Annotated in this window: 48 protein-coding genes (1 of these 48 running past the window's edge); 21 read left to right on the top strand and 27 right to left on the bottom strand. The window is 50.8% G+C overall.

What is annotated here, in order from left to right:
• From K2G41_RS04485 to trpB, 10 genes are all read right to left on the bottom strand, one after another.
• A protein-coding gene (locus K2G41_RS04485) for a DUF5715 family protein (RefSeq protein WP_300115063.1) crosses the window boundary here: on the bottom strand, nt 1-335 show its start. The gene continues 664 nt to the left of window position 1, outside the view; 335 of the gene's 999 nt are visible here — the first part of the coding sequence; it begins with the start codon at nt 333-335; its stop codon lies beyond the left edge, outside the window.
• Nucleotides 336-399: 64 nt separating this feature from the next.
• Complete coding sequence (gene queC / locus K2G41_RS04480; RefSeq protein ID WP_300115060.1) at nt 400-1,047, bottom strand: 7-cyano-7-deazaguanine synthase QueC; 648 nt, start codon at nt 1,045-1,047, stop codon at nt 400-402.
• 41 nt (nt 1,048-1,088) lie between these two features.
• The gene (queF, locus tag K2G41_RS04475; protein ID WP_300115058.1) at nt 1,089-1,559 is read right to left on the bottom strand and encodes a preQ(1) synthase; all 471 of its coding nucleotides are present in this window, start codon (nt 1,557-1,559) and stop codon (nt 1,089-1,091) included.
• Between the two features lie 328 nt (nt 1,560-1,887).
• Complete coding sequence (gene trpA, locus K2G41_RS04470) at nt 1,888-2,667, bottom strand: tryptophan synthase subunit alpha (RefSeq protein ID WP_300115054.1); 780 nt, start codon at nt 2,665-2,667, stop codon at nt 1,888-1,890.
• A 12-nt stretch (nt 2,668-2,679) separates the two neighbouring features.
• The gene (locus tag K2G41_RS04465) at nt 2,680-3,342 is read right to left on the bottom strand and encodes a phosphoribosylanthranilate isomerase (protein ID WP_300115051.1); all 663 of its coding nucleotides are present in this window, start codon (nt 3,340-3,342) and stop codon (nt 2,680-2,682) included.
• 14 nt (nt 3,343-3,356) lie between these two features.
• A complete protein-coding gene (trpC, locus tag K2G41_RS04460; RefSeq protein WP_300115048.1) occupies nt 3,357-4,130 on the bottom strand; it encodes an indole-3-glycerol phosphate synthase TrpC in 774 nt (257 codons plus the stop codon).
• 14 nt (nt 4,131-4,144) lie between these two features.
• Complete coding sequence (trpD, locus tag K2G41_RS04455; protein ID WP_300115046.1) at nt 4,145-5,140, bottom strand: anthranilate phosphoribosyltransferase; 996 nt, start codon at nt 5,138-5,140, stop codon at nt 4,145-4,147.
• Nucleotides 5,141-5,508: 368 nt separating this feature from the next.
• Complete coding sequence (locus K2G41_RS04450; RefSeq protein WP_300115042.1) at nt 5,509-6,075, bottom strand: aminodeoxychorismate/anthranilate synthase component II; 567 nt, start codon at nt 6,073-6,075, stop codon at nt 5,509-5,511.
• 32 nt (nt 6,076-6,107) lie between these two features.
• Nucleotides 6,108-7,514 (bottom strand): anthranilate synthase component I family protein, encoded by a 1,407-nt coding sequence (locus tag K2G41_RS04445; RefSeq protein WP_300115039.1) that lies wholly within the window; start codon nt 7,512-7,514, stop codon nt 6,108-6,110.
• 26 nt (nt 7,515-7,540) lie between these two features.
• Nucleotides 7,541-8,731, bottom strand: coding sequence for a tryptophan synthase subunit beta (trpB, locus tag K2G41_RS04440; protein ID WP_300115035.1), 1,191 nt, complete (start codon nt 8,729-8,731; stop codon nt 7,541-7,543).
• 797 nt (nt 8,732-9,528) lie between these two features.
• Between trpB and K2G41_RS04435 the strand changes: the two genes are divergently transcribed.
• The 3 genes from K2G41_RS04435 to K2G41_RS04425 are packed head-to-tail and all read left to right on the top strand — an operon-like array spanning nt 9,529 to nt 15,302.
• A complete protein-coding gene (locus tag K2G41_RS04435; protein WP_300115032.1) occupies nt 9,529-12,783 on the top strand; it encodes a TonB-dependent receptor in 3,255 nt (1,084 codons plus the stop codon).
• Between the two features lie 20 nt (nt 12,784-12,803).
• On the top strand, nt 12,804-14,417 hold the full coding sequence (locus K2G41_RS04430) for a RagB/SusD family nutrient uptake outer membrane protein (RefSeq protein ID WP_300115028.1): 1,614 nt from the start codon (nt 12,804-12,806) through the stop codon (nt 14,415-14,417).
• Nucleotides 14,418-14,438: 21 nt separating this feature from the next.
• The gene (locus K2G41_RS04425; protein ID WP_300115025.1) at nt 14,439-15,302 is read left to right on the top strand and encodes a hypothetical protein; all 864 of its coding nucleotides are present in this window, start codon (nt 14,439-14,441) and stop codon (nt 15,300-15,302) included.
• A gap of 171 nt (nt 15,303-15,473) precedes the next feature.
• Here the strand turns inward: K2G41_RS04425 and K2G41_RS04420 are convergent, their stop codons facing one another.
• The 5 genes from K2G41_RS04420 to K2G41_RS04400 form a co-directional block, all read right to left on the bottom strand.
• Nucleotides 15,474-16,142 carry an ATP-binding protein gene (locus tag K2G41_RS04420; protein ID WP_300115022.1) on the bottom strand — a complete coding sequence of 223 codons (669 nt, stop codon included), beginning with the start codon at nt 16,140-16,142 and terminating at the stop codon, nt 15,474-15,476.
• Between the two features lie 39 nt (nt 16,143-16,181).
• Nucleotides 16,182-16,664 (bottom strand): S-ribosylhomocysteine lyase, encoded by a 483-nt coding sequence (locus K2G41_RS04415; protein ID WP_300115019.1) that lies wholly within the window; start codon nt 16,662-16,664, stop codon nt 16,182-16,184.
• A 372-nt stretch (nt 16,665-17,036) separates the two neighbouring features.
• Complete coding sequence (locus tag K2G41_RS04410; RefSeq protein ID WP_300115016.1) at nt 17,037-17,711, bottom strand: 5'-methylthioadenosine/adenosylhomocysteine nucleosidase; 675 nt, start codon at nt 17,709-17,711, stop codon at nt 17,037-17,039.
• Between the two features lie 31 nt (nt 17,712-17,742).
• Nucleotides 17,743-18,525, bottom strand: a complete 783-nt coding sequence (gene tatC, locus K2G41_RS04405) for a twin-arginine translocase subunit TatC (protein ID WP_300115013.1) — start codon at nt 18,523-18,525, stop codon at nt 17,743-17,745.
• An 8-nt stretch (nt 18,526-18,533) separates the two neighbouring features.
• The gene (locus K2G41_RS04400) at nt 18,534-18,770 is read right to left on the bottom strand and encodes a twin-arginine translocase TatA/TatE family subunit (protein ID WP_300115010.1); all 237 of its coding nucleotides are present in this window, start codon (nt 18,768-18,770) and stop codon (nt 18,534-18,536) included.
• A 279-nt stretch (nt 18,771-19,049) separates the two neighbouring features.
• Between K2G41_RS04400 and fabD the strand changes: the two genes are divergently transcribed.
• The 4 genes from fabD (at nt 19,050) to K2G41_RS04380 (ending at nt 23,230) form a co-directional block, all read left to right on the top strand.
• Nucleotides 19,050-19,928: an ACP S-malonyltransferase gene (gene fabD / locus K2G41_RS04395; protein ID WP_300115008.1), complete on the top strand. Its 879-nt coding sequence runs from the start codon at nt 19,050-19,052 to the stop codon at nt 19,926-19,928.
• A 241-nt stretch (nt 19,929-20,169) separates the two neighbouring features.
• Nucleotides 20,170-21,132 carry a phosphatidylglycerol lysyltransferase domain-containing protein gene (locus K2G41_RS04390; RefSeq protein WP_300115005.1) on the top strand — a complete coding sequence of 321 codons (963 nt, stop codon included), beginning with the start codon at nt 20,170-20,172 and terminating at the stop codon, nt 21,130-21,132.
• A 210-nt stretch (nt 21,133-21,342) separates the two neighbouring features.
• Nucleotides 21,343-22,353 (top strand): homoserine O-acetyltransferase, encoded by a 1,011-nt coding sequence (gene metX, locus K2G41_RS04385; RefSeq protein ID WP_300115003.1) that lies wholly within the window; start codon nt 21,343-21,345, stop codon nt 22,351-22,353.
• A gap of 1 nt (nt 22,354) precedes the next feature.
• Entirely contained in the window at nt 22,355-23,230 is an 876-nt protein-coding gene (locus K2G41_RS04380) for an EamA family transporter (RefSeq protein WP_300115000.1), read from the top strand.
• A 452-nt stretch (nt 23,231-23,682) separates the two neighbouring features.
• Here the strand turns inward: K2G41_RS04380 and K2G41_RS04375 are convergent, their stop codons facing one another.
• Nucleotides 23,683-25,413 (bottom strand): RagB/SusD family nutrient uptake outer membrane protein, encoded by a 1,731-nt coding sequence (locus tag K2G41_RS04375; protein WP_300114997.1) that lies wholly within the window; start codon nt 25,411-25,413, stop codon nt 23,683-23,685.
• Nucleotides 25,414-25,441: 28 nt separating this feature from the next.
• A complete protein-coding gene (locus tag K2G41_RS04370) occupies nt 25,442-28,720 on the bottom strand; it encodes a SusC/RagA family TonB-linked outer membrane protein (RefSeq protein ID WP_300114994.1) in 3,279 nt (1,092 codons plus the stop codon).
• An 865-nt stretch (nt 28,721-29,585) separates the two neighbouring features.
• Here K2G41_RS04370 and K2G41_RS04365 point away from each other — a divergent pair.
• From K2G41_RS04365 to K2G41_RS04320, 10 genes are all read left to right on the top strand, one after another.
• Nucleotides 29,586-30,038 carry a nucleoside deaminase gene (locus tag K2G41_RS04365; RefSeq protein WP_300114991.1) on the top strand — a complete coding sequence of 151 codons (453 nt, stop codon included), beginning with the start codon at nt 29,586-29,588 and terminating at the stop codon, nt 30,036-30,038.
• 36 nt (nt 30,039-30,074) lie between these two features.
• On the top strand, nt 30,075-30,788 hold the full coding sequence (locus tag K2G41_RS04360; protein WP_300114988.1) for a Sir2 family NAD-dependent protein deacetylase: 714 nt from the start codon (nt 30,075-30,077) through the stop codon (nt 30,786-30,788).
• Between the two features lie 137 nt (nt 30,789-30,925).
• On the top strand, nt 30,926-33,268 hold the full coding sequence (gene topA / locus K2G41_RS04355) for a type I DNA topoisomerase (protein WP_300114985.1): 2,343 nt from the start codon (nt 30,926-30,928) through the stop codon (nt 33,266-33,268).
• 49 nt (nt 33,269-33,317) lie between these two features.
• Nucleotides 33,318-34,256, top strand: a complete 939-nt coding sequence (locus tag K2G41_RS04350; protein ID WP_300114982.1) for an RluA family pseudouridine synthase — start codon at nt 33,318-33,320, stop codon at nt 34,254-34,256.
• 83 nt (nt 34,257-34,339) lie between these two features.
• Nucleotides 34,340-34,759 carry a DUF1573 domain-containing protein gene (locus K2G41_RS04345; RefSeq protein ID WP_300114979.1) on the top strand — a complete coding sequence of 140 codons (420 nt, stop codon included), beginning with the start codon at nt 34,340-34,342 and terminating at the stop codon, nt 34,757-34,759.
• Nucleotides 34,760-35,023: 264 nt separating this feature from the next.
• Nucleotides 35,024-36,394 (top strand): T9SS type A sorting domain-containing protein, encoded by a 1,371-nt coding sequence (locus K2G41_RS04340; protein WP_300114976.1) that lies wholly within the window; start codon nt 35,024-35,026, stop codon nt 36,392-36,394.
• 298 nt (nt 36,395-36,692) lie between these two features.
• Complete coding sequence (locus K2G41_RS04335; RefSeq protein WP_300114972.1) at nt 36,693-39,191, top strand: C10 family peptidase; 2,499 nt, start codon at nt 36,693-36,695, stop codon at nt 39,189-39,191.
• Nucleotides 39,192-39,218: 27 nt separating this feature from the next.
• Nucleotides 39,219-42,488, top strand: a complete 3,270-nt coding sequence (locus tag K2G41_RS04330; protein WP_300114969.1) for a SusC/RagA family TonB-linked outer membrane protein — start codon at nt 39,219-39,221, stop codon at nt 42,486-42,488.
• 27 nt (nt 42,489-42,515) lie between these two features.
• A complete protein-coding gene (locus K2G41_RS04325) occupies nt 42,516-44,003 on the top strand; it encodes a RagB/SusD family nutrient uptake outer membrane protein (RefSeq protein WP_300114966.1) in 1,488 nt (495 codons plus the stop codon).
• The gene (locus K2G41_RS04320; protein ID WP_300114963.1) at nt 44,000-45,379 is read left to right on the top strand and encodes a TlpA disulfide reductase family protein; all 1,380 of its coding nucleotides are present in this window, start codon (nt 44,000-44,002) and stop codon (nt 45,377-45,379) included. Before K2G41_RS04325 ends, K2G41_RS04320 begins: the two co-directional genes overlap by 4 nt.
• Before the next feature lie 151 nt (nt 45,380-45,530).
• Here K2G41_RS04320 and K2G41_RS04315 read toward each other — a convergent pair whose 3' ends face one another.
• Together K2G41_RS04315 and K2G41_RS04310 are read right to left on the bottom strand one after the other, a co-directional pair.
• Entirely contained in the window at nt 45,531-47,015 is a 1,485-nt protein-coding gene (locus K2G41_RS04315) for a sodium:solute symporter (protein WP_300114960.1), read from the bottom strand.
• 128 nt (nt 47,016-47,143) lie between these two features.
• A complete protein-coding gene (locus K2G41_RS04310) occupies nt 47,144-48,082 on the bottom strand; it encodes a dihydrodipicolinate synthase family protein (protein WP_300114957.1) in 939 nt (312 codons plus the stop codon).
• Between the two features lie 408 nt (nt 48,083-48,490).
• Between K2G41_RS04310 and K2G41_RS04305 the strand changes: the two genes are divergently transcribed.
• Nucleotides 48,491-48,919: a GNAT family N-acetyltransferase gene (locus tag K2G41_RS04305; protein ID WP_300114954.1), complete on the top strand. Its 429-nt coding sequence runs from the start codon at nt 48,491-48,493 to the stop codon at nt 48,917-48,919.
• A 30-nt stretch (nt 48,920-48,949) separates the two neighbouring features.
• Here the strand turns inward: K2G41_RS04305 and K2G41_RS04300 are convergent, their stop codons facing one another.
• A complete protein-coding gene (locus K2G41_RS04300; RefSeq protein ID WP_300114951.1) occupies nt 48,950-49,303 on the bottom strand; it encodes a DUF488 family protein in 354 nt (117 codons plus the stop codon).
• Nucleotides 49,304-49,402: 99 nt separating this feature from the next.
• On the opposite strand from K2G41_RS04300, the gene K2G41_RS04295 reads away from it, so the two are divergent.
• On the top strand, nt 49,403-49,864 hold the full coding sequence (locus tag K2G41_RS04295; protein WP_300114949.1) for a hypothetical protein: 462 nt from the start codon (nt 49,403-49,405) through the stop codon (nt 49,862-49,864).
• 11 nt (nt 49,865-49,875) lie between these two features.
• Nucleotides 49,876-50,034 carry a hypothetical protein gene (locus tag K2G41_RS04290; protein WP_300114946.1) on the top strand — a complete coding sequence of 53 codons (159 nt, stop codon included), beginning with the start codon at nt 49,876-49,878 and terminating at the stop codon, nt 50,032-50,034.
• A 9-nt stretch (nt 50,035-50,043) separates the two neighbouring features.
• On the opposite strand, the gene K2G41_RS04285 is transcribed toward K2G41_RS04290, so the two are convergent.
• The 7 genes from K2G41_RS04285 to K2G41_RS04255 all read right to left on the bottom strand — a co-directional run bounded on the left by K2G41_RS04285 (nt 50,044) and on the right by K2G41_RS04255 (nt 56,725).
• Complete coding sequence (locus K2G41_RS04285) at nt 50,044-50,526, bottom strand: pyridoxamine 5'-phosphate oxidase family protein (RefSeq protein WP_300114943.1); 483 nt, start codon at nt 50,524-50,526, stop codon at nt 50,044-50,046.
• Nucleotides 50,527-50,653: 127 nt separating this feature from the next.
• Complete coding sequence (nqrF, locus tag K2G41_RS04280) at nt 50,654-51,919, bottom strand: NADH:ubiquinone reductase (Na(+)-transporting) subunit F (RefSeq protein WP_300114940.1); 1,266 nt, start codon at nt 51,917-51,919, stop codon at nt 50,654-50,656.
• Nucleotides 51,920-51,978: 59 nt separating this feature from the next.
• Complete coding sequence (gene nqrE, locus K2G41_RS04275) at nt 51,979-52,596, bottom strand: NADH:ubiquinone reductase (Na(+)-transporting) subunit E (RefSeq protein WP_300114937.1); 618 nt, start codon at nt 52,594-52,596, stop codon at nt 51,979-51,981.
• A 54-nt stretch (nt 52,597-52,650) separates the two neighbouring features.
• Nucleotides 52,651-53,280: an NADH:ubiquinone reductase (Na(+)-transporting) subunit D gene (locus tag K2G41_RS04270; protein ID WP_300114934.1), complete on the bottom strand. Its 630-nt coding sequence runs from the start codon at nt 53,278-53,280 to the stop codon at nt 52,651-52,653.
• A gap of 66 nt (nt 53,281-53,346) precedes the next feature.
• Entirely contained in the window at nt 53,347-54,060 is a 714-nt protein-coding gene (nqrC, locus tag K2G41_RS04265) for an NADH:ubiquinone reductase (Na(+)-transporting) subunit C (RefSeq protein ID WP_300114932.1), read from the bottom strand.
• An 85-nt stretch (nt 54,061-54,145) separates the two neighbouring features.
• Nucleotides 54,146-55,354 (bottom strand): NADH:ubiquinone reductase (Na(+)-transporting) subunit B, encoded by a 1,209-nt coding sequence (locus K2G41_RS04260; RefSeq protein WP_300114929.1) that lies wholly within the window; start codon nt 55,352-55,354, stop codon nt 54,146-54,148.
• 30 nt (nt 55,355-55,384) lie between these two features.
• Entirely contained in the window at nt 55,385-56,725 is a 1,341-nt protein-coding gene (locus K2G41_RS04255) for a Na(+)-translocating NADH-quinone reductase subunit A (protein ID WP_300114926.1), read from the bottom strand.
• Nucleotides 56,726-57,078: 353 nt separating this feature from the next.
• Here K2G41_RS04255 and K2G41_RS04250 point away from each other — a divergent pair.
• Nucleotides 57,079-57,671 (top strand): MotA/TolQ/ExbB proton channel family protein (locus tag K2G41_RS04250; protein ID WP_300114923.1); only part of this gene is annotated, 593 nt, incomplete at its 3' end.

Here is a 57,671-nt window from a genome sequence, read left to right as displayed (position 1 = left end):
TTGAACACTGGAGCATCGACCGAAGCATCAGCCTCCGACACCGCCGGAAAATCATTTCCGGTTTCAATCTCTATCTCGTCAGCCGGAGTGGTAAGGGTATCGATCACAGGATCGGAATCGACAATGGTCAGCTCGTCATTGAGGATTTCGCTTGAATCAACCGTGATTACAGTACCATCATCCTCGGAATGACGCGTAGGGGTACACATCACCACACACAGGGCTATAAAAAGTATCAACGGAAGGAACACTCTCATTGCCTTGCGCGGACTGAAGCGGCGTCGCTGCCGCCGGCGTCGGGAAGGATCGGGATTTGACGGTCTGGTTGATTGCATCTGCGCGATTCTTGTAGATTCTGTTTTTCAGACTGATGTGCCTATTGTTTAAGATCCGGTTGTCTCAATCATTCTCAAGGATTATACCGGCAAATTCAAGAGCCTCACGACGCTCGACACATGTCCCGCACGTCCCACAGTGATGCTCACCACCCTTGTAGCAGGAATATGTGTGTGAGTAATCGACGCCGAGATTCTTGCCACGGAGCGCGATCTCGCCCTTGGTCAGATCGGTATATGGCGCAAGAAGTTTGAGATGCTCGTATGTACCGTCGGCAATCGCCGCACCCATTGACTTTATGAAGGCCGGGCGACAGTCCGGGTAGATGGCATGGTCACCCGAATGATTGGCGATCATGACGTTTTTAAGCCCAAGGCTTTCAGCAAGTCCGGCCGCAACCGAAAGCATGATGCCGTTGCGGAACGGAACTACAGTCGAACGCATGTTTTCATCATCATAACTTCCGTCGGGGATAGCGTCAGCCCCGCTGAGAAGTGAGCTTTCGAAATATTTACCCATGAACGATAGGTCGATTTCATACCATCGGATGCCGAGTTTCTCGCAGTTCCATCGCGCACATGCGGCCTCGCGCATGTTGTGGTTAGAGCCATACTGAAAAGTCACTGCTGCGGCAAGCGTATCGGCATATTCCCAGAGCATTGTGACGGAGTCCATGCCTCCGGAAAGTACAAGCAATGTATCTTTAGCCATAATTCAAATCAATTTTAAATGGTTTCCGCGCTGGTGACGGTTCAGAAGTTATCAGGGAAAGATGCAAGCATGCGCTGACGTGCGAGTTCCTTGTGCGCGTCATCGCCGTAATTTGCGAAAGGATGGATGGCTATGCCTCCGCGCGGGGTAAAGATTCCTTTCACTTCGATATAGCGGGGATCCATCAGCTTTATCAGATCCTTCATGATGATGTTGACACAGTCCTCATGAAAATCGCCGTGGTTGCGGAAACTAAACAGGTAAAGTTTCAGGCTCTTGCTCTCGACCATACGCTCACGCGGAATATAGGAAATGAGGATTTTTGCAAAATCAGGCTGTCCGGTTTTCGGACAAAGCGATGTAAATTCCGGGCAGGTAAAGGTCACCAGATATTCATTGTCGGGATGCTTGTTGATGAACGTCTCAAGCACTTCAGGAGCATATTGCGTAGGGTAAGTCGTCCCGGTGTTACCGAGAAGTGACACCCCTTCGAGTTCTGTATCGTTGCGCATCGGCGTAGATGTATGGATTTTTATCGTTCAGTAGTATATAGTGTGAGGTACGAGACCGACGCAAGGGTCAGGAATCCGTACGGTTCGTGGAACAGGCCGCGAACCGAAGTGCAAATTTAGCAAAAAATCCTTGACCTGCCAACTCCAAGCTCCGGTGACGAGGCCATAAAATAGCGACACAGGCAATCTATGGAATCCATACAAAAAAATGAGAAGCCTGATGCGGCCATCCCTGTCACGCCGATTGACCAAACAGCATCATTATCACTCCAGTCAGATCAGTCAAAAGGGCAACAGCCGGCAGCATCAAGCTTTTCATTTCATAGAGTCAGGCTATTCCGATGGTGCTTTTCAACAGACTGACAGCTTCAGCCGGAGAGGAGGTCCGGCCAAGACATTTTATGAAAAGTGAACCGATAATGGCTCCGGAGGCATACGTGAATGCTTCGCCAAGGGTGGATGGATTGGATATGCCGAATCCGATCAGACGCTTATGGCTGAGGTCAAGGGAGTTGACATGACGGAAATAGTCGAGTTGCGCTTCGCCGAATGAATCTCGTGTGCCGGTCGTAGCGGCGGCCGATACCATGTATATGAAACCGTCACAATTCTCGTCGATCAGCTTAATGCGTTCATCTGACGTTTCGGGAGTGATGAGCATGATCATAGGCAGATCATACTTGCGGCAGAGCTCGCGGATATCGCGCATGTACTCGTGGAAAGGAAGATCCGGAATGATCAATGCATCAATACCAGCTTCCTTGCAACGTTTGAAGAGCGGTTCTATGCCATATTGCATCATCGGGTTGAGATACCCCATGAGCACCATAGGTATTTCGGTCACCGTGCGCCGTGCCTCTTCCACCTGATCGAGGAGCAGATGGAGATTCATTCCGTTGCGCAGGGCTATAGTCGAACTTTCCTGAATCACAGGACCGTCCGCCATAGGATCGGAAAACGGGACTCCGACTTCAATCATGTCGATACCGCCGTCGGCCAAAGCCTTGATTATATCGACAGTTGAATCACGGTGGGGGAAACCTCCGGTGAAGTAAATTGAGAGTATGTCGGATTGTTTCCGGCTGAAAAGTTTATCTATTCGGTTCATTGTTCGGATTTTTTACACCGATGCACCGGTAGGGCGTTCCATCAGTGAGTTTATGAAATTTTTAAGCAAAATCGCGTCCTTTATGCCGGGTGAGATCTCGAAACGACTGTTGAGATCCAGACCTATAAGCTGCGGATGATCGAGTGAACGGATAGTCTCCGCATCTTCAGGCCCTACACCTCCTCCGAGCATAAAATTGACGGGTAAATTATAGTCAGCGAGGAGATTCCAGTCGAATTTCTTCCCTGTCCCTCCGTGGCGAGGACTTTTACGGTCAAAAACGAAACGATCTACAGTCCCGATGTAGGGTTGCAGTGCCTGAAAATCATCCTTGCTCCCGATCCCGACTGCCTTCCAGACTTCAAAACCGTGTCCACGGAGCGAGGAACAGTATTCGGGACTTTCACTTCCGTGGAGCTGCACGGCCGAGAGAGCGAAGTCATCGGCCCGCTGTAACACTTCACCGGCAGGACGATCCACAAACACACCCGTGAAATGCAGCATCCGGCCATCCGGTTCTTCGCGCAGCATTGCGAGAGCATCAGGAGAGAGTGACAAAGCGTTGCGCGGCGAAGCGGGATGAAAGATCAGCCCCAGCCAATCCGGACCAAGCTTGGCAACCGCACGGATATTGTCCGGGATGGTCATTCCGCAGACTTTTATCGATAGTGGCATACGCGGATGGAGGTTTAGAGTGTCCCGTCGATGAATCGGCGAAGAGCCTCACCGGGGTGATCGTGACGCATGAAGGTTTCACCGATAAGGAATCCGCTGAATCCCGACGCGCGGAGCTGTTCGACCTCCGCCATCGAAGTCAGGCCGCTTTCAGCCACTTTCACCACATCCGACGGCAATTCCTTGGCCACCTTCTCTGACAGCAACGGGTCGGTATGGAAAGTGGTGAGATCACGGTTATTGACACCGACCAGATCCACTTCAGGCACATACTTGTCAAGTTCGGTCGCATTGTGAATCTCAAACAGGACTTCAAGTCCAAGCGAATGGGCATAGGTCGTGAAGTCCTTGACCTCGCGCAGTGTCAATGCCGCAGCAATCAGCAACACAGCATCCGCTCCGAAAGCTCTCGCTTCGGCTATCTGACGGCGCGAGACTATAAAATCCTTTCTCAGCAGCGGTAAGGAGCTGTGGGCGCGTGCGTTGGCAAGATCCGTCAGCGCACCTCCGAAATAGACGGTGTCCGTCAGGATGGAACATGCACTTGCCCCTGCATCCTCATAGGCAGGCACAACTTCATTGACCAGTGCCAATGGATGGATCTCACCTTTCGACGGTGAACGACGCTTGAATTCGGCGATGATTCCCGTAGGACTGTCCAAGAGTGCGTTGCGAAGCGAAACTGTTTCGCGGTCAGTCGTGATGGCCACTTCCGGACCGAGAAGCTTGTCGGCTGCTTCGACCTCACGCCTTTTGTTGGCTATGATTTTGTCAAGTATGTTTGCCATGATTTTCCCTCCGTTCAACTGTTGATCTCCACGAATTTTTTGAACGCTTGAGCCGCACGACCGGAACGTATGCTCTCCCTCGCTTCTTCCAGTGCTCTGTCAAGAGCGATTTTCGGCTCAAGCGTACGGATTGCAAAGGCTGCGTTGGCCACGACACAGTTTTCCTGTGGGGCGGTCGCCTTACCTGCAAGGACAGCGTCGAATATCTTAGCTGCATCGGCCACAGTCTTTCCGCCCCACAGGTCAGCCTCGGTAGCCTGCGGAAGATTGAGGTCAGCTGCTTCGAAAACCCTTTCCTCACCCGGCCCTACGACCTTGAAAGGTGATGTCAGCGAGATTTCGTCGTATCCGTCGAGCGAATGGACAATCGTGCAGTTGATCCCTTCATTCTGAGCGATGTAGTTGTAAAGGCGCATCAGTTTCAGGTTATAGACACCGAGAAGCTGATATTTGGGCAGTGTCGGATTAACAAGCGGCCCAAGCATGTTGAAGAAGTTACGCACGGCAAGTGCTTTCCTGACCGGTGCGACACTTTTAAGCGCAGGGCTGAAGAAGGGTGCGTGGAGATAGCTTACGCCCGATTCTTCGAGTGAACGGCGGAGAATATCGGTATCGGCACTGAATTTGACACCGTGGTGTTCGAGGACGTTACTTGCTCCTGACACCGAACTTGCACCGTAGTTGCCGTGCTTGACCACCTTACGACCCGATCCTGCAACGACAAAGCATGTCGCTGTCGATATGTTGAACGTGTTCTTGCCGTCACCACCAGTGCCGACAATATCAATGGCCTTGATATCCGACATATCCACCGGACGACGACGTTCGAGCAGTGCGTCGCGGAAACCGGTAAGCTCGTCGAGGGTGATACTGCGCATCAGAAAGACCGTCATGAATGCTGCAAGCTGCGCATCGTTGTAGCGACCGTCGGCTATGTTGAGCAACACATCCCTCGCTTCCTCGCGGCTGAGATTCTTGTGCTCAAACATTTTATATAATAGATTCTTCATCGTAGTAATTGTTTAATACATAATTCATAATAAATCATGGATATTACCCTGTCGTATCTGGGATCTGTGGATATGGTCGATGTTTGTAGGGACGCGGCGTGCCGCGTATGCCAAATGACCTTTTTCTCGTCAAGATTATATTTCGAGATTATATTTAATGATTTAGGCTTTTCCCGTAAGGATAATTTTTTTGGGATAAATACTTCCAATTGAATTGATATGTTATCATTTTCAGTTATGATGTATTTCGTTTCCAGTTATGATGTATCTCATTCGGCATACGCGGCACGCCGCGTCCCTACAAACATCAACCGAATCCACGAATCCCAAATGCATCACCCTATAATGAATTATGCATTGAATAAGGATTATGAATTGAATAAAAATTGTCTGAAAATTTCAATACCCTGAGGCGTAAGGACCGATTCCGGATGGAATTGTACTCCATGCACATCAAGATCCCTATGGCGCATTGCCATGATCTCGCCGTCAGGACTCACGGCAGTCACGATCAGTTCCTCCGGTAAAGTGTCGCGATCCACCACCCAAGAGTGATAACGCCCGACCTCGAACTCTTCGGGCAATCCGGCAAAGATGTAGTCATCAGCGATTACCTTGGTAGGAGTGTGGACTCCGTGATAGACCGAGGAAAGATTGCGGAGTTTCGCACCGAAGCGTTCACCGATGGCCTGATGTCCGAGACACACTCCGAGTATCGGACGCTCCGTGGCGTAGCGGTCGAGAACCTGCATCAGTATTCCCGCTTCCGACGGTATGCCCGGTCCCGGAGAGATTATGATTTTGTCGTAAGCACCCACTTCGTCGAGTGTGATGCGGTCATTCCGCTTCACATCCGGCTGGACACCGAGCTGACGGAGCGCATGTGCTATATTATATGTAAAGGAGTCGTAATTGTCGATTATAAGTACTCGCATTTCAGTTGCGTATTATATAAGTTGTTAGAGGATCATTTGCCAAATTCAACCGCGTAGGTTATAGCCTTGCTAAGCGCACCGAGTTTGTTGCGTGTCTCCTGAAGCTCGCTTTCGGGTCTGGAGTGGGCGACGATTCCCGCACCGGCCTGCGAATAGAGACGGTTGCCGTGGCTGAGGAAACTGCGGATGGTGATGGCTTGGTTGATGTCGCCGTTGAAACCGAGATAACCGATACAGCCGCCGTAGAGCATACGGCTGTGAGGTTCGACCTCGTCAATGATCTGCATAGCGCGGACTTTCGGTGCGCCCGAAAGCGTTCCGGCAGGGAAGGTGTCGGCAAAGAGACGGTAATTGTCCGCCCCCTCCGGCAGTTCCGCCTTGACGCGCGACACCATGTGGATAACGTGAGAATAATACTGTATCTCTTTCAGGAAATCGATCTCCACACGTCCGCCGCTCCGGCTGAGGTCATTGCGGGCGAGATCCACGAGCATGATGTGTTCGGCATTCTCCTTCTCGTCCTTCAGCAGTGCCTTGGCAAGTTCGCGGTCGCGGTCATCGTCGCCCGTGCGGCGGAAAGTTCCTGCGATCGGGTCGATATATGCGGTTCGGCCTGTGATGCGAAGATGTGTCTCAGGCGATGAACCAAACACCTTGAAGCCTCCGAAATCGAAGTAAAACAGATAGGGCGAGGGATTGATGCAGCGCAGGGCGCGATAGACATTGAACTCGTCGCCGGTGAAACCACGGGAAAAACGGCGCGAGGGTACGATCTGAAACACATCCCCACGCAGGGCATGACGCACACATTTCTCCACGGCACGGATGAAATCGTCATCGCTCATGCTCGATTCGAGATCGTCGGCGGGAGCGAAGGGATACTGCGCCATATTATTATTGTGGAGCACGGAGATCAGCTCATCTGTCTGCACCTCCTCCCCCTCAGGGCAGTTTTCGACAATGGTCATCTCGTTCTTGTAATGATCCACCTCGATCAGGAAACGGTAGAGGACATAATACATGTCCGGAATGCCGTCGAACTTCTCCTCATGAGGCTGAATCTTCACATCCTCGAAATAGCGGACGGCATCGTAGGCCGTATATCCGAGAAATCCGTCGGGCAGTCGCGGGTCGGTATCAGCGATGTCGAAACTTTTGATGTAGTCGCCGAGTTCCTTGACCACATCGACTCCCGTGCCGATCGGCCTCACGATTTCGGCCTGTCGGGGATAACCGAGTTTCACCTTGTCGTCCTCGACCTTAAAATAGCCGATCGGATCTACACCTATAAAAGAGGTAGCATTGTTCTGCGCATGATAGTCGGAGCTTTCAAGCAGTGCCGACTGAGGATAGAGATCGCGTACTTTAAGATAAATTCCCACCGGAGTCTCAAGATCGGCCGGGATAGTACGTCTGTATTGAGTGATTTTATTTGACATAGTTAATTCTTTTAATTCATAATGCGTTATGAATTGAATGAAAGGTAAGTTTGCATATCCTTGTCGCCACGCCCGGAGACGTTGATGACGACAACATCATCGCGTCCGAAACTCTTCTTGTCAAGCACGGCCAGAGCATGGGCACTTTCGAGAGCCGGGATGATACCCTCGCGGCGTGTAAGCGTCATAGCCGCCGAGAGAGCCTCCGCATCAGTCACTGCAAGCACCTCCGCACGTCCTGAAGTGGCGAGGAAAGCGTGGAGCGGACCGATACCGGGATAGTCAAGACCGGCCGATATTGAGTAAGGCTCCACAATTTGTCCGTCGGGGGTCTGCATGACGAGCGTACGCGCTCCGTGGATGATCCCCTCGCTCCCGACCTGAATGGTAGCAGCCGTCTCACCGCTATCCACACCCTTGCCCGCAGCCTCGGCGGCAATGAGCTTGACTTCCGGATGATTGATGAAATGATAGAATGCTCCGGCGGCATTACTTCCGCCACCCACACAGGCCACCACATAATCCGGATTCTCACGGCCTATGTGCGACTTCAGCTGCTCGCGGATCTCCTTGCTGATGACTGACTGGAAATGAGCCACCATCTCTGGATAGGGATGCGGCCCGACCGTACTACCTATTATATAGAAGCTGTCAGGGTTGCAACACCAGTCGCGTATGGCCTCGTTAGTGGCATCTTTCAAGGTTTTGTTGCCCGACTGCACCGGCACTACCGTTGCACCGAGCATCTTCATGCGCTCCACGTTGGGCTGTTGACGCGCCACATCCGTCGCTCCCATATAGATCACACATTCGAGCCCCATGAGCGCACAAACTGTCGCAGTGGCCACGCCGTGCTGCCCCGCACCCGTCTCGGCGATGATGCGGTGCTTACCCATGCGTCGGGCAAGAAGGGCCGACCCGATGGCATTGTTTATCTTATGTGCTCCGGTATGGTTGAGGTCCTCACGCTTGAGATAGATGTTTGTTCCGTAAAGTTCGCTGAGGCTATCGGCACGGTAGAGCGGCGAGGGACGTCCCACGTAGTCGCGCATCAGCCAGTCAAACTCACGCTGGAAATTCTCGTCATCCACATAGCGGTAGAAAGCCTCCCGCAGATTCTTCACATTGCTGTGGAGTATTTCGGGGATATATGCCCCTCCGAATCGTCCGTAATATCCTTCCTCGTCGATCGGAAGGAGTGACCTGTATTTTTCCATTATAGGGATTTATTTGATTATTTCTTTTATTCAGTTGAAACGGTGGGGAGAGAAAAGATCTGCGGCCACCGATTTTTTTCAATCGATGGCCGCAGATATTATAATTATAGCTAAATCTTCGGGGATGTTGATCTTATATAATGAATCATTGCCATCGATATGTCTTACCGATGCGCCACCAATAATTCATGCTGTTAAAATTAGCGTTCATTGTTGTAAAGAGTCAGTCGTTGTTCTTTTTCGACCGTGCAAATTTATAATCATTAATTCATCTGTGCAAATAATTTGAAAGAAAATTTCATCACGAAGTGAAATTTTATAATCCAGCGGTGTTGTATTTCACATTTGCTAAGAAATTGCATCAACAATTCTCAGAAGATTCTTACTATAAAAATATCTGATTAAAGGAATGATTTTCTCCTTTCCGTAACTTCTGTCAAACAATTCATCCTCTTTTTCTTTCATTTTGTTACGCACAGATAATGTTAAATTGCATAATGAAAGCGCATACATACCGTAATTAACATTATTTCACATAACAACTATTAACAGATTCATCAAAAAATATTACTTTTGCGCTCGAATAGTTTAGGATTTGTGAAAAAAAGCATATTATTTATTCGATTTTTTCACACTCTTCAATTCCACTTCCTCATAGTGTCTCAAAAAATGAGAATGTGTCTATTTGAGAATCTTTCTACTCTCCCCGACAATCATCACCGTGCGGTGATCGAACAAGAAGCTAACAATCATTATTTTCAACACTTTAACCAATTCGTATTACTTAACTACAAGGTATGAAAAAGCTGTTTCTACTACTTGCAGCGCTCATCACTACCATCGCGGTCATGGCCCAGAACCAGACCGTCAGCGGTACGGTGAGCGGAACAGACGGCGAGCCGCTTGTCGGAGCGACCGTCATGGGAGTCGGTACTCAGATCGGAGCCGCCACTGACGTTGACGGCAACTTCTCGCTGACGCTTCCGGCCTCTGTCAAAAAACTTTCCGTGTCATACGTCGGAATGAACACTAAAGAAGTCGCCATCACTCCCGGAGTGAGGATGAACATCGTCCTCGACGGTACTAACATGCTCGACGAAGTCATCACCGTGGCATACGGTACGGCAAAGCGTTCGGCTTTCACCGGTTCGGCAACCGTGATTGATGCAGCTGAAATCGAGCAAGCACAGGTTACCAACGCGCTCAACGCCCTTCAGGGTAAGGCCGCCGGTACTCAGATCTTCAATCAGTCCGGTCAGCCCGGTAGCGGTCCTTCTTCAATCGTGATCCGCGGTATTTCATCGCTTAATGCAGGTAATGATCCCCTTATCGTGCTTGATGGTGTGCCTTACGGCGGTTCGATCACCAATATCAACACTGCCGATATCGAGTCAATGACCATTCTCAAGGATGCCGCATCAAACGCTCTTTACGGTGCACGTGGTGCCAATGGTGTCATCCTCATCACTACCAAGCGAGCAAAGAACGGTTCGAACGCAGTGGTAACCCTCGACGCCAAGTGGGGTCAGAACTCACGCGCCGTTGCTGACTACAATACCATTCAGGATCCCCGTCTGTACTTCGAGACCTATTACAACTCACTCTACAACTATTTCACTAACGAACGCGGAATGAGTGCAAATCAGGCATGGCAGTATGCCAACAACAACCTTATCAACAGCTCTGATTACGGTCTTGGTTATCAGCCTTTCTCCTATCCTTCAAACGAATTCTTCATCGGCCGCAACGGTAAGGTGAATCCTGCTGCCACTTTCGGTAATGTGGTCAACTACAATGGTCAGGAATACTTCATCACGCCTGACAACTGGCTCGACGAGACCTATGCCAAGAGCCTCCGTCAGGAATACAACGTGTCTGTATCCAACTCCACTCAGTCAACCAATTTCTACGCTTCAATCGGTTATCTCAACAACGAAGGTATCATCGCCAACACCAACTATGAGCGTTTTACCGGTCGTCTCAATGCTGATTCACAGCTGAAATCATGGTTGAAGGTCGGTGCGAACTTCGCTTACGCACACACCAACAACAATGCAATGACATCTGACGGTTCGACATCTTCTGTCGCCAACCCGCTCGCCATCGCAACTTCTATCGCCCCGATCTATCCGATGTATATCCGTGACGGCAAGGGTGAAATCATGAGAAATGCCGACGGTATGATCCTCTATGACTACGGTCAGGGTCAGAACGCAGGTCTGCGCCGTCCCGGTGGTGCATCATTCGGTTCAAACGGTGTTTCAGACGTTGTCTATGACACCAACAACACAGAGGGCAACTCTGTCAATGCTACCGGTTTCGCCGAGATCCGTTTCCTCCGTGACTTCAAGTTCACTACAAACAACACTGTCTATGTCAATGAATATCGCGGTACTTCCGTGAGCAACCCCCTCACTGAAAACAACCTCGCTGCAGGCGGTCGCGTCATCAAGGAACACGAGCGTTACATGACTTACACTTATCAGCAACTTCTCAACTGGAACCGTAAGTTCGGTCTCCACGATGTAAGTGTCCTCCTCGGTCATGAAAACACATGGATCAAGACAACCTACCTCGGTGCCACACGTACCAACATGTTCTCACCGGGCAACCACGAGCTCAACGGTGCTGTGATCGACAACTCTATGGAATCCTACACCACCTCATACGACAACGAAGGTTACTTCTTCCGCGCTCAGTATGACTATGACAGCAAATACTTCGGTTCTGCTTCATTCCGTCGCGACGCTTCGTCACGTTTCCATCCCGATCACCGCTGGGGTAACTTCTGGTCACTCGGTGGCGCATGGATCATCTCTAAGGAAAACTGGTTCGAGGCTGACTGGGTAGATCTTCTGAAGATCAAGGCATCATACGGTGAACAGGGTAACGACAACATCGGTAACTACCGCTACACCAACAACTACACTATTGTCAACGTCGATGGTCAGCCCTCACTCTCTGCAAGCTCAGTCAAGGGTAATCCCGACATCACTTGGGAAAAGAACGGCAACTTCAATGCAGGTGTCGAATTCGCATTCTTCAACAATCGCCTCACAGGTAGCATCGAAGGTTTCTACCGTAAGACATCCGATATGCTCTATCAGAAGCCTCTCGCCGCATCGTCAGGCTACTCAAACCAGTGGGAGAACTTCGGTGACATGCGTAACAGCGGTATGGAATTTGACCTCCGCGGCACTGTCATCGCTACCCGCGACTTCACTTGGGATCTCAACTTCAACCTCACGTTCTACAAGAACAAGGTGACTCGCCTTCCCGAAACCAACAAGGGTAACTACGTCGAGGGTCACTACGGTACTGCATCACGCGGCTTCTTCATCGCCGAGGGTCTTCCCATGTACACTTACTACATGGCTCAGTTCGCTGGCGTAGATCAGGAAACAGGTATGCCCCTCTTCTGGAAGAATGTCTATAAGACCGACGAAAACGGTAAAACCATCAACGACGCTGCCGGTCACCCGATCATCGAAAAACGCGAAAAGGTCAACTATAACGATGAACCTGATGAATACCTCTGTGGCTCTGCTATTCCCAAGGCTTACGGTGGTTTCGGAACAGCCTTCACCTTCAAGGGCTTCGACCTCTCGGTTGACTTCACTTATCAGATCGGCGGCAAGGTCATCGACCAGAGCTATGACAACTACATGTCAGCTCCCCAGTCAGGAACACGCGGCTCTACATTCCATGCCGATGTCCTCAACGCTTGGACTCCTGAGAATCCCTCATCAACAATCCCCCGCTTCCAGTTCGCCGACAACTTCCAGATCACATCTGATCAGTATCTCACCGATGCTTCTTATCTGACACTTCAGAATGTAAACTTCGGCTATACCATCCCCAAGAATATCTGCAACAAGATCTTCCTTGAAAAGGTCCGCGTATATTTCAGCGGTGAAAACCTCTGGTTGTGGTCAAAGCGTCAAGGTCTTGACCCCCGTCAGTTCGGCCTCGGCGGTACAAGCATCAGCGGTGGTAACGCCTACTATTCAGCAATCCGCACTCTCTCAGGCGGTATCTCTGTAACCTTCTAATTAATCCCCGACAATTCACAATGAAAAATATATTGAAATCGCTTGCAGTATTAACTGCAGCAACACCCATGCTGACGGGATGTATCGAAGAGACATTCCCCACCAATGGTGTGACTTCAGATCAGGTTGCCGAATCGTCAAAGTCACTTGAATCTATCGTCAAGGGTATGCCCGCCTACATGAAGAACTGGCATACATGGAGCTCAAACGCTTTTGACTTCGGCTATCCCGCGGTATTCATCGCTCAGAATGTCATGACCAATGACATGATCCAGCCTTACACCGGTTACCAGCACTTCCTGTACTGGCAGGAGGTGAGCATCTCGATTGACCCCACCTATCTGCTCTCACAGATCAACTGGTACTATCTCAACTTTCAGGTCAAGGCTGCCAATGAGGTGATCGGTATGCTCGCCAATCCCCAGTCGCCCGAACAGATCAAGTATCTCGCTGAAGCCATCACCTACCGCAGCGCGACATATCTTGACATGGCCCGTACCTACGAGTTCCTCCCCAACGAGACCATCAGCCCTATCAATACTGACAACAACAACGTGACCGGTCTGACCGTGCCCTACGTTACTCCCGACATGACGAGCGACGAGCTTACCAACAATCCCCGTCTGCCCCATGCCGAGATGTCGGAAAAACTCCTTGCCGATCTCGCTCAGGCTGAAGAACTCTTCCAATCGACCACTTCGGTGCGTGACTCCAAGGTGTTCCCTGACCTCGCAGTAGTCTATGGTCTCATGGCCCGCGTATATATGTGGGATGAGAACTATCCTAAGGCTGCCGAGTATGCCCGCAAGGCCATCAACACCGGTGCAGGCTACGCTCCTCTTACCCAGAGCGAATGGTTCGACAAGGCCAACGGCTTCAACAATTCCAGCTTCAACTCTTGGATGTGGGCCATCCAGTATGAGAGCAATGACGAGGCCGTCACTACCGGTCAGTCATCCAACTGGGGTAGCTTCATGATCGGAGAGTCCAATCTCGGTTACAACGGTCAGTATGGCACAAACATGATGATCGACGCTGCCCTCTACTCTTCAATTGACAATGCCGACTGGCGCAAGCTCTCTTGGAAAGCTCCCGAAGGAAGCTTCCTTTCAGGTCAGGAACCTTTCATCTCCACAAGCAAGGGCAACTCACTCATGACCTACGCAGGTATCAAGTTCCGTCCCGGCAATGGCGTGGTTGACCAGCGTGCCACTACATTTGCCGTGGCCGTGCCCCTCATGCGTATCGAGGAAATGTATCTCATCGAGGCTGAGGCAACCGCACACTCCAACCCCGCTCAGGGCAAGACCCTCCTCGAATCGTTCATGCAGACTTACCGCTATCCCACCTACTCATGCCTTGCAACTGACAAGGACGGTGTGGTTGACGAATGCTTCAAGCAGAAGCGTATCGAGTTCTGGGGCGAGAACGTGATCTTCTATGACTTCAAGCGTCTCAACAAGGGTGTGACCCGTGCATACGACGGTTCTAACTGGCCTGCAGCCGCACAGTTCAACACTAATGGCCGTCCCGGCTGGATGAACTGGCCCTTCGTTGACTATGAAGGAAACTTCAACAAGGGTGTCGAAGGCTTTGCCAACCCCGCAGTCGGTGATAAATTCAAACCAGCTTAAATCAACAAGTAAGTTCATACGATGAAATTCAATAAATTATTCTCAATTCTCGGAGTGGCTGCCGCTATGGCTTTCACAGCCTGTACGGACGAAGTCGAATACACTCCGGCCAAAGAAGTGAACACTCCCGGTGTCTATTTCTCATCCGATGAGATCTCTGACTTCGCTATTGACGCTGAAGCAGGCGCACAGACAATCACCATCTATCGTAAGACTACCGGCGGTGAGATTTCTGTAGGCATTACAGCTTCCGGTGATACTGATAAGTTCACTATTCCTTCACAGGTAACATTTGCAAATGGTGCGGAAAGTGCGGTGGTATCCATTACTCCTCTCGTGGATCTGATGGAAAACTTCACCACTTACAACCTTGCACTTTCAATTGATCCGGAATTTACCTCACCCTATCTTTCAGACGCTTGGGAAGGTACATTCGTTTATGCCAACGGTACTGAATGGAACTCGCTCGGCTATTGCGAATATACCGACGACATGGTTGGCCCGCTCTTCAGCAATCCTTGCCTGACTTGGAATGTTGAGATCGAAGAACATTCAACCACTCCCGGTCTCTACCGCCTCGTCAATCCTTACGGGTGTGCTGACTCTCCCTTCCAGAGATACTGCACACTCTCTGAGAACTATGTGGTGGTGGATGCTACCGATCCTTCAAAGGTGTTCTTCGGAAGCACTCCCAACGATGGTTTCACAACCGGTGTAGATATGGGCTACGGTGTCATGACAATCGGTCTCCAGACATACGGACAGTATGCCGATGGTAAGATCACATGGCCTGTCAAGGGTCTCGCTATCTTTGATAATGACGGTGGTTACTACGCTAACCAGAGCGGAGAATTCTGCATCGATCTCTCAAAGCTTACAAAATAAGATCCATACTGCAAAAATAAGAATGCTGTGGCGGAAATCCGCCGCAGCATTCTTATTTTTTACGACTATATTATTTCTATAACTATCAAGAAAAACCGGTTGTGAGGACAGGCAAAAGCATATACCCCACAACCGGTTAAATCGTTTTTATCATAGCCACCAGACCGACGGCTATTCCTGCATCGCGTCATTGGCAGAACTTAGGCGAAAACCTTTGCCGTCATAGTGAAAGTCAAGAAGGTTCATGGAGTGGAGGCGGATGACCATATCCTCAGCTGTCGCACGGGAGACATGGGCGGAAAGCATGAAGTCCTCCAAAGCCGTAGGCCCCTGCTCCATCATGCCGAGCAGACACCGCTCCGCATCCGATAGCGAGATGACACAGCCATCACTTTCAGCAGCAGCCATCCATGCCCGGACCAGCAGATCGGGGGCAAGTATGTTTTCATCTTTCACGCGATAATAGGCATGACTCACACCATTCGCCTCAAGAACCACGACCGGCCGACGCTCGGCACGGTCTATCTCGATACGGAACACAACCTTGTCGGCCTCGGTCTTGAACGCCGTGACACGTATCTTCTGCGAAGGCCGACAGTACATCTCAGCCGCCTGTTCGACCACGTAGATGTCTTCCTCGTTCCTGACACCGGCAATGACTCCGTTGTCCTTTACACCTACGAGCAGACGGCCACCGTCGTTGTTGGCGAAAGCGGAGATACTGCGGGCTATCTTGCGGGCGTCAGAGATAGCGAATTTGAAGTCCTGATGTTCGTGCTCGCCTTCCTCTATCAGCGAGGCTATATAAAATTTTCCCTTTATTCCTTTGAGGTCTTTCATTGTGTGTCGATAAGATTTTGACGCTGCTCACACGCATCCTTACTGCGGATAGACGAGATTGTCCGGAGTGATCACGGTCAGTACCTCGTCAAGATACGTGCGGGCTGCTTTACGTGCGGCCTCAAGATCCATGAAGGAATAGTTGCCGCAGTCGCGCGGAGTAGCACCGGGAATTTCCCCGTCGAATTCCGCTACGAATTTCATCGTGTCGCGGAGCAGGGTCACGATGTCGGAGCTTTCAAGCTCTCCCTGAATGATCAGGTAGTTACCGGTACAGCATCCCATCGGGCCCCAATAGACTATGCGCTCCTTCCACTCCGGATTGTTGCGCAGATAGGTTGCGGCCAGATGTTCGAGTGCATGAAGTGCTTCGGGTGACAGGGCGGGTTGGCGATTCGGCTCGGTCATACGGACATCAAAGGTAGTGATCACGTCGCCGGAGGGGGTGACATCGCGGCGCGATACATATACTCCTCTAAGCAATCGATTGTGGTCTATCGTAAAACTCGGTATTTTTTTCATAATTTTAATTCAATGCATAAGGCATAATAAATGATATTAGTCTGTAGGGACGCGGCGTGCCGCGTATGCCAAATGACCTTTTTCTCGTCGAGATTATACCTTTTTCTCGTCGAGATTATATTTATGATTCAGGCTTTTTCCGTAATGGTAATTTTTTTGGGATAAATACTTACAATTGAATTGCTACGGTATCATTTTGATACATTGTCATTCCCAACGATATGTTATGGTTTTCAATGATACGTTATCATTTTCAATTATGGTGTATTTCGTTTCCAGTTATGATGTATTTCATTCGGCATACGCGGCACGCCGCGTCCCTACATACATCAACCGAATTCATGAATCCCGGATGTATCAGCCTATTATGAATTAGTTATTATTTATGGAATTAATGACCTGTTTAAGTATCTCAAACGTTTTCTGCGGGGCGGTTTCCCAGAAGTCCTCATACTGGCGGGAATTGTCGTGGGAGCACCAAGGCGTGTCACTGATAACGCGCATGCACACGAAAGGTACACCACGCAGTTCGCATACCTGTGCAATGGCGGCCGACTCCATATCGACAGCCATCACGTCGGGGAAATGACCGCGGATCTTGTCAATTTCATCCTTTGACGAGATGAAGAGCTCACCGGATGCGATCAATCCCTGCTTCACACCGTCGGTCTGATCAAGCTGCGGCAACAGCGCGGGAAGGAAACGGGGCGAGCCCGGCACTCTCCCCCACTCCTCTCCGATACACCAGAAATCGTGGTGCACGAGGCGGTCAGCAATCACAACGTCCATCACGCTAACCTCATTGCCAGCTCCGGCTGCAACGCCGGTGTTGATCATGATGTCAGGCGAGAAAGCATCGATCAAACTAACAGCCCCGACAGCTGCGTTGACCTTACCGATGCCACACTGCATCACGGCCACTTCCTTGTCGCCGATGCGACCGCAGTGATATGTGATTGTCCCACGGGTCTCGGTGACGAGATCGCTTATCATCGGGAGGATGAGGGCCAGCTCCTTCTGCATGGCCACAATTATACCTATTTTCATTGTCGTTATATTAATATCAATGTATTTTTGTCTATACTTCTTGATTGCGCTTCTCCGCCATCGGGACAGCGAAAGCCGAGAGTTCCCATAGGATGTAGAGCGGCAGGAACACCACCATCAGCGTGAACGGATCGCCACTCGGAGTGATGACAGCCGCCGCAACGAGTAGCACCACTATGGCATGACGGCGGAAACGGTTGAAGAAATCGCGTTTCAGCACACCCGTCTTACCGATAAGCCACGTGACGAGCGGAAGTTCAAACACTATTCCCATCACCAATATGAGCATGAAGAAATTGTCCATATAGGAATCGAGCGAGATCTGATTTGGGATCATCGCGCTCAGCTGATAGTCCGCAAGGAAGCGCAGCGTCAGAGGGAAAACGAGGAAATAACCGGTGGCCACGCCGAGAAAAAACATCAGGTTGCCCGCGAGAAAGGCAGTGCGCATTCCTCGCTTCTCCTCCTCGTAAAGCCCCGGAGCGACGAAGCCCCACAGCAGATAGACACACATCGGGAAGCCGAGCACTATGGCTAGCCAAAAGGAGGTGGTCATGTGGATGAAGAACTGCGATGCAAGCCGAATATTGATGAGATGAACCTCAAACCCGCCGGTAGCCGCGTCAGGGAGCATCGCGCCGGGGAGTTTTGCAAGCCAGCGGTAGAGGATGAAGTCGGGGCGACACGGCGCAAGGATCACCGAGTCAAAGATATGGGGCATAGCCGCGAAAAGCACACATGAGAGCACGAGGATCAGCCCCGCGATCCGGAGCAATACTCCGCGCAGGGCTTCGGCGTGATCCCAGAATCCCATTTCCGAGTTCACTTCTTCTCTTCTTCGCCGGTTGTCGGTTTGCTGTCAGCTTTGGCCTTTGCGTCAGCTTCAGGCGTCTCGTTGATCTGGGTTACAGCCTCGTTCATTCCATGCTTGAACATGCTTATTCCCTTGCCCATGCTTCGGGCAAGTTCCGGGATGCGCTTCGCACCGAAAAGGAGGATTATGACGAGGAAAATGACTATCAGTTCGCCTGTGCCGAGGTTGAGAAAGCAAGGTATCATAAATTTTCGTAGTAATATCAATTGTTTATATCTGCAAAGTTAGTGAAATTTTTGCTGACGAGTTGTGAAAAGGGTGAGTCGCTTGACCCCGTGGATGTTAAAAATGGTTTTTGAACCTTAAAATCTTGCCGGAAAAGCGTAACTTTGCAGTCTGAAACCGACCACCGGTCAAAAGCTGAGTCAAAGCATTAGTCCTCACGCCGTTAGACGGTGATTACACGTCGAGTCGGATATAATTAAGATCAATCATTACAACGATACAACGCAAAAGTATTTTTTATGAAAGCATTTGTATTCCCCGGTCAGGGTGCCCAGTTCGTCGGAATGGGTAAAGACCTCTATGACAACAATGAAGTGGCCAAGGAGATGTTCGAGAAAGCAAACGAAATCCTTGGATTCCGTATCACCGACCTCATGTTTGATGGCACTGACGAGGATCTCCGTCAGACCAAGGTGACTCAGCCCGCCATCTTCCTCCACTCCGTTATCCTCGCCAAGACTATGGGAGACGAATTTGACCCCGCAATGGTGGCCGGTCATTCTCTCGGCGAATTTTCAGCACTCGTGGCTGCCGGAGCTCTCAGCTTCGAGGACGGTCTCCGTCTCGTTTCAGCCCGCGCTCAGGCCATGCAGAAAGCCTGCGAACTCAAGCCCTCGACAATGGCAGCCGTCATCGCTCTCCCCGACGAGAAAGTTGAGGAGATCTGTGCTTCGATCCCCGGCGTGGTTGTCTGCGCCAACTACAACTGCCCCGGCCAGCTCGTGATTTCAGGCGAGGAAGAGGCTATCGACGCTGCTTGCGTGAAACTCAAGGAAGCCGGTGCGAAGCGCGCTATGCGTCTGAAGGTAGGCGGTGCGTTCCACTCACCCTGCATGGAGCCTGCACGTGCCGAACTCGCAGAGGCTATCGAAAAGACTGAGGTTCATACTCCCGTCGTGCCAGTATATCAGAATGTCGATGCCAAGCCCCACACTGATCCCGCAGAGATCAAGGCAAACCTCGTCGCTCAGCTCACCGCTCCCGTACGTTGGACTCAGAGCGTACAGAACATGATCGCCGATGGTGCTGACGAGTTCATCGAACTCGGTCCGGGCAAGGTGCTTCAGGGTCTCGTCAACAAGATCAACCGCGAAGTAGCCACTTCAGGCCGTCAGTAATCTTCCCGTGACCTCTTATTCCTCCATTTGAGGGACATTGTAGGGACGCGGCGTGCCGCGTATGCCGAATGAAATAGTTATAGCCCAGATTTCAGGCTGATGTATTTTATTCGGCATACGCGGCACGCCGCGTCCCTACAATGTGATCGGTTATGCACTCATATATCGGTTCTGCACCCATAATGAACCTCCGGCCTTTCCTGCGTGTTATCATAATGAAAAACGCACAAACTATTTAATTATGATAACCCCTCGAAACTACTCTCCATACACGACCGCTGTCATAACCGCACGTCCGCGCAAGGAGACCGGCTTGAAATTCAAGCCCATGACCATTGCCGACATTCCGGTGATAAAGCCCTATCTTGATCAGGCTTTCGGCCGCACATGTGATTTCACTGTCGGAGGAATGTTCATGTGGATAGAATACTTTGCCTACACTTACTGCATAGTCAACAACACTCTTTTTGTCAAGGGTGTGACTGAGGACGATGTGACGCGACCCGCATTTTCAATCCCCATGGGAAAGATGTCGCTCGAAGAATCCGTGAAACTTCTCCGCGAATATTGCCGTCAGGAAGGCTACGATCTGATTTTCTCCGCAGTTCCGGAGGTCTATGTAGCCCCGCTGAAAGCTCTCGGAGCCGCTACGGTTGACAAACTCGAAGACTGGAGCGACTATCTCTATGAAGCAGCCTCACTTGCCTCGCTCAGCGGAAAGAAACTCAACAAGAAGCGTAACCACGTCAACCGTTTTGAAGCTGAACATCCCGGCTACCGTTTCGAGCCACTGACAGCCGACCATCTTCCTGCCGTAAAAGAGTTTTTCAACGCGACCCATCTTCCGCTCTCAAAACCGGCCATAGCCGATGTGGAGCGCGAACAAGTGATGCACGTGCTCGATAATCTTGAGGCATACGGCTTCGAGGGTGCAGTGCTCTCCACACCTGAAAACGGCATTGTAGCCTTCACGCTCGGCGAGGTGAAGGGCGACACACTCTATACCCACATCGAGAAGATGAACCACGAGGTCAATGGCGCGGGTGAGACCGTCAATAAGCTCTTTGCCGTAATGATGACCGAACGTCATCCGGAGGTAATGTACATCAACCGCGAGGAGGATGTCGGCGATCCCGGTCTCCGTCACGCCAAGGAGTCTTACCGTCCGGTAGAGCTGCTCGGCAAATACAATGTGGCCTTCTAAACAAAATCCAAGGATAGACAACATATACAGGTATAAAAATTCAGAAATTCCGCGAATAGCAGATGGATTTTCCCGAATACTCCGCTGACGGAGGATTTCCGGAAAGACTGTTATTCGCGGAATTTCTGAATTTTTGTAGTCCCTTATTCACTCCGAACCCTCCGAAATGCGTAACTTTGCAGTCACAAATAAACTGCGTCAAACGGAATCATGATCAATTATTATCACCACAACGGCCCTTTCAGCCTTGAACTCGGAGGCCAGCTCGACGAGCTGCGCATAGCATATCACACCTACGGCACTCTGAACGCCGATAAGTCCAACGTAATCTGGGTGTGTCATGCACTCACTGCCAACAGCGATGTCAAGGACTGGTGGCCCCACACCGTGGAGGAAGGAAAGTTCCTTGATCCGGCCGATAATTTCATCATCTGTGCCAATATCCTCGGATCGCCCTACGGCACGACTGCTCCGCTTCACACCAATCCCGCGACAGGCCAACCGTATTACAAGGATTTCCCGCCCTACACTATCCGTGATATTGTCAACGCCCACCGTATCCTTGCCGACTCCCTCGGCATCGGCCGTATAGCAACCCTCGTCGGCTGCTCCGTCGGAGGCTTTCAGGCAGTGGAATGGGCGGTTATGGAACCTGACCGTTTCGACCGGCTCGTGCTGATGGCCACAGATGCTGTCGCAACTCCTTGGACCATCGCTATCGATGAGACCCAGCGCATGTCCATCGAGGCCGATCCGACTTTCGGCGATCCTGACCCGCAGGCCGGACGCAATGGTCTCGCCGCCGCGCGCGCCATCGGCCTGCTCAGCTACCGGGGATATTACGGCTATAACCTCACGCAGCGCGACACAGAGGAACTTCCTGAAGTGCACCGTGCATGCAGCTACCAGCGTTATCAGGGCGAGAAGCTCTGCCGTCGTTTCGACGCATACTCATATCACGCCATACTTGACGCATTCGACACGCACGACGTTGGCCGTGGCCGTGGCGGTCTTGACGCAGCCCTCAAACGCATCAAAGCCCGAACTCTCGTCATCGGACTGGAGACAGATATCGTCTTCCCGCCGCGCGAGATGCAGGAACTTTGCTCGAAGATCCCCGGCGCAGTCTATGGCGAGATCCACTCTCCGTTTGGCCATGACGGTTTTCTCGTCGAATATAATCAGCTGAACAATCTCTTACTTCCGTTTATGAAGCAGTGAAATGACACGTACAACCAAAGGATATATTCTCGGAGCGGTCGCAGCCGTCAGCTACGGCACAAATCCGCTTTTTGCCGTCCCGCTCTATGAAGTAGGGATGGATGTCTCCTCTGTACTGTTTTACCGCTATGTTTTCGCGTCGATGATCCTCGGATTCATCATGCTTGTCAGAGGCGAGAGCTTCCGTCTGGATCGTCGTGACATACCGCTGATGATGCTCAACGGCATTCTCTTCGCCCTGTCGTCAGTGCTGCTGTTTGAAGCTTACAATTACATGGATGTCGGTATCGCCTCGACGCTGCTGTTTGTCGAACCGGTGTTCATCGCGCTCATCCTCTGGATCTTCTACCGCGACCGTATCTCGCTGTGGACCATCCTCTCCATAGTCATCTGCCTGACTGGTATAGTTTTTCTGTGCAATCCCGGTCCGGGAGCAAACGTTACCGCCGAGGGAGTGACCTTGGTAATATGCTCATCGCTTTCCTACGCGCTCTATATGGTTTTCATCAACAAGAGCCGTATCGGGCGGCTTCACGGCTCAACCATCACCTTTTATTCACTCCTTTTCGGTCTGATAGTCTTTGCCGTGCGCACCAACTGTTTCTTTGAGGTGCAACCCGTGCCCTCCGGACTGCTCCCTTGGGCGTGTGTGATAGGCATTTCCATCATTCCGACTATCGTTTCGCTAATGACTGTGGCGATTTCCATTCAGTACATCGGTTCGGTGGCTGTATCCATTCTCGGCGCGCTCGAACCCATTACCGGAGTCATGTTCGGAGTGCTCCTGTTCGGCGAGATACTGACCGTCCGCGCCACAATCGGCATAGTCCTGATCATCTGCGCGGTCCTTACGCTTGTCCTCACCAAAAATCGTTGAAAATTGTAGGGACGCGGCGTGCCGCGTATGCCGGATGAAATACATCTGCTTAGGACTTCGACATGTAAGTCGGCTGTAAATTCGACTGTAAGTTGGGTATAACTTCAATTGTAACTTCGACTGTAACTTCGACTGTAACTTCGACTGTAACTATTTCATTCGGCATACGCGGCACGCCGCGTCCCTACAAGCCAAAAATATGGACTGATTGGCAGATCATCTGCCAATCATTTTTTAGATCCCAATTAATCCAATAGGAGAATAGGGGTGTCATGAATTGCTTCATGACACCCCTATTCTCATTTAGTTTATATATCCTTTTTAGTTTATATCCTTGGAATTTCAGTATATATCTCCGGAATCTTCATATATCTCCGGAATCTTCGTGCTGAATGACGATTATGATTCCTTTGATATTTCTGATTCCTCTGATATTTCTAATTCCGATCAAATTACTGACCTACGAGGGATGGATCGGCAAGCTTATTGTAGATAAATTCTTTCTCAGGAATAGCAGCACGCCAGCCGTTCATGAAAGTCGGCTCATACTTGGCTGAAACCGTCTTCGGATAAGATCCCATCTGGTCGAAGTCGCCGTCGAAAGTCCTGTATTCAATCACTTCATTCCAACGTTTGTAGTCGAACCAGTTGAAGCCTTCACCCCAAAGCTCTATACGACGCTGAAGCTTCACTTCGTCAAGTAGGGCCTGACCTGTGCCACTGAAGCTGTAGGAAGGATCGCGCTTGGCCATAAGTTCCTTCAGACAAGCCTGTGCGGTAGCTTCGTCATTATTGTTGCATGCAGCCTCAGCCTCGATCAGGAGCATTTCGGCACTACGCATGTATGGAACCCAGCATGAAGAATAGCCGTCAGGGAGACCTTGGAACTTGAACTGAGTTCCGAGTGCCAGACCATACTTGTTGAGCACGTAGATACCCTTGTTATCTTCGGGACGATTAGCCTGAAGAGTGGCTGAATTACCGTAGTCTTGGATGAACTGCCACATGGCGAGGTTCTTACCCTTGGGTGATGTTCCTGATCCGGTGATGGATACGAGTGCGCGCTGTTGTGAGTACAGATCGGCATTGAAGAAATCCTCCGCGGTCACGCCATACTTTTCTGCGAGCTCGGGAGCGTGCTGCACGGTCAGAGGACCGAAGTAGAGTTTCGAGCGAACATCGGAAGCTTTCAGATGCTTGTAGAGCTGATAGTCCATAGTGTAGGTGTAGCCCCACTTGACTGAAGAGTAGTGGCCGTTGCAGGCGTAGTGTGCACCGAAGTTCCAGTAATATACTCCCAGATAGTCCATGACGGGTGACCACATGGTTTCGGAAGTAACGGTAGAGAAGCCGTTCAGGTAGTCCTCTCCCTGCATGATGGGATAATTCTGGCGTGCGGCGTGAGCCATCTCCTGAGCGGTCTTGTAGTCATTCTTGAGAAGGGCGAGACGGGCGAGGAGACCGCGGGCCACATCCTCATTTACCATGAAGAGCTCTTCGCTTGAACGCTTCTTGCTTGTCTTTTCGAAGCAGCGGATAGCTTCCTTGAGGTCGGCATAGAGCTGATCATAGACCTCATTGCAAGTATTCAAGGGATGTTCATTCGCTTCACCGGCACGCAGACGGAGCACGAGACAGTATTTCTCACCGTTGTCCGAGTCAATCCAGCGGGGAGCATGAACCTGCATGAGTCGCGTATAGCAGTGGGCGCGCATGGTGAGCGCACATGCCTTGAGCCAAAGCTCTACGCTATCATCCGGGTCATCCGCCATTCCGTCGAGAATAGTGTTGGCCGAACCGATGATCGAGTAGCAGTAGCGGTACATCCAGATGGTCCACCATCCACCTGACGAACGGCGGAAGTTGTTGGGGGTGATACCCGAAGCCATGTAGTAGGTGGTTTCACTGGGGTTGGCATCAGGGCCGAGACCCTCACCGTATATGGTAGCGAGATATGTCTCACCCGAAACATTGAGGTTACCGTTTTTCAGATCGTCGTACTGGGTCTGCATCTGGCGGAAAAGACCCATGACAGTTGCCACTGCGGCATTTTCGTCATGCTTGACGGTCTCAATCGAGGTATCGGTAAGCGGGGCTTGGTCCAGATAGCTGTCGCTACACGAAACAAGGGCGGGTGCCATCATCGTGGCAACAAGACCTCCGATAATATATTTATTTTTCATACTCTTTTGATTCTTTGATTATAGACTTTTAGAAACGTGCTGTGATCTCGAAAGAATAAACTCGTGAGGGAACAAAGTAGTCGCCCTGTCCACCTGCATAGCTGTAAGTCGGGTTCATACCGGAGCGCGCGGTTATGAGACAGACGTTGTCGATAGAGACTCCGGCAGTGATGCCACGGAGACTGAGCGGAGCAACCCATTTCTTGGGAAGATCATAGGAAATGTTGAGGTTCTTGAATGCGAGGTAGCTGCTTGAGGTAAGGAAGCGGCTGCTCTGGGCATTCGTATCAGTTCCTGTCGTATTGTTGATCTGCGGACGGATGTGCTTGTTGATGCGGTTTTCATCGGTGATACCCTCGGCCATTGAAGGAGTCCAAGCGTTAATGACCGCATCCTCGTGGATTGACTTGCCCGGGTTGGGGGTAAGCATACCGCGATACACACTGTCAAGAGTCTTACCGCCGAGGCTGTAAGTGAAGAGTGCGCCGAAGTAGAGACCCTTCCATGAGAGGTTTGTTCCGAATGAACCATAAACGGTCGGGAGTGATGTACCGCAGAACTCGTTTGAAGCATAGGAAGTTGCGGTAGTGTAGTATTTGTCACCGATCTTCACGAGCGCACCTGCCTCTTCAGCATTAGCAAGATTATCATCCCATTTCTTTTGACTGAATGCCCATACACCGGTCCCATTTTCATTCTCATCGAGAATCTCGGCCTGAAATCTGTAGCAATCTTTATTGATTTCGTAGAGTGACTTACCGGTGAGCATATCAGTTCCGGCCCACTTGGGCATGTAGAATTCATAACGGCTTTTACCTTCGATGAGCGCGCGGGGCGAATCGTAGATGTTTCCGGCAGGAAGCTTGGTGATCTTGTTGTCAATGAGAGTAGCGTCGATGTGAGCTGTCCAGTTCAGATCCTTGTTGCGGATGATTTCGCCGCTGAACATGATTTCCCAACCACGGTTTCTCATGTTACCGACGTTCTGCCACTGCTTCATTGCTCCACCTTCAATGCTGGTTCCGTTTGAATAAGCCTGATCAACCTCATAAAGAAGGTCGGCATTCACGCGTGAGAAGAAACCGACAGAAGCGTTGAGACGACTGTTGAAGAAGCTGCCTTCCACCGCGAGGTCAAGAGTCTTGGTCGATTCCCAGTGCAGGAAGGGGTTACCCTTTGTGGTGGGGAACATGGTGGCATTTCCTCCGAGGGGGTGGTCACCCATTTCAAAGATGTCGAAAGCAGGATAGTCATCCTTGGTGTAGTCGTTACCGGCAGTACCGTAGGCTGCACGGAGCTTGAGGTTGCTGAGCCATGTGACTTCCTGAAGGAATTTTTCCTTGCTGATGATCCAGCTCGCACCTAAACTCCAGAATGTACCCCAACGGCTGTCGCTGGAGAATCTGCTTGAACCGTCGCGCGAAAGGCTCGCCTCAAAGAAGTACTGGTTGTTCCAGTTGTAGCGGGCACGTCCCATGAACGTTTCGGTGCGGTAGCGGTAAGCTGACGCGTTGGTCGATTCGTTTGTGGTGAAGTTATTCAGATAGTAATTGTCGGCAAACACCTGATCCTTGTTTGTCACTCTTGAATAATTATAGTAACGGCCATAGTTCTCGTGGTTGAGCATCACATCCACATGGTGCTGACCATAGTCATGCGCCCAGTTGATGATCTGGGAGAAGTTAGTGGATTCTTGGTTATAGAAATACTTGGCAAGACGACCGAATCCCTGAGCGGAACCGATCACGGAGCTTGAATAGTCGGTGCGCTCCCTGCGGTAGCGGTTCATTGTGCCTTTGATGGTGACATCGAATCCGTAGGGGAGGAGGATCGTAGCGTATGCATTACCGTCGATTGAAAGACGTTCGTAATAGTTATCGTTCTCGCGGATAGTGTAGCCCTTGTTGTTGGTAAAGGCAGAATAACCTGCCATTGTATTCCAGATCGGCTTACCGAATTCATCGCGGAGAAGCTTACCGGTGGCCCAGTCATGTGCATAGTAGGGAAGACCGGGAGCTATACCCTGATATGACATGGCGTTTGAGGTAGATGAAAGGTTGTCGGAGTCGAACTGAGGCTGGTTTGATTTAACGGCAGCACCGGTGAGACCGACACCGAAACGGAGGAATTTCACAGGATTGAAATCGGCGCGCAGACGTGCAGTCAGACGCTCGAAGTCTGTCTTGAGGAGATAACCCTGCTCCTTGACGTAGCCGACAGATCCGAATACGTTGAATTTTTCAGAAGCACCCGTACCGCTGATGTTGTATTCCTGACGGTGACCGTTGCGTGAGATTGCGTCCCACCAGTCTGTGTCATTGTAATCAGAGAGGGGGTTGGCTGTGATTCGGCCATTGGCATCGAATACGCTTGCTCCGGAACCTGAACCGTCGGCGGGAGCATTGCCGTAGAGGTTGAGGACACCTGCGTCAGAGAAGAAGTTGTTTACGGTCTCCGTGAAAGCGTCGGCATACTCATAGCCGTTGGACACCTTACCGTTGACGAGACCTTGAAGCATAGCCTCGTTCCAGCGGTTGTAACCGAGACGCTTGTATTCGGGGAGTGCGCGCTGATAAATACCCTGACGGACTTTGGCGGTCACTTCAACGCGACCGTCGCCCTTGGCGCGCTTGGTGGTGATGAGCACGACACCGTTCGCACCCTTCGAACCGTAGAGCGCGCAGGATGCCGCATCCTTGAGCACCGAAATATTCTCGACGTCGTTGGGGTTGATGTCGCTGTATTGACCGTTCCAGACCACACCATCGACAACGTAGAGGGGATTGGTGGTACCGTTCACGGAGTTGATACCGCGGATAAGGATTGAGGGGGAGTCACCGGGGGCGCCGGTCGAACCGTTGACCTGAACGCCGGGCGCCATACCTTCGAGTGCGGATGTCACGGAAGTCACGGGGCGACGCTCGATCTCTTTGTCGCTGATGACGGATACCGAACCGGTCAGTGATTCTTTGGTAGCTGTACCGAATGCAACCACGACAACCTCATCGAGATTCTCTGATGAAGTGGTCATCTGGATGTGCATCTTACCGGTGGTGATAGGTACTTCAACTGTCTCCATGCCGACGTATGACACGATGAGCGTTGTAGCATTGTCGGGAGCTTTGATTGAAAACTCACCATTGAGATCTGTAGATGCTCCTATCTTTGTTCCCTTTACAAAAATAGAGGCTCCAATGATTGGCTCATTGTCGGAAGCATCTGTAACGACACCTTGAACTGTCTTTGCTACTGCAGCTGAGCAGAATAGCGCAAGACACGTCAGGAATAACAATAGACGTTGCTTCATAATTGTGATAAAATTGATTGATAATTATAAATGATTTTCCTATCCTGATAATAATTGTAGAAGCAGACCGCTGTCTGCATGGGTTCATGGCTCTGATTGAATATGTCTGCCGGGGTTAACGGCAGTTTTCCCGATTGGAGAAAGGAAGATCGTATTACTTAACTACAAGGTATGAAAGCTCCGGTCCGCTTTAGGAACATCCATCCGTAGATAACCATCTATTATCCTCCCATTTCTGCCATCAGAGAGGGCTGAAGCATCGCTCAACTACCTCAAATGGCCTTCTGTTTTGAAATTTTAATTCTTTATAATATATTAGTATGATTTGATTTCGCAAAGTTACATATTTTTATGAAAAAACGAACAAATGGATGAAAAAAATGCAAAAATAGCTAAAATAAGGTATTCAGACTATTTCATTGACATTCCTGTCGTATTTTATACCGGTCAGCTTCCATTTCCGACAGAAAATTATCCTGACCGACTGCTTGGTCAGCTTCAGCATTTTCATTCATATCTGCACGCAAGATATGCATTCCGATTTCAGTTGAAATTTACATACCTTGTAGATAAGTAAAGTGATTCAACAATGGACAATCCGAATATGAGTTATAAATTATAATACTCTATAAATCAGAACTATATATTTATACCAATTGAGCAAACGAAATAACAGGAATCGGGACGGACGGGGATGAAAGGTGTATATCGAGGGGATGTCGAGGGGACAAATTGCATATTTAAAATAAAAATACGTGATTAGGATTATCAAATAAAGTAAGTTATATTTGCATCGAGATTACCGGTCTCTCCATGTATTAACCCAATCTCAGACCTTCCAACGAACCGTCAATCTATTAACTCTATGACTCAACAGGAAACAGACGAAAAATATATGCGAATGGCTCTTTCCGAGGCACGTGAGGCTCTTGAGCGCGATGAAGTGCCCATCGGAGCTGTCATCGTATCGCCGCGCGGAATGGTGATCGGTCGTGGCCACAATCTTACCGAGGCGTTGTCCGACGTGTCGGCTCATGCAGAAATGCAAGCTATCACCGCTGCTGCCCAGACGCTTGGAGGAAAGTATCTTCAGGACTGCACACTCTACGTGACTGTCGAGCCATGCCTGATGTGTGCCGGAGCGATAGGCTGGGCGCAGATCAGCCGTATAGTCTATGGTGCGCCGGATGACAAACGCGGTTATCACACCTTCACCTCGCGCACGCCCTTCCATCCACGTGCCTCAGTCACTCCGGGAGTGCTGGCCGAAGAATGTGCAGACCTCATGCGCACATTTTTCAAAGCAAAACGTTATTAATTTAATTAATGCATGATGCATTATAAATTGTGAACTATGAATCATGAATTAAATAAAAAGCCTAAACTCGTCATTTCATCCGGCGCAGGAATTTCTGCCGAGTCGGGGATCTCGACATTCCGCGACGCCGACGGTCTGTGGGAAAACTATCCCGTGATGGACGTATGCAGTGCCGACGGTTTCGCACGCAATCCCGCCCTCGTCCATCAGTTCTACAATGAACGCCGCAAAGGTTTGATGAAATGTCAGCCCAACGCCGCTCATAAAGCACTTGTGGAGCTTGAGAAGTGGTATGACGTATATGTCATCACCCAAAACGTAGATAACCTCCACGAACGTGCCGGCAGTTCAAAGATACTCCATCTCCACGGCGAACTGATGAAGGTCCGCTCCATGCGCGACGAGACACGAGTCTATACGCTCGATGAAGAACATCTGGAGACATCGCCCGACATGCGTGACAGCTACGGCGATCCCATCCGTCCCCACATCGTGTTCTTTCAGGAGGCTGTCCCCAACATCGAACGTGCCATCGAGTGGGCACACGAGGCCGACATCTTCGCCGTCATCGGCACATCGCTCGTGGTCTATCCCGCCGCAAGCCTGCTCCACTACGTCCGTCCGGGTGTCCCCGTCTATTATATAGACCCGCGCCCCGCAACTGTTCCGCCCAGTGTCCACGTAATCCCCAAACCGGCCACGACAGGTGTCGCAGAGCTTGTCGAGCTGCTTCGTCCGCGCGAAGTGTGATAAATTGTTAAAGCATTAACACATATTTAATATAATTTTTTACCTTTGCGGTCTGAAAAGAGAAACATGGCCTAACTGCCTGACTCGTACCACTCGCCGGACGTCGCTGATTGCCCGGCATCCACCTAAGTAAAAATATGTTGAAAAACCTCGTCATAGTAGAGTCTCCGGCAAAGGCCAAGACTATCGAAAAATTCCTCGGCAAGGACTTCAAAGTCATGTCGAGCTACGGTCATATCCGTGACCTCCGAAAGAAAGACATCAGCATCAAGGTCGATTCGGACTTCCAGCCCGTCTATGAAATCCCGGCTGACAAGAAAAATCTCGTGGCCGAACTCAAGAAAGCCGCCAAGGAGGCCGAGACCGTATGGCTTGCATCCGATGAGGACCGCGAGGGTGAGGCCATCGCATGGCATCTCTACGAAGTGCTCGGACTCAAACCAGAGAACACCAAGCGCATCGTCTTTCACGAGATCACCAAAAACGCCATTCTCAACGCCATCGAGCAGCCCCGCGACATCGACCTCCATCTCGTCGATGCCCAGCAGGCACGCCGAGTGCTTGACCGTCTGGTCGGGTTCGAGCTTTCACCGGTGTTGTGGAAAAAGATCAAGCCGGCTCTGTCGGCCGGACGCGTGCAGTCAGTGGCCGTGCGCCTGATCGTTGACCGCGAAAACGAGATCAACGCTTTCACCTCCGAGCCCTATTATCGAGTGACGGCACTTTTCAACATTCCCGGTCATGGACAGCTCCGCGCCGAGCTCTCCAAGCGTCTGCCCGACGAAAAAAGTGCCGAGGACTTCCTCGAAGCCTGCCGTAAGTCCATCTACACGGTGACCGAGATCAACGTCCGTCCCATCAAGAAGTCCCCTGCCCCACCCTTCACTACCTCCACGCTCCAGCAGGAGGCAGGACGCAAACTGGGATTCACCGTATCGCAGACCATGATGATAGCCCAGAAGCTCTACGAAGCCGGCTACATCACCTATATGCGTACCGACTCGCTCAACCTCTCGCAGCTCGCCATCAATTCCATATCCAAACTCATCACCGACGAGCTTGGCGAGAAATATCTGAAGGTACGACGTTACCACACCAACTCCAAGGGTGCGCAGGAAGCTCACGAAGCCATCCGTCCCACCTATATAGATAAAGAGACCATCGACGGCAGTGCACAGGAAAAACGCCTCTACCGTCTGATCCGTCTGCGCACGATGGCCTCACAGATGGCCGATGCGGAACTTGAAAAAACCACCATCGACATCACCCCCTCCGAACGTCCCGAACACTTCACCGCCTCCGGCGAGGTCATAAAGTTTGACGGCTTCCTGAAAGTATATCTCGAAGGCAATGACGATGACGACAGCAACGAAGCCGAGGAGGGAATGCTCCCGCCTCTCAACATAGGCGAAGTCCTGACTGCCGACAATGTAACCGCAACCGAACGCTTCACGCTCGCGCCCCCGCGCTACACCGAATCGTCGCTTGTTAAGAAGATGGAGGAACTCGGCATAGGCCGCCCCTCGACCTACGCCCCGACCATCTCGACCATCCAGCACCGCGAATACATTGTCAAGGGTGAGAAACCCGGCGAAAAGCGTGACTTCAAAGTCCTCACGCTCAATGCCGACGGAAAACTCACCACCGGCACGAAGACCGAACATGTCGGAGCGGAGAAAGGCAAGCTCATCCCCACCGACACCGGCATCATCGTAAACGAATTTCTCACCGAGCATTTCCCCGACATCCTCGACTATGACTTCACGGCCGACATGGAGCAGAAATTTGACCGCATAGCCGAAGGCGAGAGCAACTGGAATCAGGAAATAGCCCGTTTCTACGGTCTTTTCCACCCAGAAGTCGAGAAAGCCAACGACCTGCGCACCGAACACAAGATCGGTGAGCGTCTGCTCGGCACAGATCCTGCGTCGGGCGAACCTGTCTATGTCAAGATAGGCCGTTTCGGACCGATCGTGCAGATCGGATCTGCCGAGTCCAAGGACAAACCCCGCTTCGCCTCGCTCCGCAAGGATCAGAGCGTGTTTGACATCGAACTTGCCGACGCGCTCAAACTCTTCGAACTCCCCCGCGAGGTCGGTCAGTTCGAGGGTAAGGAAGTCATCGCAGCCGTAGGTCGTTTCGGACCCTATCTGCGCCACGACGGCAAATTTGTCAGCATCCCCAAGGATCTCTCGCCCACTTCCATCACCATCGAGGAGGCCGAGGAACTTATCAAAGCTAAACGCGAGGCCGACAACAATAAGGTGGTCAAGATCTTCGACGAGGATCCCGAACTGCAGATCCTCAACGGACGCTACGGTGTCTATATCGCCTACAAGAAGAACAACTACAAGATTCCCCGCTCAGTGGAGAATCCCGCCGACCTCACCATCGAACAGGTGCGTCAGCTCATCGAGGAGCAGGACAAAGCTCCAAAGAAGCCTGCACGCCGCGCATCCACCCGCGCAAAGAAAGCATAAACATCCGATCATCCAATATCCATACAGACCCACTACGAACTAACTGATTATGGCAAAGAAAACATTCTCAACCAAACCCGGTGCCGAACGCAACGGCTTCAAACCCGACGTGATCGAGACCTACACTGTCGGCAATGAGAAAGAAGAGACTCCCCTGCTCGAATTTCTCATTCAGGCCATGCCTGAGCGTAAGCGCACGGCAATCAAAAACCTCTTGAGCCACAATCAGATCGCAGTCAACGGTCTGCCGGTGACACAGTTCGACACTCCCCTCAAACCCGGCGACGAGGTCAAGGCCAACCTGACGCGCGAATTCCGTGTGTTCTACAACCGCCGTCTGCGCCTCGTCTATGAGGATGACGATATCATCGTGGTCAACAAGGGTTACGGTCTTCTCTCAATGGGTACTGACAAGATCAAGGAAGGAACAGCCTACAGTATCCTGCGTGAATATCTGAAGTGGAAAGATCCGCGCAACAAGCTCTTTATCGTCCACCGTCTCGACCGCGACACCTCCGGCCTCATGGTCTTTGCCAAGTCAGAGGAAGCGAAGGAGCGTCTGCAACACAACTGGAACAACATGGTGCTCTCGCGCAAATATCTTGCCGTAGTCGAAGGTCGTCCGGATCCCGCAGAGGGTACAATCCAGAGCTATCTTGCAGAGAATTCCCGCTACGAGGTCTATTCCACACAGAATCCCGAAGAGGGACAGTTGGCCGTAACCCGCTACAAGACTCTTAAAAGCCGCAACGGCTATTCGCTCATGGAAGTCTCGCTCGACACCGGACGTAAGAATCAGATCCGCGTCCACATGAAGGATCTCGGTCATCCTATAGCCGGTGACCGGCGTTACGGTGCTAAAAGTTCGCCCATCCACCGCATGGCCCTCCATGCACAGACCCTGCGCTTCGTCCATCCAATGACGCGCAAGGACATGAACTTCTCCACACCTGTTCCCGCATCCTTCGCCAAGATGGTGGGAATGTAAGCGCACGCGCTACCAATCGTCAGACATTCCATCCCTACAACATCCACCTACACACACATAGCACACCGCCATCATATAAATATATGAAAAGACTTACTGCATCGTTCATCCTTACAGCAACGCTTTTCGCTTCGCTCCGCGCAGAGACACCGGTCTCGACGGACGATTTCATCGCGCGCACCGATTTTGAGACCACTTGTCTGAACCTCGGAGAGATCCACCGTAGCGCGGGTGAGCAGCCTTTTAGTTTCCGGGCAGTCAATTCCGGCAACGCCCCCCTCGTGCTTACCTACGTCCATGCCTCGTGCGGATGCGTGAGGCTAAACTATCCCCGTCATCCAATAGCACCCGGCGACACTGTCACCATAAGCGGCATCCTCAATCCCGGCTCTATCAACGAAGGTGATTTCAAACGCAACATCCTCGTTCGATCCAACGCTGAGCCACCCCAGACACGCCTGTTTATAATAGGGAAAATACGCCCGGAGGCAAATAAAGAATAAAATACTATTTATTAGCACTTTTTAAGTATTTTATTCTTGAAATCTAATCGATCTACAGTTTTTTAAGAAAATAATTCTAAATAAATCATAACTTATTCAGAATTAATCATCAGTATCGCCCCTGCATCCCTGTAATCGCGCTTCTCCATTCGGACACAATTGATCCGAAACACTTTGTAAAGTGACAAATTATAGATATATTTGCAGAGATTTTCTAATAAACGGATATTATTATTCACATTTTTATTCCAAGTTACAAGTTCTATGAAGAAAGTTTTACTCCCTTTCATCGCAGCGTGTGCTTGTGCTGCTCCGGCTTTTGCCGATGAGGTTTATGGCACTACGCCCGAAACCGCTAAGCCTTTCCCCGCTGCAGGCGGTTGGTTTGTTCCGGATCTTGCCACAGCTCCTGCCGAAGCATGGTTTACGATTACCAACACTCAGGAAGCCCCTGTCCTTTGGGGTGGTGCTCCTACCGTTGCCCCTGACGTAACAGACAAACAACAAGTATTTGTTTACCTTTGCAATGGAGGTCAGGAAGCATTCCAGATGGTTGAAGGAGATGATAGCTATGTCCTTCTCCCAAATCAGGAGTATCTTATCAAGATCACACCTAAAGCCGCTGGTTCTTTTGCATTTTCTGCTGCAATGCCACTGCCTGAACGCATGAAAGGCACAGTGAAATACTATCCTATCGATAGAAGCAGCAGCGATTATGAATCGCCGAACTACAAAGGCATTGCTAACTCTCAGACAGCCAATACTACCCAATGGTATCTCTACGATTTCAGTTATCCCACATCGCTGAATTTCACTACTCCTTTGAGTATTCCGGTAATGGATATAACTGCTACAGAGGCTATCCATATCGAATGCCCCGGTGGTACTAATTATGCTTCAGGCATTTTGCCTACCTATGTAAAAGCAGGTAAAAGTATAATTGGAGTTACTGTTTCTGCCGATGTTAATTTTGTTGTTACAGGCAATGCTTTTTCAATCCTTAGCTGTAACAACAACCTGCTCCGTGATCCACAGCCTCTCAAACTTGATGTAGCACAGACCTATCCGGATGCATATTACACTGTTGAAAAGACATTCACAGTTCCTGAGGACGGAACATACACTTTCACCAACCATGGTGCTAAAGGAACCATCCTCAATGTAGGCAATGTCAATGTTATAGATGCAGCTAATTACAAATACGAATGTGACTGGAGCAACATCAAGAGCGCAACTGTCGGTAATGAGGATGCAGTCATTGTTGTTGACAACCTCAAGGCCGGTGAAGTCGTCCTCGTTCAGTCCGACGCATTCGGTGTGATCGGCGAAGGTGTAGATAACCTCCCCTACCTCAAGGTTACCAAGGGCGGTGACTCGGCTATCGACAATATCACAGCTGACGCTGACGGCCTCAAGGTCAACGTAGCAGGCAGCAATCTCAATGTTGAAAGCGTGCTTCTCGCTTCAGGTGCTGAAGTAGCCGTTTACGACATGCTTGCCCGCAAGGTTGCAAGTGCAGTCGCTCCCGCAGGCGCAGCAAGCCTCGACATGAATCTTGACGTAGCTCCCGGCGTATATGTTGTGGTTGTCTATGGCAAGGGTAATTCTGAATCAGCTAAAATCGCAGTGAAGTAAACGAGAGACACCATCCCGCTCACACTTCACAGAAAACTCAAATAAGGGGGGCATTTATTTACAATTGCCCCCCTTTCTCTCTAAAAATCAATCCGCGCGCAGAGCGCGACCCCTATATTATAGACATTAAGCTGTCTTCTCTATGGCAGCATCCAGATATCCATAAATTTTTCATATCATCTTTTCTTAATCAAAAAAAGCATTCACCCGTCACCGCTACGGTAGAAACTGCCTACAAAAAAATATTAAAAACACACATTTCAATAACCAGTCAGTAAAATCAAGTTTAACCGACTCCATGAAACGGATATTCCTGCCGTATGTCCTCGCCATGATGGCGTGTGTGGGAGCGACGGCCGCCCCTGTTACCCGTAACGCCGCGCTTGTTTCGGCAAAAAGATTTCTTTCCGCCCGCGGACTTGATGCATCATCGCTCACCGCGACAGTTAATAACCGCAATCTGTCGCCCAGACAGACCGGAGAGGAGACTCCGGATCATTCACCTTACTATATTTTCAATCTTGCTGACGGCAAAGGCTTCATCGTGATAGCCGGCGACGACAGAGCAAGAGATATCCTCGCCTACAGCGACCAAGGCTCGATCGATCCTGCCACTATGCCTGAATCATGCCGCGCATGGCTTGCGCAGTATGCCGGCGAGATCACATCACTGACAGCAGGACAGTCCGTTGCAGCTGACAAAGTCACAGCATCAGACGGCAACCCTTATTCCACAGAAGTAATCTCACCCCTTCTTCCATGCAAATGGGATCAGGGTGTTCCTTATAACTACGATTGTCCCATCGACCCGGTCACAGGTAAACGCTGCGTAACCGGATGCGTCGCCACCGCCGTGGCCCAGATCATGTATTATTACCGTTATCCCGAACGTGGTGTTGGATCGGTGACTTACGATGATAAGGGCGTCACACGCTCCATTGACTTCGCCGACTATCCCGCATTTGACTGGGCCGGTATGCACGACACCTATACACGTGAGACCACCGAAGCCGAGGGCGCACCCGTCGCATCGCTCATGAAGGCCGTAGGCTACGCATCCAAGATGGCTTACAGCTCCGACGTCAGCGGCGCACAGCACCTCAACGCCGGATTAGCCCTGATCAATAACTTCGGTTATGATAAAAACATGCACCGCTATGAGCGTAGCCGCATGACCGATCAGGAGTGGTCAGACATCATCCTTTCCGACCTCAAAGCCGGTCATCCGGTGCTCTACACCGGACGCAACCCTGAAGGCGCGCATGCATTTGTCTGCGACGGATATGACGGCGAGGGGTATTACCACATCAACTGGGGATGGGGCGGCATGAGCGACGGCTACTTCTCGCTGTCGGCACTCACTCCTCCCAACCAATCGACCGGGGGCACCGATAGCGGATATTCGCTCGACCAGCACATACTCGCCAATATCGTCCCTGCGGGCAAAAGTGACGCAGGAGCTCAGACAGACGGACTTCTGTCGCTCTACAGCCTCTACTATCGCGACAAAGAGGTTTTCCATACGGCTTCATCTACCCCCGTAATCACATCCGATCTCAGTGACGCTCAACTGTTCCTCTACGTCTTTAACCGAGGCATAAGTGAATTTTCAGGAGATGTATGCGTGGCCGATCTGACGGATGGTTCCATGCGCCCGATGATGACCCAGTCGGTCTATTTCCTCGGCATGGATGCCTACACCGGTGTGCGTTTCCCCATCGCGGATATTCCCGGTATGGGCGAAGGTAGTCATACGGTGGGTTTCTATTACCGCTCCTCGGAGTCGGATCAGTGGCATCCCATCCGTTCATCCACCATCAACGCCCCATCGACATGCACTGTCACCGTCAGCGGCAACAATGTAACGTTCACGTCCATCTATCCCGACAATACCCTCAAGCTTGTGGCTGCCCCTGTCTTCACACCTCTCTACAGCAACCACAAGACCACTTGGAATTTCTCCGTCAGCAATGAGGGCGACACCCGTTTCGAGGGCTACACAGGTATAGCCTTTATCAATGCGGCAGGTGAATACCAGACATTCTGCATCACCCCGACCGTCTGCTCGACCGGCGCGACAGCTGATGTGGAAATCACAAATTCGCTTTCCACGCTCGCATCGGGTGCATATAAGGCAGTGCCGTTCTACACGACCAGTTCAGAACCTGCGGCCGACAACATAAAGCTACTGTCCGAACCGGTCGATGTCAATATTTACACTATAATGCTCATGGCTTCCAACGGTACTTACCTCGTACTTGACGGTAACACGGCCACGCTCGCGCTTACTGTCTTTAATATGGGCAATCTACCGTGGCAGACAAGTCTCGAAGGTGAGATCATCGCACAGGACGGCTCTTCAGCTCCCGGCAGGATCTATACCGACCGGATCTCCTTAGAGCCGGGTCAGAATATTCTTGTGCCCCTCAAGGCGGAGGCCCTCGACCTCAAACGCGGCATCTATACGCTCAATCTCTATGCCGCCGACAACCGCGACGAACTTCTGACCGGCATACCGCTGATGGTGGTGTCGGATTTCTCGGCGATTGACGAAATCAAGGCTGAAGATATTGAAATCAGTGTTGAAAGTGACTGCATCAATGTCAGCGTTCCTTCACCGATCCAATTCTGCACACTGCATGACATAGCAGGCAGATTACAACGCCGCATCGACAATATTGACGCTAACAATGCCGTTATCAGTACCGACGGGCTTGCAGGCGGAGTCTATATCCTCACCGTGAAACCCGCCGATGGCTCACCTGTCGTTAGAAAAATAAGTATCCGAACATATTGAAAACCACGCTAAGCAATTTTTTATTAGATGTATAATCAAGCCAACATTATCTGCAAATCACTGGTAATCGCCACTTTCGGGCTTTTCATTACTCCGGCCTTCAGCGTCGGGGCTACTGAAACGGCCTCAAGTATCAGTGTTCCGCCGGCAAACGTCTATACTGTCCGGGGAACTGTCGTTGACGACACAAACGAACCCCTTCCGGGTGCTACGGTCTTCATCAAAGGAACAAAGACCGGCACGAGCACTGACATTGACGGTAATTTCGAGCTGCATGTCCTCAAGGCCGGAAAGGTCACTCTTGAGGTAAGCTATGTCGGTATGAAAACAAAAGACGTACAGACCGTCACAGGCACACATATAGATATCGTACTTGAGACCAATGCCGATGTGCTCGGCGAAGTCATCGTGTCAGGTTTCCAGACCATATCGCGCGAACGCAATACCGGTTCGGCCGTCGTGGTCAATGCCGACAAACTCGGCAAGATTCAGGCTCCGGACCTCAGCTCCAAGCTCGAAGGCGTTACCCCCGGTCTTACCATCTATAATAATCAGATGAGCATCCGAGGCAACTCATCGTTCTCCATCTCCAGCACTCCCCTCTTGGTTGTGGATGGTCAGCCCGCTACCGGCATGAGCCTCGACGACATTAACCCCAACACCATCGAGAGTGTGACGGTGCTGAAGGATGCCGCCGCCACTTCGCTCTACGGTGTGTATGCATCCAACGGTGTGATCGTAGTGACCACAAAACGTGGTGCTGACCAAAAACTCGAAGCCCACGTATCGCTCGGTTACTACTACAGTCCCAAGCCTTCGCTGGACTATCAGCACTACGCTTCGACTTCGGACATCATCGACCTCGAACGCGACATCCTCCTAAGTGATCCTGATTATATCAAGAGTCCGACCGGCTACTTCAACACCAAGACCACCAAGACCAATGCGGCCTATATGTCGCAGGTGGATATGCTCTACTACCGTCTCGCCAAAGGACAGATAAGCGAAAGCGATCTCAACACCTCGTTTGATCTCCTGCGCCGCAACGATTACCGCCGCGAATATCAGAAAAATCTGCTCCAGAACAGTCTCACGCAGGACTATAACGTGACGCTCAACGCCGGTAGTGACAAATATGGCTTCTATGCAGCCGCCCGCTACGAGAAAAAGGGCCTCTACACCAAGTATGACAACGATGACCGTTTCTCGTTCTACACCCGCAACGACATCAAGGTCGCACCGTGGATGAAACTTACGCTCGGCGCAAACATCTGGCTGAAAAAGACCTCCTACACTCAGGCCTCAGGTCTTGGCGCGACTGCCACAATGCCTTACGACACCCTCTATGACGGTGACGGCAATCTCTCGTACCGCTACCTCTACAATCAGGTTCTTGCAGAGGACGTCAACGCGACCGACGGACTGAAATTCATGGGCTACAACGCTATCGAGGAATCCGGCAAGAACAAGAAAAAGACCGATGACCTCTACATGAAGTATTTCCTTCAGGCCAACTTCGATCTTCTCCCCGGTCTTGACTTCGAGTTCAAGGCACAGTACGAGAAGCGTAAGGTCAATGCCTCGGAATATGACGAGGCCGACTCTTACATGATGCGCTCCATGATCAACGAATTTGCCTCGGCGAACTCGCGCGGTGGATTCACCTACAACATCCCCGACGGAGGACATCAGATCTACAATGACTCGAACTATGACAATTATAATGTCCGCGCCCAGTTCAACTATCGCAACACCTTCGGCGATAAGCACGATGTGACAGCCCTCATCGGTGGGGAAGCGCGCGAGGACAAGAGCAATCAGCACATTGGCGAACGCTACGGCTTCGATGCCCAGCGTCTGACATACTCTCAGGTCGATTGGCTCACACTCTCGCAGAGCGGTGTGATCGGTCAGCTCTATGCCAACTCACGTACCAAGTCGGAGAATCTCTATGTCGGCGACGTGAAGCACCGCTATGTGTCGGCTTACTTCAACGCCGGTTATGTGTATGACTCACGCTTCTCGGTCAATGCCAGTGTCCGCGTCGAGCAGGCCGACCTCTTCGGAAGCGATCCCAAGTACCGTTACCGTCCCCTTTGGTCGGTCGGCGGCAGCTGGAATGTTGACAAGGAGCAGTTCATGCGCGATCTCACATGGCTCAATATGCTTAAAGTACGTGCCACATACGGTATCACCGGTATGGTTGACCAGAGTTCCTCGCCCTATCTGCTTGCCTCTTTCGCAACATCGCCCTACTCCAACGGCCCTATCACCCTCATCACCACTCCTCCCAACAGCTCGCTCCGCTGGGAAAAGACATCGACGTTCAATGCCGGTCTCGACTTCATGCTCATCAACCGTCTGACGGGTAGCTTCGACTTCTACCACAAGTACAGCTCTGATCTTCTCGTCAACAAGAGCATCGATCCCTCGCTCGGATTCAACGGTATGGCACGCGCCAACAACGGTGCGATGACTAACACCGGTATCGAACTCAACCTCAGCTATGACTGGGTGAAGAACCGCGACTTCACATTTACCACCTCGTTCTCGGCTGCTTACAACAAGAATACCATCGACAAGATCGACTATCAGCCCACCGATGCACTCGACATGATGCGTTACCCCACCTCGAACTATATGCAAGGTGACACCTACAATTCGCTCTATGCCTACAAGTATGCCGGCCTGACTGAAAACGGAAATCCCTCAGTCTATAACGAGAAGGGCGAGATCGTGTCCATCAATCCCGTGCGCAATGTCGGTGCGGTCGTATGCGTCGGTCAGCTCACACCCAAGTGGAACGGTGCGCTCAACCTCGACTTCCGCTGGCGCGACCTCTCGGTGTTTGCAAAGATGGTCTATTATGCCGGTCATTCGCTCCGTCTGGATGTACCCACCCTCTATGACTCCACCAACAAGCTCACCGACGGAGATGTCAACGAAGCTATCGCTGACCGCTGGACACCGACCAACACCAATACGAATATCCCCGTCATGGGTATCCATGGTGACACCGGCGAGCGTAACCAGCACTGGAAGTATGCCGACGTCAACACTGCAAGCGCATCATTCGTGAAACTGCGCAACATCGGAGTGGCCTACACCTTCCCCACCCGTCTGCTTAAAAAGACTCATGCTCTTCAGGGCGCACAGCTCCGCTTCCAGATCGACAACCTCTGCCACTGGGCTTCAAATGACCGTGGTATCGATCCCGAAGCTTACAATGCCAACTACGGCACCCGCAACGATCAGCAGACCCCGACCTATATCTTCGGTCTGAACTTTAATTTCTAATCACACACCGCACATCTCATACACGACATGACTATCAGACAATATATATCATCTACAGTTGCGGTGGTCGCTCTTGCAATGACCACCTCCTGCGACAGCTATCTGGACGTGGAGCCAAAGGGACGCACACAGCTTGAAAGTACCGAGGACTATCTCGGACTGATCGAAGAGTACTCTCCGACCTATGACCACGCATACAGCCAGAACATCTGTAACGAGGCTTCATGGTACAAGACGGAGGAGCTTAAAAACTACACCTATCCCCTCCGCTCGGCCGGTTTCCTCTGGGATGACAGCTATGACCGCGCTGCTATAACCGTCAACGACAATCTCTATAACAGCTGCTATAACCGAATCACAAACTATAATGTGATCGTCAGCAACATCGACAAGGCCAAGGGTCCTGAGGAGGAAAAAGTGCTTGCAATGGCTCAGGCAAAGATCATGAGGGCTTACAACTACTTCTTCCTGATCAACACCTACGCCAAACCTTACGATCCCGCCACGGCCGATCAGACCAATGGTGTGATCGTGCGCGAAAAGATGTTTGAGAGCATTGAGGAAAAGGGTGTTCAGCAGAGCGTTGGCTACACCTACCGCTTCATCCAGCAGGACATCGACGATGCCGTCGAGAATCTGCCCCACATAGCTCTCAACTCTTTCCGTCCCGACAAGACTTTCGGCTACGCATTCAAAGCTAAGGTGCATCTTTTCAAGCGCGAGATCGACGAATGTATCGCCGCCTGTCTCGCAGCTCTTGAAGAAGCTCCCGCAGGTAAGCACGAGCTTTGGGACATGAATGTCGAATATAACCGCTATGCCCCCCAGCTCATCATGGCCTACCGTACAGACCGTGCCATCGACAGTCCGGAGTACATGGGTGTCAATGATGCTATCGAGAACATCTGGAAAAACGGTGTGCAGAAGAATTACGATTCATCCGAGAATCTTCTCTATCAGTTCGGATCGACCTACACCGACCCCTTCCCCATGTATCTCACCTCGGCCGTTATCGACCTCTTTGATCATGAGGCCGACCTGCGCGAACTCTACTGCATCCGCTATCGGCGCCTGCACGAGACCGCGCCGGAAGGTGACCGCGAATTTGCCTCTATGGGTATCCGCTGGAATCCGTCGGGAATGCGCATGTCGGAGATCTATCTCATGCTCGCCGAATGTTACGCACGCAAGGGTAGCGCGGACGACATTGCCAAGGCCATGAACTACCTCGACATCCTGCGCTCACACCGCAACATCACCGCACGCTACAAGCGTCTCACGACCACCGACAAGGATGAAGCCCTCCGTTTTGTCCGCGAAGAGCGCAAACGTGAACTCTTCCTAACTTACAACGGTTTCTTTGATCTCCGTCGCTTCTGCACCGAGTTCAACGAGACACAGACCAAGGTGTTCGATGGTCAGACCTACACTCTCGCGCCCAATTCGACGCTGCTGACCTTCCCCTTCCCGCTTAAAGCAATGCAGACAAGTGATCTTAAACAGAACAGCAAATGATACTACGTCCCATACGTCCTGCCTTCCTCGCTCTGGCAGCAAGCGTGACGGCTGTCGCAGCAGCTTCAGCTCCTGCGACGGTCAGAATAAGTAATCCGGCCGGCTCGAAAATCTACTTCCAGCCGGAGTCACTTCAAGGTTATCAGGAGATAGCCGCTCCCGACACCGTGATTACTGTCAGCGATGCGCCGATCTACTATCGTTTTGTCGGTGACGGTGGAGTGTTCCACCCCGTGTTCATCACACCGGGATCATCCACCGAAATTTCGGTCAATACTGATGGAGAAGTCAGCATCAAAGGCTCTAATGAGAGGGAGAACCGTTTCATGCGCGACAATAACTATATCTGCCGCGTACCGCAGACCATCCGGACTTATTCGGACGAATGGGTTGATTACAATGAGAAGGCTATCGCTTCCCTCGACTCCCTTATCGACGCCTCCGGTTTCGATCAGGAATTTGCAGCTACCCATAAGCTCTACAATCGCTTCACATTCCTAAATCAGCGTCTCGGTGGTCTGACTCTTGCCAAGACCTTCAGACCGGGCGGACAGAAGATAGAGATAGGCCCGAATTTCTATAACTTCCTTGACACTCTCAAGTTTACTGACAGCCGTATCCTGACCATCCCAAAATGGTTTACAGTTATCAACAATGCTCTTGAGGCCAAGGAGGTCCGCGGACTCATCCCTGCTGACAACGACAGCTACATGATCTCATACGCCAATGCTATTGACAATAAGAAAATCCGTTCGCACTACCTCATCAGCCTGCTTGATCTGACCCTGAAACGCAACTATCTGACAGATTTCGAACGTCAGCTTCCGGCCGTCCGCACGCTCATCACCGATCCTGCTGCAGCCGCCATGCTTCCGGATCTTGAAAAGGAGTATGCCAAGAAGGCTGCCGAGGCCGCTAACGTTGCCGCCGGAACTCAGATGCCTGATTTTCTTTTCAAGGATGTCGATGGCAAGGAGTTCAACTTCTCGGATTTCAAAGGTGATTACGTGCTGCTCGACTTCTGGTTTACAGGCTGTGCACCTTGTCGCGCTGAAATGCCGTATTTCGACGAAGTGGCCAAGGCATTCGACGGGCATGGAGTGAAATTCATATCCCTGTCAGTCGATACGGGCGAGGAACTTTATCCCGCATGGGAAAAGATGATGCGTGAGAAACCGCATACCCCTGAAGTGCTTAGCGTGAACCTTCCGGACGGCTTCAACTCGCCGCTTCTCGGTAAACTCAACATCCACGGTGTGCCGAGAATCATGCTGATTGATCCGGAAGGAAAGATTGTGGAGAGCTACGCCAAGCGTCCCTCCGATCCCAAACTCCGTCAGCAACTTCAGCAGCTCACGAAATCAAAACAGCTCTGAAGATCAGTGCCGTCAACGAGTATAGCTCCCAAGATTGATCCGGAGTTCATTAAGTACGCACATAATCCTTAGGATATCAATCGGATATAATAGACACAGCCGACCCGTCCACGATACAGGACAGGTCGGCTGTGATATTATTATCAATATCTCACGCTTCAGCTACTTTCTTTTCAGGCTCATTTCCCTTACCGATGAACTGGACAAGGAGAAATCCTATAAAGAATATGAGGAGCGTGCTTATGACTATACTCAGATTTATATGTACAAACGGCGATATGCCCCACCAGTCAGTGAGTTTGGTCTGGAGTGCGATAAGGATCAGTGCAGCCACACCGATGATCACACCGGGCACCACATGATGCTTCTTCGCATCCGGACAGAGATAGGCAAGAAGGAACATGCCGAGCACACCGCCTGAACAGATGCTGCTGAGTGCCCACCAAGCGTCAAGCGCATTATCGACAAGCATGAAGCACAAAGCGACACCGATACCGAGAACACCGACAGCCACACTCGCAAGGCGGAGGACCGTCACTTTACGGTCATCGCTTGCATTAGGAAATAAATGAGTATAGAAGTCGGTAAGGATGATGGTACCTGAGGATGTGACGCTCGTGGCAACAGTGCTCATGCCCGCGCAGAAGATCGAAGCGATAAGCAGGCCGACAAGTCCTACAGGCAATTCATTGATGATAAAGTAGGGAAACACATAGTCACTCTTTATCCCCTCCGGAAGTGCACCGGGGTGAACCTTATAGAACGCGAAAAGACATGAACCGATAAGGAACAGGATGAGATTGACGGGAAGTGTCAGTAGCGAACCCCAGAAGGCACTCTTGCGAGCCTCACTGAGCGAGGGAGCGGCGCAATAACGCTGGGTATAGCTCTGGTCAATGGCGAAATTGTTGAGATTGGTGAACATACCGTAGATAAGGCATACCCAGAATGTACTCTCGACAAGAGAATCACCGAAACTTCCGAGCGAGAATTTATTATTCTCCATACAGATTTTCAGAGCCTGTCCCGGTCCTTCAGGCATTCCATTGAACAGCATGACAAGACAGATGAGCGCACCGACAATCAGGATTGCACCCTGAAGTGCCTCAGTCCATATCACTGATTTCAGACCACCCTTCTGACTGTACAGGATGATACCCAAACCTGTAAAAGTAACAACAACCGGAATACTCCAGCCCATCAGCACATTCATCGGCACTGCAAGGAGGAAAAGTATAGCACCCGAACGGCATACCTGAGTGAAAAGATAGAACACGGATGCATAGAGACGTGCCCAACGTCCGAAACGTTTTTCAAAAAAACTGTAGGCACTGATACTGCCGAGCGAACGGTAAAACGGTACAAAGTAACGCATGGCAAGCAGGCCGGCCGGAAGGATGGAGAGCGTAAAGACAAACGCGTTCCAGTTACCCATGAAGGCAGACGAGCAATAACCGAGAAAAGAAATGGAGCTACAGAACGAAGCAAAAATCGAGAGTCCGACAACCCAGCCGGGCACTTTGCCGCCGCCGCGTGTGAACTCATCACTGCTCTGTTTCTTGCGGCCAAACAGATAGCCGAACAAAATCGTACCCACCGTAAAGATAAGGAAAACGATAAGGTCTATTATATTCATGGCATGAGAGGATAGGTATGGTTAAGAATATGTTGAGGTCAGAGAGTGGGATAGAGAAGAAATTTACAAATACGATATGTGTAAATAGAAATAGGGAGAGAGAAGAATGAGCGGTTAAATTTTAAACATCAGAGTATGATCTTGCCGTTTTCGATGGGCAGACGGTCAAGAGCCTCCTGAATCTTACGACGTTCGGGTTCGTTGAACTTATGGAAGGGAGCTGCAACGAAATCATCCTTGATTACACCAAGGAGCGAGCAAGCGCACTTCAGACCTTTCAGATAGCTTGAGCCGTGCTTACCGACGCTGTAGATCGACGTGCTGATCTGCATGATGATCTGCTGCAGACGCCACACTTCCTCTACGTTGCGATCCTTGGCGGCATTATACATGGCCACATAGAGTTCGGGGAACATATTTGCACCACCGTTGATACCACCGTTAGCACCGAGGAGCACACATTCGCCTGTAACTTCCTCCGGACCCATGAGAAGAGCGAAATCAGGACGATCCTTCATGGTGTACATCACAGACTGGAAGTAAGGAATATTTGCTGAACTGTCCTTGAAACCGATCACCTTCTCATTTTCGGCAATGCGATGGATCGTAGCCGGCGAGAAATTGACCTTCACGTGGCTCGGCATGTTGTAAAGGAACAGTGGGAGGGGCAGATGGGGAAGCATATCCTCATAGAACTCAGCAAGTTCAGGCTGACCGGTTGCGAAATAATAGGGAGCTGCGCTCACGACAGCAGATGCACCGCAGTCGGCAGCTACTTTCGAGAGATTGATACTCTCGACAAGCGAAGTATCGGTGATGCAGACAAGCACCGGCAGACGTCCGGCGTTGATGCGGCATGTCTCCTTGATCATTTCCTTGCGCAGACGGTAGCTGAGGCTCTGCTCCTCACCGGTCGTACCGAGAATAAAGAGGCCGTGGACACCACCGGCAATAAGATGTTCGATAAGATTTTCAAGGCTGGCCACATCAAGTGTGTCATTGCCCAGAAGCGGGGTAACCAAAGGGGGAATAATTCCGCTCAGTGGCGATTTAAAGGTTGAAGTCATAATGTTCTGAATAGTAATTTGAGCTATATGCTTGCAAAAGTAACAAATTCCAGCGGGCAATACAAGAAGTCAGACCGGAATAATTACCTCCACACCTAATAATTCTCTGATCCAACCATCCTTAAATCATCCGGACACAATCTTATCAATCTATCCGGGTGTGACATAAAGATCAGATAGCCGGATCAGTCAGCTAAAACATATAACAGATATGGATCAGCGGTAAAATTAAACATTGGTGTCCGGTAAACGTATATCACCTCAAAATAGAGATTCTTATAGGTTTGATATATCGGCTGTCCGGAGAAAAAGAATCTTTCAACTACACAATTTAAATTTACGGGACACAAATAAAAGTTTTATTGGAGAGAATATTCAGAAGTCCTGAATATTGAGTAAATTTACTGCATGAATAAGATTGTGAAATGTCAGAAATCAGATTATGCCATACTCGCCGGAATATGGGAGAGATCTGTGCGCGCCACACATGATTTCCTTACAGAAAACGACATTGAGAGCATACGCCAAGCTCTCATTCCGGACTATTTCCCAAATGTCGATATCTATGGACTATCTGTCGGTGGCTCTATAGTCGGATTTATCGGCCTAAGCGGCAACAAGATTGAAATGCTTTTCATCGATGCCGATAAGATGGGTCTCGGCTACGGATCAGCCCTCATGGCATTTGCTATGAACCGTGGAGCGACTTCGGTTGATGTCAACGAGCAGAACCCAACCGCTCTTGAATTTTATAAATCAAAGGGATTCAAGATAATCAGGCGCGACGAAACAGATGAGGCCGGGAGGCCCTTCCCCATCCTTCACCTGTCACGTTGAGCAATGCCATTTAACCCCAGCCGTCAAGTACTATTTTCCCAACAGTCCTTGAACCACCACGGCATTGTTGTGGATTTGGTCATGCGACGAGTATAGCAGAGTGACTTTCGGTTTATCGGCAATTTCAGCCTTCAGCGATTGGAAGGCCGGATTGGCTGACAACTCCGCCGCGTAACGTTGTGAAAATTCATCCCATCGGCCGTCGGGATCTTGATGAAACCACTCGCGCAATTCGGTCGAGGGAGCTATCTGCTTGTCCCAAGAATCATAATGGAATGTCTCATGTGACAGTCCGCGTGGCCATAAGCGGTCAATATATACTCTGTAACCATCGTCGGGCGATGCTGCTTCGTAAGCTCTCTTGAGTTGAATTGTCTGTTTCATAACTACTGGTGTTTTTCATATCCGGTGCCAGATATTTCCCTGTCCGGCAACCGATCTCATTCATATCAACAATCTTGGAATGACGATTGTTGATATGGCATGACACCACAATCAAACTCCATACCTACCCCGATCGATAAGGCTCTGCGACAAAATGCCTTCCTCCATAAATACATCATGGCTCTCGACCATGCACTGCTGTGGATTGCGGCACTGAGTTTTGCCGCGTTCTTCCATCTGTCGCCCGATTTTTCAAAAGCCGAGGCGTTACTCTTTTCAACACTTGTAGCCTACGGGGCATATCTGTGTGAAAGCGGACTGGAGACACTAAAGACAGCCGTATCGTCGTCACTCTATACGCTTGATTTCCGGAAAGCAGCACTATGGAAATGGATCGGCGTAAATTTTGCCGTCAACCTCGCCCTGTCGATCCTCTTCCTATCAGATCCATCATGGATCTATCTCGTACTCATCATCCTGACAGCCGGCTGGCAGAAATACATGGACGGAAGGATTCCCCCGCGGCTTCAGGCTACAAGACAGCCACTTGATATCCGATAAACTTAACCGCTATGAACGTATCACCGACATTAATGCTCATAATCGGCATCTGCGCAGGATCGCTTTTCCTCATTGTCTTCGCCGTTTCCACGATAATCACCATCCGCAACAGACGCATAATACAAGATTATGCCGAAAGATGTATCGACCGGAAGCCGGAGCGAAAGTAAATATACTGCCTACGGTTTGCGCTTGCCCACCGGGGGCTCTGAAAGCGTGATTTTCACGACGGTCGTTCTGCCGAGACTCCGCTCCACCGCCTCATCAAAATGCACCATGTACTTCGGGAGGAAACGCTGACACAACAGTCTGAGAGCTTCGATCTTTTCGGAATCGTCAGTCACAACCGAAGCCTTCCCGATAGCTACCGCTGAGTCATAATATTCCGTAAAATTATTTTTATCCTCCTCAAATTTAGGCGTACACCTGCTCACAGCCGAAAGACTCACCACAGGTTTATCCTTGATACAATCCATCTTCTCACCTTTATCCGCACAATGGAAGTAAAATGTCACATCATCCTTCCTGACAAGCGAAAGCGGCAATCCGTAAGGCGTGCCGTCGGGGCGGGTCATGCTCACGGTAACGAACGGAGCCCTATCAAAGACTTTCAAAGCCCATTCGGCTGACTGTTGCCGGGCACTCTTCCTCATCTGTCTCATAACTGATTACTCTAGATTTTGTACGATAATAAATAGCATCCTGAATAAATCTGCACCACGGAGTTATGCTTAACTGTATGAGCACAAATCCGTGGTGCAGAGTTCTTGTTAAATTAAGGTCATGATTTTAACCTCCGAAGTTGTCGTAATGGACTGATTCGGGATCTACGCCAAGATCATCGAGCATCTTGTTGACGGCCGCACTCATCGGGCCGGGACCACACATGTAGTACTCGATATCCTCCGGTTCAGGATGGTTTTTGAGATATGTTTCATAGATGACCTGATGAACGAATCCGGCGGTATATTTCACGCCGGCCGCATCTGCCGCCGGATCGGGACGGTCAAGCGCAAGATGGAACTTGAAGTTCGGGAAATCCTTTTCGAGCTGCAGGAAGTCGTCGAGATAGAACACTTCGTTGAGCGCACGCGCGCCATAGAAATAGTTCATTACGCGATCGCGTGTGTTGAGCGTCTTGGTCAGCCACATGATCTGTGCACGCAGAGGTGCCATACCCGCACCACCGCCTATCCACATCATCTCGGCCTTGGAATCGACTATCGGATGGAAATCTCCATAAGGGCCGCTCATGCGCACCTTATCACCGGGCTTGAGTGTGAAAATATAACTTGAAGCGATACCGGGCATCACGTCCTGAAATCCCACCTGAGGTTTCGGCTTGAACGGCGGAGTGGCAATACGGACGGTAAGCATTATGCGGTCACCCTCTTCGGGATAGTTGGCCATAGAGTAAGCTCGGACGGTAGCCTCCGTGTTGCGGCACTTCAGACCGAACAGACCGAACTTCTCCCACGAAGGAAGATACTCGTCGCCGATCGAAGCCTTGTCGATATCCTTATCGTAATCCATCTCGTAAGCCGGGATCTTGATCTGTGCGTATGATCCGGGGATAAAATCCATGTGTGCCCCCTTAGGAAGGGCCACGATAAACTCCTTGATGAACGTCGCGACATTCTTGTTCGATATCACCTCACATTCCCACTCCTTCACGTCGAGAACGGAAGCGGGAATTGCGATAGAGCAATCCTCCTTGACCTTTACCTGACAGCCGAGACGCCAGTGGTCCTGCTGCTCCTTACGCGAGAAGTGGACTTTTTCGGTCGGGAGAATGTCACCGCCGCCGGTAAAGACCTGACACTTGCACTGACCGCAGCTACCCTTACCACCGCAGGCCGACGGAAGGAAGATATTCTGATCGGCAAGAGTGGATAGCAGCGGCTTCCCTGACTCAGCCTCGACAACGGTATCGGAATTGATGGTGATTTTCACCTTGCCCGAATGGACAAGATATTTCTTGGCAAGCAGGAGGATCATCACCAGCAGAAGAGTGATGATAAGGAAGATGCTTACACCTGAAAGTATGGTTAACATAATCTTGATTATCTGATTAACGATGTGTGACTACTGAATGAAATCCCGTTGGGAGGAGGTCAGATCTTGATACCGAGGAAGCTCATGAAGGCTATGCCCATGAGAGCGGTCAGTATGAAAGTTATGCCGACTCCGCGTAGCGGACGGGGAATATTTGAGTAGGTGGCGATGCGCTCGCGGATTGCCGCTATGGCAGTGATGGCGAGCAACCAGCCAAGTCCCCAGCCTCCACCGGCACACACGGCCGTCCATACGCTCGGAAAATCGCGCTGCTGCATGAAAAGCGATCCACCGAGGATGGCACAGTTGACCGCGATGAGAGGAAGGAAGATACCGAGCGACGAGTAGAGCGCGGGACTGTACTTCTCGACGGTCATCTCGACGAGCTGCGTCATCGACGCGATCACAGCAATAAACATTATGAGCGACAGGAAGCTCAGATCAACATCGGCATACTCCGGACCGAGCCAAGTCAGCGCGCCAGCACTCAGCACGTAGGTCTGGAGCAGATAATTGACCGGCAGAGTCACCACAAGCATGAACGTCACGGCTACTCCAAGACCGAATGCGGTCTTTACGTTCTTTGACACGGCTATGAATGAGCACATGCCAAGGAAGTAGGCGAAAATCATGTTATCGACAAAAATCGACCTTATGAATATATTGAAATTTTCCACGTATGGTAAAATTTAGATGAGTGAACTACTAATATATTATATCTGCTTTACGCATCAGTTATCCTCCTGAAGATCCTTGTTGTAGCTACGCTGCACCCAGATGATGCATGCCACGAGTATAAGGGCCATCGGTGGGAGGATCATAAGTCCGTTGTTGACATAGCCGGCATCATAGAAGCTCTGCGGAATCACCTGATAGCCGAGGAGCGTGCCGCTTCCGAGAAGTTCGCGGAAAAAGCCGACGATAACAAGTATGATCGCATAACCGATACCGTTGCCCACCCCGTCGAGGAATGAAGGCCACGGCTTATTAGCCATCGCAAATGCTTCGAGGCGACCCATGAGGATACAGTTGGTAATGATCAGACCGATGAACACCGACAGCTGTTTGGAAGCATCGTAGGCATAAGCCTTCAGCACCTGATCGACGATGACCACAAGTCCGGCCACGACCACGAGCTGAACGATGATACGGATATTTGTCGGGATAGTGTTGCGCAGGAGCGAGATGATGACGTTGGCAAACGCGAGCACGGCGATCACCGAAACGCCCATCACTATCGCGGGTTCGAGCTTGGCGGTTACGGCGAGAACCGAGCAGATGCCGAGGATCTGCACCACCACCGGATTATTTTTTGACAGAGGATTGAACAGTACCTCTTTATTATTGATTTTCTCAGCCATGACGGATGAAATAATGGTTTTGTATGCTATAAAACTTTTGGTAACGGTTCGTTTAGTCGCAGCAGATCACTGTGCAGCCTGTGCGAGACCCTGCAGGAACTTTCTGTAAGGAGTCAGACAGTTGTCAAGCATAGCTCCGACACCCTTCGACGTGATCGTACCTCCGGAAATTCCATCTACATAATCCTCGCCGTTGAGAGGCTGCTGACCGGCCTTGACAACCGCTACCGGACGGAAATGACCGTCCTTGAACACCTGCTTGCCTTCGAACTGACTGCTGAAAGCCGGTTTTTCGATTTCCGCACCGAGACCCGGAGTCTCACCCTGATGTGCGAAATAAGCACCATAGATTGTCGAGCCGTCGCTGTCAAAAGCCACATAGCCCCAGATCGGGCCCCAGAGTCCTGCTCCATATACCGGCACGATATACTTCACAGCACCGTCGGGAGTAGTGCAGACAAACACCGGAAGCTCACGGCGGTCAGCACCGAGTTTGCTCTGCGCCGCGACATTGACATTGAATGCATCGACACCTTCCATGCGCTCACCGCGGTCATTGACCACAAACTGCTCGGTGATATATTTGTCAAACTCAGCCACAACATTCTGCTTGTCAGGAGTGATCAGGGCCGCATTGAGGATCTGACTCATCTTGTCGGCATTGACATTGTCCTGCTGGCGTCCGCGGAGCGCAAGCGACGTAGCAGCGAGAGCCGTACCGACCACCACAACGAGGACTATTATATATATTATGGTGTATGTATTGCTTTGCTTATTCATAAAACTGATTCTGAATTGAGCGTGATAGCTGTTGGATTTCGTTTTTTATGTGAGATTGTGACACATCCTCTGCATCACATTTGCGTCAGGCGGCTGTCCGTCTCTGACGGCGCATACGGCGCGACACATTAAGCTGGACTACACAGTAGTCGATCAGCGGTGCGAGAGCATTGGCAAGAAGCACGGCAAGCATCGCACCTTCGGGATAACCGTTGTTGTACGTGCGGATGAGCACCGCTACCACTCCGACAAGGAAACCATAGACATACTTTCCGGGATTCGTGCGTGCAGCCGTCACCGGATCGGTAGCCATGAAGACCGCCGCAAAAGCGAAGCCGCCAAACAGCAACTGGTCAAACGGATCGAGAAACGAAGCCGGATAGGTCGGGGTCTGGAAAACATTTGCCACCCACCCCATGAAAAGACCACCGGCAATGACACTGAGCATGATGCGCCACGACGCTATACCGGTAGCCAACAGCAGCACAGCTCCGAGAAGTATTGCCAGCGTGGATGTCTCGCCAAACGAACCGGGTATCAGTCCGAGGAAAGCATCCCAAGTGCTGATGGGATTACCCTTGAGATTGAGAAGTTCGAGATTACCACCGGTGAACGACGCTATCTGCCCCAGCGGAGTAGCACCCGAAAAACCATCGGGCAGATCGAAACCGAGTCCGCAGATGGCGCGTGATGAAACAAAGACCTTGTCGCCGCTCATCTGGGCCGGATAGCCGAAGAAGAGCACCGCACGGGTGACAAGCGCGACGTTGAAGATATTATATCCCGTACCGCCGAACACTTCCTTCACGAAGATTACGGAGAAAGCCGTAGCAACCGCGAGCATCCATAGAGGAGTCTCCACCGGACAGATCAGCGGAATGAGGATACCTGTCACAAGGAATCCTTCCTGAATCTCCTCGTGACGCCACTGGGCCACGACAAATTCAATACCGAGGCCGACCACGTAAGCCACGATGATTCTCGGAAGCACGGCAAGGAAGCCGTAGGCCATGAGCTGCCAGAAGGGAAAATCTGTAGCCCCCGCAGCCAGCCAGTTCTGATAGCCTGCATTGTACATGCCGAACAGAAGGCAGGGCATCAGTGCAAGCACCACTATTATCATCACACGCTTCGAGTCGAGGCTGTCATGGACATTCACGCCTGAAGTCGAAGTAGTGTTTGGAGTGTAGAGAAACGTCTCAAGTCCGTCGAACACGCTATGGAAAGCATGAAGCTTTCCGTCGGGCTCGAAATTGGGCTTGATTCTGTCAAGATAATTTCTTAGCGATTTCATTGTTAGGATTTTGATTCGGAGATAAGGTTTTCAGACTTCACTTCGGAGATAGTCGAGACCCTCACGGACTATCTTCTGCAACTCAAGCTTCGAAGGATCGACATATTCCGCAAGCGCGAAATCCTCCGGAGCGACCTCGTAGATGCCGAGTGCCTCCATGCGGTCAATGTCTTTGGCAAGGATAGCCTTTACCAGATATTCAGGCAGGATATCCATCGGAAACACCTTGTCATACTCACCCGACATTATCATGGCCCTCCGACCTCCGTTAATACGTGCGTCGGGCTTGAACTTACGGTTAAGGAAACGTCCGATGAACGAAGGACTGACACTCATCTTCGAAGGACTCATTGAAGCCCAGCCCATGAATTCGTCAGCATTATCGCCTTCGGGGATCACGGTTACCTGACGGTAGGGGAAACGAAGGAATCCGTCCTTACCGACGGGCACACCTGTAAGCACATTACCTGAAATCACGCGCAGGTGTTCCGCACCGGCCTGCAGCTCACCCTCAAGAACAGTCTCAAGAGCCGCACCGGCAACTGTCTTTTCTATCCTCGGAGCATTGACCTCACTGCCTGTGACAGCCACATCGACGCTCCAGTCAGCCTGACCGGTCATTGCGAGATGTCCGATGCGCGCAAGCGTGACGATATCGAGCGTCCACACGACCTCACCCTTATTGACCGGATCAATGTTGGCCATCTGCACTCCGGGATTTCCTGCCGGATGCAGGCGCGGAAACTCCACCATCTCAGCCCCTGAAAAATCGGGCAGTGAGGAACCTTGTTCTATTCCTATATATATAGGGCCGGCCGATAACTTGGAGAGAGCGCGGATTCCGGCCTCGACATCAGTGCGACGGTCAGCCACCATTTTTTCGAGCGACGGAGCGAGCGGGGCCGTATCCATAGCAGTCACCATCACTGACCGCGGCTTATCATCCGGCAAAGGCACAATATCGTATGGACGGCGGCGCATCATGGCCCACAGACCGGAGGCCATCAGAGCCTCGGTCACAGTAGCGGCATCAGCAGTATCAAAAGGTGTCATACCGGCTGTTCCGGCCGACGGATCGACCTTGACCACAACGCGCTCTATCTTGCGGCGCGCACCGCGGACCACAGCCTCGACCGTGCCCCCCATAGGAGCGACGAGCTTGATGCGTCCGTCATTTTTATCACGAAGCAGGGGTGAACCGCACTCCACCCTGTCACCCTCAGCCACATCGAGCTTAGGCAGGAAACCCGGAAAATCATCGGGCACCACAGCAACGCGGGCGGGAAGAGGAATGGCGACCGGAGCATCCGAACCCAAGCCACCGACAAGATTTAGGTTTAAACCTTTCTTTAGGTTGATAGTCCTTCTCATCCGTAATGATATGGAATTATTGATTGTACCTGTTTAATATGGAAAGCACAAAGGTAATAAATATAATTGAATATTACTTAATAAGATTTAACTGAATTAAGATTAATATCAAGCTAAAAACGTTTTTCAGCCCTCATAATTTGACCTTTAGTTCTTCCGTAGGAAAAAAAAGCGGCAAAACGTTTGCAAACACCGATTTTTCCTTTTAATTTTGCATTATCGTTTGACATCCATTTTTCGGATGGATATCTGAAATCGATACCATTTAAAGCTCACCTTAAAAACTTACCAAAGAATCATCAAACTAATAATAATAAACCAAACAAACTTAAAATCTTTAGTAATTACAAATTATGGAAGCTCAAAAGCCTAATCCCGCACAGCCCGCAAAGGCTAACGCTAACAACAAAAGCAACGTAGCCGGCATCAAGAACGCATTCTTCGTGATCCTTGCCTGCTTCGTAGTAGCACTCTGCCTCTTCATCTTCTGGTTCGGTCATGAATCACACTTCGAGGAAGGTCACCCCATCGACCTCTGGGGCACTATCTACAAAGGTGGTTTCATCGTGCCTATTCTTCAGACTCTCTTCCTTACTGTTATCGTTCTTTCTGTTGAACGTTGGATCGCCCTCTCTTCTGCAAAGGGTAAAGGTTCTATTGAGAAGTTCGTTAGCGGCGTTAAGAAATGTCTCGCTGCCGGTAACATTCAGGGTGCTATGGATCTCTGCAAAGGCCAGAAGGGTTCAGTTGCCGCTGTTGTTGCTGCCGCTCTCGTAAGCTATCAGGAAATGGACAAGAACACCGTCCTCACCAAAGAGCAGAAGGTTGCCAACCTTCAGAAGACTGTTGAAGAAGCTACCGCTCTCGAAATGCCCGCTCTCCAGCAGAACCTCCCCATCGTCGCTACCCTCACCACTCTCGGTACTCTCGTCGGTCTTCTCGGTAC

Origin of the sequence: Duncaniella sp. (assembly GCF_029056165.1) — a bacterium.
In the GTDB taxonomy this organism is placed as follows: Bacteria; Bacteroidota; Bacteroidia; order Bacteroidales; family Muribaculaceae; genus Duncaniella.
This window is presented reverse-complemented; position numbering and strand designations above follow the sequence as displayed.

Bases quoted from the DNA above. Each gene is read 5' to 3' on its own strand.
- K2G41_RS04300 (WP_300114951.1), bottom strand. From the start codon at position 49,303: ATGAAACAGACAATTCAACTCAAGAGAGCTTACGAAGCAGCATCGCCC.
- K2G41_RS04285 (WP_300114943.1), bottom strand. From the start codon at position 50,526: ATGAGACAGATGAGGAAGAGTGCCCGGCAACAGTCAGCCGAATGGGCT.
- K2G41_RS04450 (WP_300115042.1), bottom strand. From the start codon at position 6,075: ATGCGAGTACTTATAATCGACAATTACGACTCCTTTACATATAATATA.
- K2G41_RS04315 (WP_300114960.1), bottom strand. From the start codon at position 47,015: ATGAATATAATAGACCTTATCGTTTTCCTTATCTTTACGGTGGGTACG.
- topA (WP_300114985.1), top strand. From the start codon at position 30,926: ATGTTGAAAAACCTCGTCATAGTAGAGTCTCCGGCAAAGGCCAAGACT.
- K2G41_RS04295 (WP_300114949.1), top strand. From the start codon at position 49,403: ATGACACCACAATCAAACTCCATACCTACCCCGATCGATAAGGCTCTG.
- queF (WP_300115058.1), bottom strand. From the start codon at position 1,559: ATGCGCAACGATACAGAACTCGAAGGGGTGTCACTTCTCGGTAACACC.
- K2G41_RS04415 (WP_300115019.1), bottom strand. From the start codon at position 16,664: ATGAAAAAAATACCGAGTTTTACGATAGACCACAATCGATTGCTTAGA.
- K2G41_RS04350 (WP_300114982.1), top strand. From the start codon at position 33,318: ATGGCAAAGAAAACATTCTCAACCAAACCCGGTGCCGAACGCAACGGC.
- K2G41_RS04425 (WP_300115025.1), top strand. From the start codon at position 14,439: ATGAAATTCAATAAATTATTCTCAATTCTCGGAGTGGCTGCCGCTATG.
- K2G41_RS04260 (WP_300114929.1), bottom strand. From the start codon at position 55,354: ATGAAATCGCTAAGAAATTATCTTGACAGAATCAAGCCCAATTTCGAG.
- trpC (WP_300115048.1), bottom strand. From the start codon at position 4,130: ATGGCAAACATACTTGACAAAATCATAGCCAACAAAAGGCGTGAGGTC.
- K2G41_RS04370 (WP_300114994.1), bottom strand. From the start codon at position 28,720: ATGAAGCAACGTCTATTGTTATTCCTGACGTGTCTTGCGCTATTCTGC.
- K2G41_RS04365 (WP_300114991.1), top strand. From the start codon at position 29,586: ATGACTCAACAGGAAACAGACGAAAAATATATGCGAATGGCTCTTTCC.
- K2G41_RS04320 (WP_300114963.1), top strand. From the start codon at position 44,000: ATGATACTACGTCCCATACGTCCTGCCTTCCTCGCTCTGGCAGCAAGC.
- K2G41_RS04290 (WP_300114946.1), top strand. From the start codon at position 49,876: ATGAACGTATCACCGACATTAATGCTCATAATCGGCATCTGCGCAGGA.
- nqrF (WP_300114940.1), bottom strand. From the start codon at position 51,919: ATGTTAACCATACTTTCAGGTGTAAGCATCTTCCTTATCATCACTCTT.
- K2G41_RS04255 (WP_300114926.1), bottom strand. From the start codon at position 56,725: ATGAGAAGGACTATCAACCTAAAGAAAGGTTTAAACCTAAATCTTGTC.
- K2G41_RS04330 (WP_300114969.1), top strand. From the start codon at position 39,219: ATGTATAATCAAGCCAACATTATCTGCAAATCACTGGTAATCGCCACT.
- K2G41_RS04335 (WP_300114972.1), top strand. From the start codon at position 36,693: ATGAAACGGATATTCCTGCCGTATGTCCTCGCCATGATGGCGTGTGTG.
- K2G41_RS04420 (WP_300115022.1), bottom strand. From the start codon at position 16,142: ATGAAAGACCTCAAAGGAATAAAGGGAAAATTTTATATAGCCTCGCTG.
- K2G41_RS04390 (WP_300115005.1), top strand. From the start codon at position 20,170: ATGATAACCCCTCGAAACTACTCTCCATACACGACCGCTGTCATAACC.
- fabD (WP_300115008.1), top strand. From the start codon at position 19,050: ATGAAAGCATTTGTATTCCCCGGTCAGGGTGCCCAGTTCGTCGGAATG.
- K2G41_RS04465 (WP_300115051.1), bottom strand. From the start codon at position 3,342: ATGCCACTATCGATAAAAGTCTGCGGAATGACCATCCCGGACAATATC.
- K2G41_RS04360 (WP_300114988.1), top strand. From the start codon at position 30,075: ATGAATCATGAATTAAATAAAAAGCCTAAACTCGTCATTTCATCCGGC.
- K2G41_RS04400 (WP_300115010.1), bottom strand. From the start codon at position 18,770: ATGATACCTTGCTTTCTCAACCTCGGCACAGGCGAACTGATAGTCATT.
- metX (WP_300115003.1), top strand. From the start codon at position 21,343: ATGATCAATTATTATCACCACAACGGCCCTTTCAGCCTTGAACTCGGA.
- K2G41_RS04445 (WP_300115039.1), bottom strand. From the start codon at position 7,514: ATGTCAAATAAAATCACTCAATACAGACGTACTATCCCGGCCGATCTT.
- K2G41_RS04340 (WP_300114976.1), top strand. From the start codon at position 35,024: ATGAAGAAAGTTTTACTCCCTTTCATCGCAGCGTGTGCTTGTGCTGCT.
- K2G41_RS04410 (WP_300115016.1), bottom strand. From the start codon at position 17,711: ATGAAAATAGGTATAATTGTGGCCATGCAGAAGGAGCTGGCCCTCATC.
- K2G41_RS04430 (WP_300115028.1), top strand. From the start codon at position 12,804: ATGAAAAATATATTGAAATCGCTTGCAGTATTAACTGCAGCAACACCC.
- K2G41_RS04325 (WP_300114966.1), top strand. From the start codon at position 42,516: ATGACTATCAGACAATATATATCATCTACAGTTGCGGTGGTCGCTCTT.
- K2G41_RS04375 (WP_300114997.1), bottom strand. From the start codon at position 25,413: ATGAAAAATAAATATATTATCGGAGGTCTTGTTGCCACGATGATGGCA.
- K2G41_RS04380 (WP_300115000.1), top strand. From the start codon at position 22,355: ATGACACGTACAACCAAAGGATATATTCTCGGAGCGGTCGCAGCCGTC.
- queC (WP_300115060.1), bottom strand. From the start codon at position 1,047: ATGGCTAAAGATACATTGCTTGTACTTTCCGGAGGCATGGACTCCGTC.
- K2G41_RS04305 (WP_300114954.1), top strand. From the start codon at position 48,491: ATGAATAAGATTGTGAAATGTCAGAAATCAGATTATGCCATACTCGCC.
- tatC (WP_300115013.1), bottom strand. From the start codon at position 18,525: ATGGGATTCTGGGATCACGCCGAAGCCCTGCGCGGAGTATTGCTCCGG.
- K2G41_RS04345 (WP_300114979.1), top strand. From the start codon at position 34,340: ATGAAAAGACTTACTGCATCGTTCATCCTTACAGCAACGCTTTTCGCT.
- trpA (WP_300115054.1), bottom strand. From the start codon at position 2,667: ATGAACCGAATAGATAAACTTTTCAGCCGGAAACAATCCGACATACTC.
- K2G41_RS04270 (WP_300114934.1), bottom strand. From the start codon at position 53,280: ATGGCTGAGAAAATCAATAATAAAGAGGTACTGTTCAATCCTCTGTCA.
- trpB (WP_300115035.1), bottom strand. From the start codon at position 8,731: ATGGAAAAATACAGGTCACTCCTTCCGATCGACGAGGAAGGATATTAC.
- nqrC (WP_300114932.1), bottom strand. From the start codon at position 54,060: ATGAATAAGCAAAGCAATACATACACCATAATATATATAATAGTCCTC.
- K2G41_RS04310 (WP_300114957.1), bottom strand. From the start codon at position 48,082: ATGACTTCAACCTTTAAATCGCCACTGAGCGGAATTATTCCCCCTTTG.
- trpD (WP_300115046.1), bottom strand. From the start codon at position 5,140: ATGAAGAATCTATTATATAAAATGTTTGAGCACAAGAATCTCAGCCGC.
- K2G41_RS04435 (WP_300115032.1), top strand. From the start codon at position 9,529: ATGAAAAAGCTGTTTCTACTACTTGCAGCGCTCATCACTACCATCGCG.